The 57,671-nt window shown below is 38.8% G+C and carries 47 protein-coding genes, 5 tRNA genes and 1 pseudogene (1 of these 53 running past the window's edge); 4 read left to right on the top strand and 49 right to left on the bottom strand.

Annotated elements, in window-relative coordinates; all coding sequences use genetic code 11:
- From ACEN82_RS02540 to ACEN82_RS02310, 47 genes and pseudogenes are all read right to left on the bottom strand, one after another.
- Positions 1 to 513 carry the 5' portion of a D-sedoheptulose-7-phosphate isomerase gene (locus ACEN82_RS02540; protein WP_413320226.1) on the bottom strand. Its footprint begins 93 nt before the window's first position, so only the first 513 of its 606 coding nucleotides appear in the window; it begins with the start codon at positions 511 to 513; its stop codon lies beyond the left edge, outside the window.
- A 38-nt stretch (positions 514 to 551) separates the two neighbouring features.
- On the bottom strand, positions 552 to 1,544 hold the full coding sequence (locus ACEN82_RS02535) for a Gfo/Idh/MocA family protein (protein ID WP_413320228.1): 993 nt from the start codon (positions 1,542 to 1,544) through the stop codon (positions 552 to 554).
- An 8-nt stretch (positions 1,545 to 1,552) separates the two neighbouring features.
- Positions 1,553 to 2,470, bottom strand: a complete 918-nt coding sequence (locus tag ACEN82_RS02530; protein ID WP_413320230.1) for a phosphoglycerate dehydrogenase — start codon at positions 2,468 to 2,470, stop codon at positions 1,553 to 1,555.
- A 60-nt stretch (positions 2,471 to 2,530) separates the two neighbouring features.
- Complete coding sequence (locus ACEN82_RS02525; RefSeq protein WP_413320232.1) at positions 2,531 to 3,247, bottom strand: acylneuraminate cytidylyltransferase family protein; 717 nt, start codon at positions 3,245 to 3,247, stop codon at positions 2,531 to 2,533.
- 33 nt (positions 3,248 to 3,280) lie between these two features.
- Positions 3,281 to 4,303, bottom strand: coding sequence for a hypothetical protein (locus ACEN82_RS02520; RefSeq protein WP_413320234.1), 1,023 nt, complete (start codon positions 4,301 to 4,303; stop codon positions 3,281 to 3,283).
- Between the two features lie 5 nt (positions 4,304 to 4,308).
- Entirely contained in the window at positions 4,309 to 5,481 is a 1,173-nt protein-coding gene (locus ACEN82_RS02515; protein ID WP_413320236.1) for an MBOAT family O-acyltransferase, read from the bottom strand.
- A 448-nt stretch (positions 5,482 to 5,929) separates the two neighbouring features.
- Entirely contained in the window at positions 5,930 to 6,805 is an 876-nt protein-coding gene (locus ACEN82_RS02510) for a glycosyltransferase family 2 protein (RefSeq protein WP_413320238.1), read from the bottom strand.
- A 503-nt stretch (positions 6,806 to 7,308) separates the two neighbouring features.
- On the bottom strand, positions 7,309 to 8,469 hold the full coding sequence (locus tag ACEN82_RS02505) for a glycosyltransferase family 4 protein (protein WP_413320240.1): 1,161 nt from the start codon (positions 8,467 to 8,469) through the stop codon (positions 7,309 to 7,311).
- Between the two features lie 33 nt (positions 8,470 to 8,502).
- Complete coding sequence (locus tag ACEN82_RS02500; RefSeq protein WP_413320242.1) at positions 8,503 to 9,579, bottom strand: acyltransferase family protein; 1,077 nt, start codon at positions 9,577 to 9,579, stop codon at positions 8,503 to 8,505.
- Positions 9,580 to 9,606: 27 nt separating this feature from the next.
- Positions 9,607 to 10,884: a protoporphyrinogen/coproporphyrinogen oxidase gene (locus ACEN82_RS02495; protein WP_413320244.1), complete on the bottom strand. Its 1,278-nt coding sequence runs from the start codon at positions 10,882 to 10,884 to the stop codon at positions 9,607 to 9,609.
- A 61-nt stretch (positions 10,885 to 10,945) separates the two neighbouring features.
- The gene (locus tag ACEN82_RS02490; protein WP_413320246.1) at positions 10,946 to 12,223 is read right to left on the bottom strand and encodes a hypothetical protein; all 1,278 of its coding nucleotides are present in this window, start codon (positions 12,221 to 12,223) and stop codon (positions 10,946 to 10,948) included.
- Between the two features lie 36 nt (positions 12,224 to 12,259).
- Positions 12,260 to 13,198, bottom strand: coding sequence for a glycosyltransferase family 2 protein (locus tag ACEN82_RS02485; protein WP_413320248.1), 939 nt, complete (start codon positions 13,196 to 13,198; stop codon positions 12,260 to 12,262).
- Position 13,199: 1 nt separating this feature from the next.
- Positions 13,200 to 14,609, bottom strand: a complete 1,410-nt coding sequence (locus ACEN82_RS02480) for an oligosaccharide flippase family protein (RefSeq protein WP_413320250.1) — start codon at positions 14,607 to 14,609, stop codon at positions 13,200 to 13,202.
- Between the two features lie 64 nt (positions 14,610 to 14,673).
- A complete protein-coding gene (locus ACEN82_RS02475) occupies positions 14,674 to 15,570 on the bottom strand; it encodes an NAD-dependent epimerase/dehydratase family protein (RefSeq protein ID WP_413320252.1) in 897 nt (298 codons plus the stop codon).
- The gene (locus tag ACEN82_RS02470) at positions 15,567 to 16,106 is read right to left on the bottom strand and encodes a dTDP-4-dehydrorhamnose 3,5-epimerase family protein (protein ID WP_413320254.1); all 540 of its coding nucleotides are present in this window, start codon (positions 16,104 to 16,106) and stop codon (positions 15,567 to 15,569) included. The genes ACEN82_RS02475 and ACEN82_RS02470 overlap by 4 nt, the downstream gene beginning before the upstream one ends.
- A 28-nt stretch (positions 16,107 to 16,134) precedes the next feature.
- Entirely contained in the window at positions 16,135 to 17,436 is a 1,302-nt protein-coding gene (gene rfbH, locus ACEN82_RS02465) for a lipopolysaccharide biosynthesis protein RfbH (RefSeq protein ID WP_413320256.1), read from the bottom strand.
- Between the two features lie 28 nt (positions 17,437 to 17,464).
- Entirely contained in the window at positions 17,465 to 18,544 is a 1,080-nt protein-coding gene (rfbG, locus tag ACEN82_RS02460; protein ID WP_413320258.1) for a CDP-glucose 4,6-dehydratase, read from the bottom strand.
- A gap of 1 nt (position 18,545) precedes the next feature.
- On the bottom strand, positions 18,546 to 19,316 hold the full coding sequence (gene rfbF, locus ACEN82_RS02455; RefSeq protein WP_413320260.1) for a glucose-1-phosphate cytidylyltransferase: 771 nt from the start codon (positions 19,314 to 19,316) through the stop codon (positions 18,546 to 18,548).
- A gap of 82 nt (positions 19,317 to 19,398) precedes the next feature.
- Positions 19,399 to 20,439, bottom strand: a complete 1,041-nt coding sequence (locus ACEN82_RS02450) for an FAD-binding oxidoreductase (RefSeq protein WP_413320262.1) — start codon at positions 20,437 to 20,439, stop codon at positions 19,399 to 19,401.
- 42 nt (positions 20,440 to 20,481) lie between these two features.
- Entirely contained in the window at positions 20,482 to 22,869 is a 2,388-nt protein-coding gene (locus ACEN82_RS02445; RefSeq protein ID WP_413320264.1) for a GumC family protein, read from the bottom strand.
- A gap of 7 nt (positions 22,870 to 22,876) precedes the next feature.
- Positions 22,877 to 23,716 (bottom strand): polysaccharide biosynthesis/export family protein, encoded by an 840-nt coding sequence (locus tag ACEN82_RS02440; protein ID WP_413320266.1) that lies wholly within the window; start codon positions 23,714 to 23,716, stop codon positions 22,877 to 22,879.
- Between the two features lie 162 nt (positions 23,717 to 23,878).
- Positions 23,879 to 24,187 (bottom strand): annotated as a pseudogene (locus tag ACEN82_RS02435) (DUF3467 domain-containing protein).
- Between the two features lie 137 nt (positions 24,188 to 24,324).
- Entirely contained in the window at positions 24,325 to 26,379 is a 2,055-nt protein-coding gene (locus ACEN82_RS02430; protein WP_413320268.1) for a right-handed parallel beta-helix repeat-containing protein, read from the bottom strand.
- Between the two features lie 202 nt (positions 26,380 to 26,581).
- Entirely contained in the window at positions 26,582 to 26,893 is a 312-nt protein-coding gene (locus ACEN82_RS02425; protein WP_090528662.1) for a DUF3467 domain-containing protein, read from the bottom strand.
- A 225-nt stretch (positions 26,894 to 27,118) separates the two neighbouring features.
- Positions 27,119 to 31,408, bottom strand: a complete 4,290-nt coding sequence (rpoC, locus tag ACEN82_RS02420; protein WP_090528664.1) for a DNA-directed RNA polymerase subunit beta' — start codon at positions 31,406 to 31,408, stop codon at positions 27,119 to 27,121.
- Between the two features lie 145 nt (positions 31,409 to 31,553).
- On the bottom strand, positions 31,554 to 35,357 hold the full coding sequence (rpoB, locus tag ACEN82_RS02415; protein ID WP_091213563.1) for a DNA-directed RNA polymerase subunit beta: 3,804 nt from the start codon (positions 35,355 to 35,357) through the stop codon (positions 31,554 to 31,556).
- Between the two features lie 193 nt (positions 35,358 to 35,550).
- Complete coding sequence (gene rplL / locus ACEN82_RS02410) at positions 35,551 to 35,934, bottom strand: 50S ribosomal protein L7/L12 (protein WP_022833154.1); 384 nt, start codon at positions 35,932 to 35,934, stop codon at positions 35,551 to 35,553.
- A 64-nt stretch (positions 35,935 to 35,998) separates the two neighbouring features.
- Entirely contained in the window at positions 35,999 to 36,517 is a 519-nt protein-coding gene (gene rplJ, locus ACEN82_RS02405; protein ID WP_090528670.1) for a 50S ribosomal protein L10, read from the bottom strand.
- A 2-nt stretch (positions 36,518 to 36,519) separates the two neighbouring features.
- The gene (gene rplA / locus ACEN82_RS02400; RefSeq protein WP_090528673.1) at positions 36,520 to 37,218 is read right to left on the bottom strand and encodes a 50S ribosomal protein L1; all 699 of its coding nucleotides are present in this window, start codon (positions 37,216 to 37,218) and stop codon (positions 36,520 to 36,522) included.
- 28 nt (positions 37,219 to 37,246) lie between these two features.
- Positions 37,247 to 37,687 carry a 50S ribosomal protein L11 gene (rplK, locus tag ACEN82_RS02395; RefSeq protein ID WP_090528676.1) on the bottom strand — a complete coding sequence of 147 codons (441 nt, stop codon included), beginning with the start codon at positions 37,685 to 37,687 and terminating at the stop codon, positions 37,247 to 37,249.
- A 195-nt stretch (positions 37,688 to 37,882) separates the two neighbouring features.
- Entirely contained in the window at positions 37,883 to 38,425 is a 543-nt protein-coding gene (nusG, locus tag ACEN82_RS02390) for a transcription termination/antitermination protein NusG (protein ID WP_090528679.1), read from the bottom strand.
- A 17-nt stretch (positions 38,426 to 38,442) separates the two neighbouring features.
- The gene (secE, locus tag ACEN82_RS02385) at positions 38,443 to 38,637 is read right to left on the bottom strand and encodes a preprotein translocase subunit SecE (protein WP_090529653.1); all 195 of its coding nucleotides are present in this window, start codon (positions 38,635 to 38,637) and stop codon (positions 38,443 to 38,445) included.
- A gap of 18 nt (positions 38,638 to 38,655) precedes the next feature.
- Positions 38,656 to 38,726, bottom strand: a tRNA-Trp gene (locus ACEN82_RS02380).
- 83 nt (positions 38,727 to 38,809) lie between these two features.
- A complete protein-coding gene (tuf, locus tag ACEN82_RS02375) occupies positions 38,810 to 39,997 on the bottom strand; it encodes an elongation factor Tu (RefSeq protein ID WP_090528682.1) in 1,188 nt (395 codons plus the stop codon).
- Between the two features lie 58 nt (positions 39,998 to 40,055).
- Positions 40,056 to 40,127 (bottom strand) — tRNA-Thr (locus ACEN82_RS02370).
- A 96-nt stretch (positions 40,128 to 40,223) separates the two neighbouring features.
- Positions 40,224 to 40,296, bottom strand: a tRNA-Gly gene (locus ACEN82_RS02365).
- Between the two features lie 146 nt (positions 40,297 to 40,442).
- Positions 40,443 to 40,523, bottom strand: a tRNA-Tyr gene (locus tag ACEN82_RS02360).
- A gap of 65 nt (positions 40,524 to 40,588) precedes the next feature.
- Positions 40,589 to 40,661 (bottom strand) — tRNA-Thr (locus ACEN82_RS02355).
- Positions 40,662 to 40,902: 241 nt separating this feature from the next.
- Positions 40,903 to 41,250: a ribosome hibernation-promoting factor, HPF/YfiA family gene (gene hpf / locus ACEN82_RS02350; protein ID WP_090528685.1), complete on the bottom strand. Its 348-nt coding sequence runs from the start codon at positions 41,248 to 41,250 to the stop codon at positions 40,903 to 40,905.
- Between the two features lie 12 nt (positions 41,251 to 41,262).
- Positions 41,263 to 42,174 carry a tyrosine-type recombinase/integrase gene (locus ACEN82_RS02345; RefSeq protein ID WP_413320274.1) on the bottom strand — a complete coding sequence of 304 codons (912 nt, stop codon included), beginning with the start codon at positions 42,172 to 42,174 and terminating at the stop codon, positions 41,263 to 41,265.
- 91 nt (positions 42,175 to 42,265) lie between these two features.
- Positions 42,266 to 42,457, bottom strand: coding sequence for a 30S ribosomal protein S21 (gene rpsU / locus ACEN82_RS02340; protein ID WP_090528691.1), 192 nt, complete (start codon positions 42,455 to 42,457; stop codon positions 42,266 to 42,268).
- 614 nt (positions 42,458 to 43,071) lie between these two features.
- The gene (locus tag ACEN82_RS02335; RefSeq protein ID WP_413320276.1) at positions 43,072 to 44,559 is read right to left on the bottom strand and encodes a SusD/RagB family nutrient-binding outer membrane lipoprotein; all 1,488 of its coding nucleotides are present in this window, start codon (positions 44,557 to 44,559) and stop codon (positions 43,072 to 43,074) included.
- A gap of 18 nt (positions 44,560 to 44,577) precedes the next feature.
- Complete coding sequence (locus ACEN82_RS02330) at positions 44,578 to 47,766, bottom strand: SusC/RagA family TonB-linked outer membrane protein (RefSeq protein WP_413320278.1); 3,189 nt, start codon at positions 47,764 to 47,766, stop codon at positions 44,578 to 44,580.
- A gap of 583 nt (positions 47,767 to 48,349) precedes the next feature.
- Positions 48,350 to 48,622: a cytochrome b5 domain-containing protein gene (locus ACEN82_RS02325; RefSeq protein WP_413320280.1), complete on the bottom strand. Its 273-nt coding sequence runs from the start codon at positions 48,620 to 48,622 to the stop codon at positions 48,350 to 48,352.
- Positions 48,619 to 49,299 carry a lycopene cyclase domain-containing protein gene (locus ACEN82_RS02320; protein ID WP_413320282.1) on the bottom strand — a complete coding sequence of 227 codons (681 nt, stop codon included), beginning with the start codon at positions 49,297 to 49,299 and terminating at the stop codon, positions 48,619 to 48,621. The genes ACEN82_RS02325 and ACEN82_RS02320 overlap by 4 nt, the downstream gene beginning before the upstream one ends.
- Positions 49,296 to 49,841 carry a hypothetical protein gene (locus ACEN82_RS02315; protein WP_090528709.1) on the bottom strand — a complete coding sequence of 182 codons (546 nt, stop codon included), beginning with the start codon at positions 49,839 to 49,841 and terminating at the stop codon, positions 49,296 to 49,298. Before ACEN82_RS02315 ends, ACEN82_RS02320 begins: the two co-directional genes overlap by 4 nt.
- Positions 49,841 to 50,692: a phytoene/squalene synthase family protein gene (locus ACEN82_RS02310; RefSeq protein WP_413320284.1), complete on the bottom strand. Its 852-nt coding sequence runs from the start codon at positions 50,690 to 50,692 to the stop codon at positions 49,841 to 49,843. Before ACEN82_RS02310 ends, ACEN82_RS02315 begins: the two co-directional genes overlap by 1 nt.
- An 81-nt stretch (positions 50,693 to 50,773) precedes the next feature.
- Between ACEN82_RS02310 and crtID the strand changes: the two genes are divergently transcribed.
- Both crtID and ACEN82_RS02300 read left to right on the top strand, forming a co-directional pair.
- Positions 50,774 to 52,249 carry a bifunctional phytoene desaturase/3,4-desaturase gene (crtID, locus tag ACEN82_RS02305; RefSeq protein ID WP_413320286.1) on the top strand — a complete coding sequence of 492 codons (1,476 nt, stop codon included), beginning with the start codon at positions 50,774 to 50,776 and terminating at the stop codon, positions 52,247 to 52,249.
- Positions 52,250 to 52,342: 93 nt separating this feature from the next.
- A complete protein-coding gene (locus tag ACEN82_RS02300; protein ID WP_274986728.1) occupies positions 52,343 to 52,951 on the top strand; it encodes a helix-turn-helix domain-containing protein in 609 nt (202 codons plus the stop codon).
- 86 nt (positions 52,952 to 53,037) lie between these two features.
- Here ACEN82_RS02300 and ACEN82_RS02295 read toward each other — a convergent pair whose 3' ends face one another.
- Both ACEN82_RS02295 and murB read right to left on the bottom strand, forming a co-directional pair.
- Positions 53,038 to 53,574, bottom strand: a complete 537-nt coding sequence (locus ACEN82_RS02295; RefSeq protein ID WP_090528721.1) for an RNA polymerase sigma factor — start codon at positions 53,572 to 53,574, stop codon at positions 53,038 to 53,040.
- A 263-nt stretch (positions 53,575 to 53,837) separates the two neighbouring features.
- Positions 53,838 to 54,875, bottom strand: a complete 1,038-nt coding sequence (gene murB / locus ACEN82_RS02290; RefSeq protein WP_413320342.1) for a UDP-N-acetylmuramate dehydrogenase — start codon at positions 54,873 to 54,875, stop codon at positions 53,838 to 53,840.
- A 353-nt stretch (positions 54,876 to 55,228) separates the two neighbouring features.
- Here murB and ACEN82_RS02285 point away from each other — a divergent pair, with 353 nt between their 5' ends.
- Positions 55,229 to 55,606: a BlaI/MecI/CopY family transcriptional regulator gene (locus ACEN82_RS02285; protein ID WP_091165901.1), complete on the top strand. Its 378-nt coding sequence runs from the start codon at positions 55,229 to 55,231 to the stop codon at positions 55,604 to 55,606.
- Between the two features lie 5 nt (positions 55,607 to 55,611).
- Positions 55,612 to 57,609, top strand: coding sequence for a M56 family metallopeptidase (locus tag ACEN82_RS02280; protein ID WP_413320289.1), 1,998 nt, complete (start codon positions 55,612 to 55,614; stop codon positions 57,607 to 57,609).
- The last annotated feature ends 62 nt before the right edge of the window (positions 57,610 to 57,671 follow it).

Here is a 57,671-nt window from a genome sequence, read left to right as displayed (position 1 = left end):
GTAATCACCTTTAGGATTTGGCGTATATAGTGGAATAGTTGATATTTCGTTTAATTTTCCACCCAGGAAGCCTACAAATGCAATTGACGTACCACCTAATTCATTAGCATATTCGGCAGCTTTAACTAAATTTGGTGAATTTCCGCTTGCCGATATAGCAATTAAAACGTCGCCTGAAACAAACTGACCACGCATTTGCTCAACAAAAACGTCATCAAAGTTATTATCATTACCTATTGCGGTAATCATAGGTACGTTATCTGTTAAAGCGATAATTTTAGGGCGAAACTTTGAAAAATAACGAACGAAGAACCTAAAGTCGGCCTGCATGTGAGATGCGGTAGCAGCGCTTCCGCCGTTGCCAACAACGTAAATAGTATTTCCGTTTTTAAACGCAGTGATCATAGCGGTAATTACCTGCTCCAGTTTCGCAACTTCAATTTTATTTAAAATATCAGTCAAACGAGTGATATAGTCACCCAGATAGTTTTTAACTTTTTCTTGTCTTTCCATTATAATAGATTTTTATATTTTTTGTTGTAAGTTATTGATTAAAAATCCTTTTGCTCGTACACTTTATCTATAATACGCATAAGCTTATAAGCATCATCTGAATTACCTATGGCAATAGGGGTACCAGTATTAATTGAGTCAAAAAAATGGTCCATTTCGTAACGCCAGCTGTTATTATCCACATATTTGGTCACTATCTCATCTTTCCAAGTTGCCGCAGGAGCTGTAGACCTGTTTTTAGCAATGGAAAGTGTTTCTTCGCCATATGACATTGAGGAGGTTATAAGACCGTTTAATACCATATAGCCTTTTTCAAGAAATATCTCTAACGAAAACAAATGGCGCCATTGCGACATAGTAGAGTGTAACGAAGCCACTTTACCGGTTGCCGATTCTTTAAGGATTACAAAAGCATTATCTTCAACATCCATATGCCAATAGAGGTTTGAAACTTCTGCCTTAACGACATCAAAATCGCCAGACAGGTATAGGAACAGATCAAGCATATGAATACCCTGGTCCATTAAAATACCACCACCCGCTAACTCCTTTTTAGCACGCCATTGGTTAAAATAATCGCTGGTTACACTTTTACCGTAACGGCCACGCAACCATAATACCTTCCCATATTCACCACTGTCGATCAACTTTTTGATATGCATAACGCTATCATGATGGCGGTGATTAAAACCATACATCAATTTTTTGCCGCTGGCTGCCTCAGCCTTTTGAATCTCCAATATATCTGCACCGGTAAAAGCAGGTGGTTTTTCGCAAAAAACGTGTTTGCCGGCATTCAGTGCCCGTATGGTTAAATTTTTATTTAAAAAATTGGGGGTGCAAACTATGATAGCATCTATATCTGCATGATTTATAATTTCTTCATGGCTGATATTGGGGATGCCTTTTATCTCAGTTTCTCCATTGGGCTCAGATACAGCTATTACAACGCCTTTTTTAATTTCATCGATAGCCTGATGCCGGATTTTTCCCATTACACCATAACCTATTATACCAATTTTGTAATTCATAGTATGTATTATTTTAGTGCGTTAATTAAGTTTTTAACAGCGTCGATCTCCATAAGTAATTTCCCCTCCTCGGCATACGAACCAAGGTGAGGGGTAAGCACAACATTATCCAGGTCACATAGCGGCCCGGCGTAGGGCTCTGCCGAAAAAACGTCAATTGCCGCTCCGGTTAATTTATTAGTTGAAAGTGCATTATACAACGCGTCTTCATCAACTATTCCGCCGCGGGATATATTTATCAGGAACCCACCTGTTTTCATCAAATCAATCTGTTTAGTGCCTATTACCACTGACCCGTCTTCGTTGCCAGGAACATGAATGGTAACGATATCGGCTTTGGTCAATAAGGTATTAAAATCTACCAATTCGACGCCGTTATCTGTTGCCCAAGCAGCGTCGGCATATGGATCATAACCAATAACCGGATTACCTATCCCCCTAAACAATTGCGATACCAGTTTACCAATGCGTCCTAAACCTACAACCCCCACAACTTTATTAAGAAATAGATTACCAACCTGCTTTTTCCACACCTTATTTCTTAGATCAGCGTGAGCCTGTGGTATTTTACGCAGTAATGACAGTGTCATAGCCAGCGTTAATTCTGCAACTGCCCTGGTTGGTCCATCGGGGGTATTGGTTACAATAATTCCTTTTTCGGATGCGTATTTTAGATCTACGCTATCCATACCTATACCAACGCGACTAATGCATTTCAAGTTAGGTAATGCATCCATAACCCTTGCTGTGAGTGGTTCTACACCGGCAACTATACCAACACAATCTTTGGCTATCTCAATAACCTCATCTTCTGTCAATTTTCTTCCGTAAGGATTATTAATTACTTCATAACCATTTTGGACAAGCAATTCGACAGGCTCATTTCCAACTTGGCCAAAAGACGAGGGAGATGTTAATATTTTCATAGTATAAATTATCGTTCTTTGTTACAATTGTTATGTTAACAAAATGTATTGAGTTTTAAATTACTTAGTCCAGTATTGAGGTGTTACATTTTGAGTGGACTGATATTTTCTGGCGATTAATAAAGCTTCGGCAAGTCTAAAATCTTTTTCCTCACTTACCTTCACAGCAACCAATGGGTCAAGGGGCCAAAAAAGCCTGTTTACGCCGAAATATCCACTACGATTGTTTTCGTAGAGTTTTTTAAAAACATTTGCATTCCATATAGTAACGGCCCAATTACATATTGTAATTACCCGATTATTCTGTGACGGAGCTAGCGGTCCGTCAACTACAATATTTATTGGTTCATTATCAACAAACGACTGCATTTGTGTTTGTGTACAACCGATAAGTGTGTCTGCATCTGATGCTGAATATGCTTCAAGTGCACCCTGGATATCGACTTCTCTTATAAGAGGACAAACAGGATTAATAAGCACCAGTGTATCTGGATTTTTGGCTTTAATAAAATCATAGGTAAAATCTTCACCTGTTGCATCATCGCCACCTAATAATGCTGGCCTACGATAAACTTTGCAGTTCAAGCTTTCAGCGATTGCCGCAAGTGAATCATCATCAGTGTTAACATAAACTTCATCTAATAGACTACTGTTTAAAGCACTTTCGATACTGTAGACAATCATTGGTTTACCATCCATGTACCTGAGATTTTTTGACTGTACCCTTTTGCTTCCTCCTCTTGCGGGTATATGAGCTATTACTTTTCCTAATTTCATAAAGTGGGATTATAATATTTAGCCTTAATCCGGTTAGTTTTTTGATAGTTTATCAGCCTTTAAATTTATAATCTTCAAGCCGCTGTAATCGTTAATATTAAGAGTTTTATTACGCAAAATCTTGTTAAATAAAATAGTAAACTCGTCACCGCCAGCCCTGTTAACGTGGTCGGCATTTGCGTAAAGTCTTATGTTATTTGCCATTGGTTCATACCTGGAAAAATTGTAGTATGCAGCACCGGTTTCATTGCAGATTTCTTCCATAAAATGTTCTGTCTCTTCGATATCGGCCTGTGGATACAAATTTGTATAATCCTTATAGTATGGAGGGGTAAACAAAATACATTTAATGTTACGAGCCTTTAAAAAAGTGATAATATCCTTCAGGTCGCTAACATATTGCGTTCGGATATTCGGATTATATTCAAGGGCCAGAGTTTTATCCTGGCTGTGGTTATGAGCCTGTACAGGGGCAGATTTTATAATCTTTACCGAATCGAATGGCGCTGCTTTTGTAATTGGATCCTCCTCAAACTCCTTTTTTCCAATCACTATATTTTTAATGGCTCCAAAACCATAATCAGCATGCATAAAAGCAAACATTTTTCCAAACACCATATTATTATAGTCTTTGGGTGAAACCAACTTGTATGACGGGATAGAAGCATATAATGCTTTTCTCGCATCATTCAGGTTGCCATTTGATAACGCCTCATTATCAAAATAAAGCGATGAATATGAAATACAGATCAGTACTTCTTTAAGATTTTTCATTTGCGGTGCAAAATATTCCAGGCTGTATTTTATTGAAGCAATATCTTCACCTCCTAAAGAAAGATTTTGGCCTTTAACATCCCAATGGTCATAATGTAGGGCTACACCATGTGAGCGGCCAAAGGTAAGGGATCTAAGGCTATCTTTCTGCGACATCAAATTCTTTACCCATTCCCGTTCGGTGACTATATCTGGTGCAGGAAAAGTAAAATTCAGAAACTGGCAAATGCCAATTACAATTGCAAAATAGATAATGGCTTTTATTAAAATTTTGTTTTTCATATAGATTAGAACTGAAAATATATGAACTCATTTATCCCCAGTTTACCAAACCATAATACCACGAAGGTTATGGCTATGTAAAAACTCCACCTAACCGGCGTCGAGCTATTGAGTATCACGTTTGATAGGCCTTCTTTACGTAATGAAAAGTTCACCCCTACAAGTAATAAAATAAATACTATAGATAAACACAGGTCATAAAACTTGAGCCCTATTAAACCCTCTGCTCCACCGATAGTAAACAGGGATGCAATATCATGCCCTACATTTTTAAACTCAAATATCTTTTGAAACACAGTGACAGCATCACCTAAATTATTTGCTCTGAAAAAAGTCCATGCTATTACTACTACTACATAAGTAATAAACCATCTTATGATATTTGCCGGAGAAATGCCGCTTGTGATTTGACGGATCCTATCGCCGTAAACAAACCTTTCAATAATTAGCATTAAGCCGTGAATTGCGCCCCAGATCAAAAAAGTGTAATTAGCCCCATGCCACAACCCACTAACCACAAACACCAGCATTGTATTAAATATCCATTTAGATTTTGATACTTTATTGCCCCCAAGAGGTATATAAAGGTAATCTCTAAACCATGTAGATAATGAAATATGCCATCTGCGCCAGAACTCGGTGATTGTTTTGGAAAAATATGGCTGTTTAAAATTCACAATAAGATCAACCCCGAATAGCTTGGATACACCTAAAGCTATATCCGAATAACCTGAAAAATCGCAATAAATCTGATAGGTAAAAAACAATGTTGCAATTATCAATGATACCGTAGTAGCATTCTCAACATGATTATAAACGTGATTCACTGCTATTGCCAATCTATCGGCAATTACCATTTTCTTAAATAAACCCCAAAAAATTAAGATAAACCCTTTTTTAAAGTTGTTGTAATCATAATTTTTAAGATACTGCAATTGCGGCAAGAGATTTTCGGAACGGGCAATAGGGCCGGCCACTAATTGAGGGAAAAAAGACACAAACAATAAAAACCTGGCCAGGTTATGCTCGGGTTTAATACGCCCGTTATATACATCTATTACGTAGCTTATTGAATGGAATGTATAGAAAGATATACCTACCGGTAATAACAAATGCAAAAAATCAAAATGATACGAGCCATGCATTGCAGTAGCGATATCCTCAACTGCTTTAATCACGAAATTAAAATATTTGAAAATAAACAGAATGCCGAAATTTATGGTAAGACTAAGGGCCATAAACAGCTTTCGATATTTTTTATTGGCAGGGTTGTCAATAAGCCTCGCGGTCACAAAACAGGAAGCCGATGTAAAAAATATTAAACCAAGGTACATCCAATCCCAACATGCATAAAAGAAATAACTCGCCGCCAAGAGAAAATATAAACGACCTTTTTGGTTTAGTAACGGGTAAATTATGAGAACTACGAATAAAAAAACAACAAACTCGATAGAATTAAAAAGCATACAATTTATTTTTTTGGAATGCGTTCATATATATTTGTATTTCGCAATCGGGCTGATCTCAGTATATTTTTACTCTCCAAAACAAAGTAAAACCATTATCAAAAACACATTTGCCCATTCAACAATGGGCCAATGCTGCCGTTTAAGGAAGCAAACAAAATTAAAATGGTCTGAACCTTGCTGCGAAGCCTGCAAAATGTATAAACATTCTGCAAGTGAAGAATACCATGTGTTGCACCGGGTTTTTAGCTAAAATTTTTCCATAATAATAACGGTATTTCCAATAGGCCGAGCTCCTGAAATCAAAAAACTTTGGTTTAAAGTCCTTAAATCCATACTTTTCCTTTATATCAACAGCTGCTGTTGTATTGGTATACTCCATTACCAGGGCACGTGATGAAACCAGCAGTTTATAACCTGCATATTTAGCACGCAAGGGTAATTCCGTATCGCCACGGTGTTTAAAGTGTTCAAAATCAAATAAACCTAACTCATGAAATACCTCTATTGGGATATAAATACCGCGGCCTATCAAATCAAATGACTCAATTAACAGAGGCTTGCTAAATGAAGAAAGTTTTCTGTTACGATGATAATATTTTGAATAGGCAAACCATGGATGAGTTGATTTTCCGGCATATGTAATCCGATCTCCGTCAGCAACATCAACAGTCAGGGAGCCTATTAATGCTTTAGGGTTTTCTCCCGCAACAGCCATTAGGTTCTCGATCCAGTTCTCGTTAAATTTAACGTCATCATTTTGCAAAATGATCCCTTTTATGTGCGGATGATTCTTCAAAACATAATCAATACCCAAATTAACAGAACCGGTCCACCACCAACTGCCATCTCCATTAACAGCAATTACTTCCGGAAAATCGTTTTGAAGTATTTCAGCAGTCCCATCCGATGAACCATCGTTAACAACGATTACCAATTCAGGCTGAACTGTTTGTGTCCTTATCATTGACAAGCATTCTACAAGCAATTTTTTCCTATTAAAAGTAGGAACTACAATGGCTACTGGTATTTTCATAAATTAGTGTAAACAAATCAACTTATACCATCTGCAAATTTTAATCTGCCTGGTAGTAATTATATTTTATGCCCCTTTTTGCAATCGGCCTAGCAGATTTCCACCAGGTAAAATACAAAACGAAATTTTCAAGTATATCAAAATGCTATATCTGCTCTATTTAACCGAACCCAATTCGTGATTATTGAAAAGCAGATATGGCGAAAATAAATTTAAAAGAAACCACTTTAAAAAACATACTTATAGATTAACCTATTTTTAAATCTATTTGGAATACGTTCGGCTAAACTCTCGCCCTTCTATTATCATGCCTTTAAAGCAGCACTGGAGCAAAGCTAAAGCGATTCAAAAAAAATTAGCAAAATGTCAATTTTTAAGATGTTTCTAAATTTTCACGGTAAATATAAAAAAAATTACACATTTTGAGTCGTTTTATGAAAAAAATTACAATGCCTTCTAACATTAAAAAAATTTCGATTAACTTTTCGAAAGCCATTTCGGAATTAGATCTCATAAAAATCAAGCGTTTTTAACGCCAATGTTTCCCAGCCTTCAAAATCGGCATTTTCTCCTATCTCATTCCTTAATTTATTAACCATTAGTTTATCATTATTCATAGACAGAATATTTTGGACAAGTTCATCAACATTGACGGGTTTAAATAATAAACCATTTTTGCCATGCTTAATAACGTGGTTTAACCCGGCAATATCGCTTGCTATTATAGGAACATTAAAACAGAAAGCAGTATTTGGAATACCTGACTGTGATGCAGTTTTATAAGGCATAATTATGGCAACAGCATTTTTTATCATGAAAACAATTTCCTGCTCCGTTAAAAACCTGTTAATAAAGGTTACGTTTAATAAGCCGTCTATATTTACTAAACCACTTTTATCCCTACCCGCAATAACAAATTTTATTTTGGCATTTACCGCATTTACCTGCCTTATCGCTTCTGATAATATATCAAGGCCTTTATACTGTTCGATATAGCCATAGTATAAAAAATACCTTTCTGGAAGCTTAAGATCAACCGAATCAGTTGTGATATATCTATACGTCTCAAATAAACCAAAAGGAATAACCGTGGTTAACTCTTTCGCTTTTCGAGGATAGTTCTTAAGAAAAATAGATCTAACATTTTCCGAATGAAAAATCAATTTAATTGAACTATTGCCTAATCTGTTTAAAAAGGTTTTTATAAATAGCGTTTTCAATTTACCGGCGCGTTTAGTGAGCCGCTCTCCGTCTCCTTCATGCAGTGTTTGTATCACCTTTTTAGCCGGAAAAAAGTATTGTATAAAATTAAACCGAAACTCTTCTCCAATAAAATGCAACTTATCAAAATTGTTCTTCCTGAGTTCCTTTATAAATTTCCAGATTACTAACGTCCCTACCTTTTTAGAGTTACCGCACACTATCACTTTTATAGATACACCCGAATTATTAAAATAAGCCTTTACATCTGATGGTAGACATTTCCGAACCTGGTCATCAGTTAATAAACCTGTTTCAGCTAAGTCTTTAAGGTTTAACATTGGCGGCGAAAGCAAACTCTGGTTTAAAAAACAATACAAAGTAATATCGTTATTCAGAGCAAGGTATTTTGCTAATGGAAAGGTACTTTCGAAAAAAGCAGGGGATATAATGGCAATTTTCATAAATTACTTAAAAGCAATATAAGGTAACGACTTTTAACGAGCTTTTTTGGCGCCGGTTAAAAAAATCAAATATCTATCAATGAAATACATAACCGGCAGCGATATTAACAGAACTACGGATGTAACTGAAATAGCCTGCCCTATCGATAAATGTGTCGGTAGTGTCATTTTTAGTACCTTCCACAAAAAAGAGCATATGCTTATCAGCATGTTTTGCACACACATTAATATTAATGTGTTCAGTGAGATAAAAACGATTAACCTCCCTTTAATAAAGCTTAATAAAGAAGATAATGCTATAATCATGAATGTACCTGAAAATCCAGTGATATAAAAAAGGATTATATTTTGTCCCCAAATAGTAGCATTAATATCTGCACGGCCGTTATATTTAACCAGATAAAAAGTAGCTACAGAAAAAACAACAAGCATAATAATGTTTACTGCTTTTTGTTTAATTACTTTAACAATTATGCCGCTCCTTTTTAGTAATACCCCTCCTATAAAAAATGGCAGGGCCAGTATAGCACTGTCGATCGAAAACCAAAGGTCGTATTCGACATATTTGATCCCCATTATGATGCTTACTAATAGCAAAGTGATGCAGATAATATATTCAATTTTGTTTTTAGTGATCTTCGCCAGGTATTGATAAATAAGTTTGATGTTAAATAAAGCTATTAAAAACCATAACGGATCATTTGTGCTGCGCGAAATGGGGGTATCATAACCCACCCCCAGTAATAACCCTAAAAAAGGCTTTACTGCGCCTTCTTGAAGTAACGTACCGGGATATTCGCTACGATGCCTTAAAAACACAACCACAAACCAATACACAAAAGTAATGAGGTAAAAGTAGCAATATGGAACCAACAACCTTTGCGCATCCTTTTTTACGGTTTCTTTAAAAGTGTTATTATTTTTATGCAAATATCCCGAGATAAGGAAGAAAAGAGGCATATGAAAACTGTAAATAAAGGTTGTTATTTTAGTTTCTATTAAAACTAAATGTCCCAATACAACCAACGCGATGCCTATCACTTTTGCATTGTCAATCCAAAACTCTCTAATTTTATTTGTCATTAACGGAATTTGCAACGCTGTTTCCATTACCTGGTGTTTTATAAAAAAATAGCTTTAAATGTTTTTAAAATCGTCGGCAAATTTTTTACCGCTCAATAAACTTTGATCACTCCATAAATATTTCCACTCACCAAAACGACCTATATATCCAACTCCATTATCATCTAAATAATTCTGTACTATTGATAAGTTTGATGTTCTGTTATGATCAAATATTACGTTGGCATGCTTTACCTCCCGGTAATCACTAACCTCCACATCTTCGGCCGAAAACAGTCCCATCTTTTTCCCCTTATTAATTACATGCTCAATTAACGACCCTCCTTTTAGCTTTGCAGGTATTGAATTTGAATAATAGGTTTCAAACTGGAGTGAACTCTTCCCTTCAGGTACATTATCACCTGACTTCAATGAAGGAGAATAGGCACGAGACGGTAATATATCCGAGTCATAGATATAAAACCAGAGGTGTTTAGCTATATGGGGTGTGTTAAATCCCAATGATACCAATTGTCCGGATGTTGTCACCAGTTTATTAGCAGCTTCCCGTACTTTTTTAGGAACGTCCTTTATTATATTAATAAGTTCGGGCAATGGCAAAGATGATACAAGTGTATCGAAATATTCACTTGATCCATTCGCGAATTCTACTCTTTTTGCCCTCATGTCAATCAAGGAAGCCTCTCTTCCACAATTTATGTCCACTTGCTCCGCCATCAACCGCAAAAATGACTTATATCCACCCTTTAAAGGGTATCTCATTTCTGATGCATAATAAAAATTATCGTCCTGCACTTCAAATGCGCCTTTTAACAAGTTATCCAATAGCGGAGTGCTAAAGCGTTTTGCAACCCAATCAACAGTAAGTTCATCTGCTCTTTTGCCCCAATACTTTTCCGTATACACACCTGGAAAATTATCTGTAAAATATGAACCAAATTGAGCCAAGAGCCATTCATAATAGTTACGAGGCTCGGCTATATTAGGCTTGTTTACAAAATCCAATATAATTTTTACCTTTTCATCAGCACTTAACGGGGCCAGATTATTCTGCGCAGGATGTTTTAACCAGGAGCCTTTATAATAATTTGTCGACAATGGAAAATGCCTTTGAAAATCAGCACTTTTGGCAAATAAATCATTTACATATTCATTGGTTGAAAACGACAGATGTACAAAATGGTCAAACGTAAATCCATTTCCTATACTAAAGTTATCACAAAGCCCTCCCCAACGTTCTCTCTTTTCATAGATAGTATTGTTTACACCTTTTAAATTAAGATGATACCCAGCCGAAAGGCCGGCAATTCCGGCTCCTAATATTACAACCATAAACCGTTTACTTCATATTTAATTTAACAAATAATACCATATTTTTTAATAATTAACATCTTCAACTATTTGAGATAGCTTTTAAATCCATTTCCTTAACACGCACAGCTGCTTTTTGATTTTCAGTATATTCAAGATTATAACAATCAATTAAATATAGCGCAATAGCAAAAACAGGAACACTACTGAGGTAAGAAAACCAATCCTGAGCAGCGAAATAGAGCAGAAAAGTTAAAACAAAAAAGTATCGAATATATACTCTCGACTTAGGTAACTTAACTTTAAAAACGGATTTGTAAATTATCTTAAAGACAACAAACACATAAAGTATTCCAAATTTGCTAAATCCGCCAACAATCCCTACATCCTCTCTGAAATAATGTTGTTTCATCCAAAGCGTATATATCTCCTTGCCATAGGGGCTGGATGAATGTTCCCATCCATTTCCGATCACAACGGTTAACCAGTTGGGCCAGAATTCTAATAAATAAAAATGTATCTCAATGAATCTAATATAGCTGTCTCCTGCAGATAAGTCATCACTTGATACGTTAATTAAACCGGTGATATAGTCATATTTAATAATTACGATCAAAACAATAGATATCAATAAGATAAAAATTTTCGATATATTTCGTTTTCCTGCTGAGTTTCGACTATAAAAAATAGTCAAAATTATGGCAAACAATAAAACTCCGAGATATTGCCTTGATCCTGTAAAAAATACCCCTATAATTATTGCAATCAACGCGACCATTTTCATAAACTTAACCCTATCTAACAATTGGGACAAGGTTTCTAATGCTACAAAAAAACCAACAAAAAAACCGGCTATTGATAAACGAATTACACCTCTAGTTTGAGCAAAAAATTCGAGAAACTCGTCTGTATTATCTCTACTTTGATTGAAATAAATAGCCGGATATAAGCGCTGCTGCACGATTACCACAACGCCCCACAAAAAACCAACCTTAAACATTTCGTTTAATATAAGCTTAGGGCTATATTTCTTGATATGAAGATATTTATATAATAGCCAAAAGAATATAGGGCGAGCAACCCATACTGAAATGTAAAAGTTTTGGCCGTGAAAAAGATAAGCAGGAACTGAACTAAACAATACAATCCCTATCAAGTAGTTAACTTCTTTGTCAAAATGCCGTTTTATCAATGAAAAAGAATCTTCCTTTTTTGTTTGCATAATTGTTACAATCATTATAACAATTAACAAAAGCCTACCTGCCTCTGTCACTACATTCGGTATTAAGACAGTGGAAAATACGTCAGTGCTAAATAAAACAGCAAAAAAAACAAAAAGTGATCCTCTTTTTATTGTCATATATTAATGCCGGTGGATATCCGATCCATCGTTGAATCAGGATTTGTAAAATTTATTAAAGAACCCATAAAACAAAGCGGAGTAAGGAATATTATATTCTTTTCTATTACTTAGGTAAAACCTCGTCATATAAAAGGAGCTGCAACCTTTAGACATCAACTTAAATAAATAACTGAATGCCTTGTTTTTAGCTTTATCAATTGCTTTTTTTATCATACCTAAGGGATATATCGAGTTTTCAGTAAATATATCTGACGTGGAAATGTCTGATACCTGTTTGTACAGGAAATTTATGTCATCAAGTCTAAGTCTGAAATTTTGTTTCGAGTTGGAAAAATTATTGGTTACCACCCTATACTCAAGCCCAATATCAGAGATATATCCAATCCCTTTTTCACCTAGTAAATACCAGGTAAGATCATCCATTCCCCATCCCAAAGGAAAAGTTGGGAACCCACCAATAGATTTTAATTTGGCTGTATCGACAACAAAATCTGATAAAAACTGCAGTCTCTTAATCGTAAGCCTGTGATATAGGAAATCAGGAAGTGTCTCGAAATTATTACATAGCGGAGAGTAGTTTGTTACCTCACCTTTTTCGTTTATCAATTTTACCCTGCAATGGTACACATATAACCCAGGCATTGAGTTTATTAATTTATAAAAATTACTAAGGCTATCCGGAGTCAGGTTATCATCATCGCTCAAGATTAAAAAATATTGACCTGCTGACCTTGATAACACTTTATTAAAATTATCATAAATAGGTAACAGCCGATCATTTTCATAATACTTGAACCGGACATCACCCAAATAGTTTTCTATCAATTCAGCTATTTGTATCCTATCCTCGGGTGAAGAAGCATTGTTTTGGATTACTACCTCAAAATCGGAGAACGATTGATTTAAAATACTATCTATAGTATTTTTTAAAAAACCAATTTTAGTTACAGGAAGACCTATGGTAAAAAACATACTAATTAGCTATGGTTTTAAACTTTGACTTGTAAACAACATAAATAATACTTGCAACTAACAGAATTAAAATTATTCTGATCCACAGAAATGTATTAAGAGGAAGAAAAACTGACAAGCTAAAAAGAATAATAGCCCATATAAACTCCCTTATTAAATTCAATTTTATATTTAACGACTTCGTGAAAGTATTGTATAAAAAAGGCAAAAATATCACATAAGCAATAAGGTAAGATATTGACAAGCCCAGTCCTCCATACTTACTACCGATAAACAAAAATGGAGTAGCTATCAAAGAGTTAGCTATCCCCCATTTTGAAAGTAATCTTTGGTTATCTGTTGCGCCCCAAATATTCCCTATATACCAATTTAGAGCAAAAATGAAAAGGAACCATATTTGGTATTGAATTATATTAACTGACGGCAGAAACTTCGCGCCGAACAAAATTAACACCACTTCTTTGCTTACCAAAGTAAAACTAAAACACAAAAAAGAAATGATTATGATAAAAAGAGGAAAAGTCTTTTTCAATTTATCAAGTAATAGTTCCTTATTAGTCACCCAAAGATTACTAAAACTTGGAAATACTGCCGACATGCCAAGGTTGATTACCATCTTTATTGGGTTAATCAGCCTGTTGCTTGTGTTAAAATATCCCAACTCAACTTTAGTAGAATTAATTTGGAGAAAATTATTTGATAAGTAATTAGTAGGTAAAGTAAATATATTATTTAAGTAATAGTGTGAACTATCTTTGATCATGCTCCTGCCAAATTTCAGAAAACCTGAAGCACTACCTTTAAGTATATCTTTTACTAAAAACATCACCGAAAATATCACCATTGTTTTTCCTAACAGGATTAAAGTATAATATTTAATTACATAATTAACAGATATGGCCGACGAGGGAGTTATTATGATAAATACTAGCCAAACAATTGAGAAAAAAACATTAATCGACTCGGCAATGCCCATACGTTGATGGCCTTGCCAGATTGCTTCACAACTGCTCCACAAGTTAAGTACAAATACATTTATAACTAGATACAACAACAGTTCCGGGCTAACAGAATGGGCAAAATGTTCGTAAATGAGCATTAATATAACCGAAAAACCAAGCCCGATAAGCTGTAAAAAAATTGCTGAAAAAAAAACAAGCTTTGATTTCTCTCCGTCCCGAGCAACTGTACGTATTGAAATATTTCTTATACCTAACTCTGCAATAACAGCGTAAAGAGCCGACTGAATAAGAATATATGAAAACACCCCGAATCCGGCAGGTCCTAAAATCCTTGCTATTTTTATACTGGAAAAAACCAATATAAATTGACTTAAAAAATTCCCAATAGTTAGATATGAAAAATTTTTAACAACCTTATTTGAAAGAATTTTCTTTATAAAAGTAGACATATTTACGCCACAATTAATTATAATTTTCTATCCACTTTGATATCAAAATTCAGACTTTTCATTATCACAAATTCTTCGTTCGTAAATAGTCCTCAACTCCTGTTTCTAAAACCACTTTAGCATCCCAATTAAACAGATCCTTTTGCAAAGAAGTGTCGGCAACAGCATACATTACATCGGTTGGGCGATAACTTTTACCACCCCAGTTTATATTGCATGGTGTTCCGCTTTTTTGCGCTATTATTTCTGCGAGTTGCTTAATGGTATGTCCAACCCCTGTACCCACTTTGAAAACACTTTTACCAGGCACGCTCTGATAATTACTAATGAGTTCAAGGTAAAAATCAACTACATCATTGACATGAATAAAATCAAGTACCTGCCCGCCGGGTGACATATTAACCGGCTCAGGGGTTATGATTGATTCATAGATATAGTCAATAATCTTTTTCTGACTGTCATTCCCCCCGTAAATAGTATAAGGGATAACAGTTGCAGCCTTAAAGCCATAAGCCTTTGAGTAATAATCAACAAAATACCTTGATGCGCTTTTGGTTGCGGCATATAGATAAGCCGGATCAATGTTTGCATCTCCCTTAAAATATTCGGCAAAGGTTCCTGTATTGATAAAAAACCTCAGCTTACTTGTTTTTAGGGCATCCATCAACCTCATCATATACAAGAGGTTACTATCCAGCAGTCTTTTCATATCAACATATGAATCAGACGAGGTTAGGTATGATGCAAGGTGGATCGCTATTTCGGGTTTAAACACGTCTAAAGCGTCAGTCAGCGCATCCTGATCATCAGTAACCACATACTTGCTAGTTGTTATGCCAAACAACTTTTCTGATTTATCAGCATCACGGGTAAGCTCCAACACATGATGGCCTGCTTCAATTACCTTGGGCACCAGGTGTTTTCCTAAAAAGCCCGTTGAACCTGTTATTAAAACATTCATGCAAATGGTGATTTGATATCGTTAAATCGATCAAAAGCCATATCCCTTGCAGATACTATAGGCTCCGTTACCGGCCATTCCATTCCAAACGAGTCCCATCTAACTCCGTGGTCGAAGCTATTATTATAAACCGATGTTTGGATGTATGATACGATGGTGTTGTCTTCAAGTGAAAGAAAGCCATGAGCGCATCCTACCGGTATATAAACAAGTTTGGGCTGGCTTGCAGATATTGTGGTGTAAAAATATTGCCCGAATGTTTTTGAATTTATTCTTATATCAAGAACCACATCAACAATGCTTCCGGTATTCACAAATACAAGTTTTGTATGCTCGGCAGGTGGCGACTGGAAATGCATACCACGAATCACATTTTTGTGCGACATCGAAAAATAGCTTTCCTTAAAATCGGTACGGAGATTATTGGCTACAAAAAAATCATCATTAAATATCTTGGTAAACGATCCCCTGGAATCTTCAAGCTTTTTTAAGTGCAATATTTTGAGATCTTCAATAATGGTTTGTTCCAGTTCCATATTTTAAAGTTTACTACGCCAATAACAATTATTGTAAATAAGCCTTAATTACATCGGCCATATAATCATAATGACTTTCATTTAAACCAGGCCAAACGCCAAGCCAAAAAGATTGATTCATAATGATATCTGTATTTTTCAGATCACCTATCTGTCTGCTTTGAACGCCAGTGTAAGCCGGCTGGCGTAATAAGTTACCTGCAAATAAAAGCCTGGTACCTATTTTCTTTTCTTCAAGATGTTTAACCAACATATGACGGTCGGCCGCGTCGCCTTCACGAAGGGTAAGTAAAAAACCAAACCAAGACGGATCGCTGTTTGGCGTTGGCTCCGGCAGGATGAAGATTTCCTCAAACTGCTTCATGCGCTCATACAAAGCTTTATAATTTTCGCGGCGTCTTTTAACAAAATGATCAACTTTTGTTAATTGCGATACGCCAAAGGCCGCTTGCATATCGGTTACTTTTAAATTAAATCCGATATGTGAATAGGTGTATTTATGATCATATCCATATGGTAATGTACCCAGTTGCTGAGCAAAGCGGCAACCACAGGTATCATCTTTGCCAGGCTCGCAGTAGCAATCACGTCCCCAGTCACGGAAACTTTCGGCCAGCTTAGCCAGTTCAGCATTGTTAATCAACACGGCTCCCCCCTCACCCATCGTAATGTGATGCGCTGGGTAAAACGAAAACGTCGAAATATCACCAAAGGTGCCTGTCTTTTTATCTCTATAGGTAGCTCCTAATGAATCACAATCATCTTCAACAACCCATAAATTATATTTTTTTGCAACACGCAAAACTTCATCAAGGTTAAATGGATTACCTAATGAATGAGCAACCATAATTGCCTTTGTTTTTGGCGATACCGCACTTTCAATGTCTTCGGCTTTAATATTATGAGTTGCAATATCAACATCTACAAAAACAGGGATAGCACCAAATTGTACAATAGGATTAACCGTTGTTGGGAAGCCAGCGGCTACAGTAATTACTTCATCGCCAGGCTTTACTGCGCGTTCACCAAGTTTTGGTGAAGTTAAAGCATAAAACGCTACGAGGTTTGCGGATGAACCGGAATTTACAAGCAAAGCTTTGGTTGCACCAAAGTATTTTGCAAACTCGCTTTCAAATTGGTTTGCAAAGCGTCCGGCAGTAAGCCAGCCGTCAAGTGCAGCTTCAACGCCTAAAAGTATGTCATCTTCGTCAAGAACTTTACCTGTTACGGGAATATAATTTTTTCCCGGAACTATGGTCTGGGTTGATTTAGCTTTTGCAATCTGCCTTAAACCGGCTTCAATATCGGGGTTGGTGATGTTTTTAAACATGCTACTTATTAATGGGGACAATGTCAATTTATATACCTGTAAATTCTAATATCTGGTTTTCTGTATATGAAACAATACCTTTGGGATCGTTCAAATATGCTTTATACCAATTAATTGTTTTCTGAATAGCTGTCTCAGCATTAAACCTTGAATTCCATTTCAATTCGGTTGTCGCCTTTGTGATATCAAGTTTTAGCAATCCGGCTTCATGCGGCTGGTTATCGGTGGTCACTACTTCAAACTCCCCGTAACCCCAGGCAGCAATTGATAATTCAACCATTTGCTTAACAGGAAGGGCATCTGTTAATTGAGGCCCGAAATTGTACGCCGTTGAAAATTTTAGAGGATCTGTTACCAAACGGCTTCCTAACAACAAATAGCCAAAAACCGGTTCCATTACATGCTGCCACGGCCTTACAGCATTGGGGTTACGAATAATTACCGTTTCATTTTTTGAAATAGCTCTAACGATGTCGGGGATGAGACGATCTTTTGCCCAATCGCCGCCGCCTATCACATTCCCTGCGCGACCAACCGCAATTGCCTTTTGATGAGTTTCATATTTCGCATGATTAAAAAACGAATTGCGATAAGAATCAATAACCAACTCGGCACATGCCTTACTGGCGCTATAAGGATCATAACCTCCTAAGCGGTCATTTTCGCGATATGGAAAAATCCATTCATTGTTATGATATACTTTATCAGTAGTAATCAACACTATCTGGCATACCCTTTTAACAAACCTCACGGCATCAAGCAAATTGGCGGTTCCTATGGCATTTACCTCAAACGTTTCTGAAGGTATATCATAAGATAACCTTACCAGGGGTTGTGCTGCGAGATGAAATACAAAATCAGGTTGAAAAGACTCAACAGCTTCAATCAATCTATTTCTGTCCCTAAGGTCGGCAATTACAGATTCGCAAATAGCGTCGCCGTTTAAAATGTGGTACAAGTCAAAATCATTTTCAGGAGCAAGAGAATAGCCTTTCACTTCGGCACCGAGCATGGTAAGTATTTTTAAAAGCCATGAGCCTTTAAAACCGGTGTGCCCTGTCAGGAAAACTCTCTTTCCCTGATATATTTTTTTTAATTCGTCAAACATATTACCAAATTTTCCATTTAGCTTTATTATTTATCCAATCCTCTTCCAACTCGTGCTTATCCCGTATAGTATCCATTGGTTTCCAAAAACCTTCGTGTTTAAAAGCAGTCATTTCTCCTTCTTCGGCTATTTTTTCCATCGGCTCCCGCTCCCATATCGAACTATCGCCAGCTATATAATCAAAAACAGATGGTTCACAAACAAAAAAACCTCCATTTATCCAGGCACCGTCGCCTTTAGGTTTCTCCATAAATGAGTGTACACTATCGTCGGGATTTAAATTGATAGCGCCAAATCTACCCGAAGGTTGTACAGATGTAACCGTGCATTTCTTTCCTGTTTTTTTATGATGTTCAACAAGCGCTCGGATATTAACATCGCTAACACCATCGCCATAAGTAAACATAAAAGTTTCGTTACCTATATGAGGGCTTATCCGTTTAATACGACCGCCGGTCATTGATTCATTCCCAGTGTCAACAAGGGTGATCTTCCAAGGCTCGGCCTGAGAATCATGCACTTTTATGGAGTTGTCTGAAAGATCAATTGTAACATCTGATTTGTGCAAAAAGTAGTTTGCGAAATACTCTTTGATTACGTACCCCTTATAGCCTAAGCAAACAACGAAATCATTAAAACCATGAGCTGAATAAATTTTCATAATATGCCATAAAATAGGCATTCCTCCAATTTCGACCATTGGTTTGGGCCTTAGAACGGTTTCTTCCGACAACCTGGTTCCTAAACCTCCTGCTAACAATACTACTTTCATGTGAAGATGGTTTGATGATTAATCTTTATTTAATTATTAACTTATTATTGCGATTAGCTTACCAAGCAGCAGATTCAAATAATTATACCAATACACTTACATCGTTTGTAAGCGGATATGAGCAACATAGCAAATATTCATCCGGTTTAAGCTCATGAGATATTTTTTCTATTCCAATTATCTTTAATTTACCTGTAAGTAACTTCCCCTTACAAACCGAGCAATTACCTGTTTGGCAAGAATATGGCAGTTCAAGTTGGGCATCCAAGCCGGCTTCGAGTATACTTTTACCACTTACTACCTCTACAAATGTTTCCTGGTTGTTGCTGATTATCTTTGCAACTTGCGTCATAATCCCCTCAAAGTCCTTGGGGTTTTTTACTATTTCAAAATCTTCGGAAAAAATACATTCAGCACTAATACTTAAGCCCTTGAGTGCTTCCTTAACAGACTCTTTTAATCCAACAGGGCCGCATATATAATGAATCGTATTAGCATGATCATCAATTTTATTCATAACGGCATGAACTTTTGACTGATCAATACGACCTTGTATTACACTGGGGTTTTCCTCGTCAATTTTCAAACGCGTATGAAAATGCCACACTGAAAATTTTGATTTATATTGATCTTTCAACTTATGTATGAGATCTAAAAATATACAGGATTCAAAATTCTTATTACCATATATCAAACTTACTCGCGGACCATTTGGTAATGATAAAGCATATTTCGCTATTGACATCAGCGGCGTTATGCCGCTTCCTACTCCCCATAACACTATTTGCTTATCGGCCGAAAACTGCAATTCAGTATAGGTAAAGTCGCCCAATGGCTGCATCACTTCGATCAGGTCATCTACCTTTACCTGATCATGTATATGGTTTGAAACAACTCCCCCCATAATACGTTTGATAGTCACTTCAAGATATTGATCAATTCCAGGTGCAGACGAAAATGAATATGGGCGTAAAAATCGTCTACCATTGATCCGGAAAATTAGGGTCAAATATTGTCCGGGCAGATATTTAATTTTTTTCAGCCCAGACTGCTTAAAACACAAGGTGATCGTATCTTCTGTTTCCTGTCTTATTTCTGCAACTCTTAATGTATAAGTAAGCATGGGGCGTTATTTCACTATAAATCTTTAAATGAAGCAGTCAGCTTATTTTTTAAACAGTTTGTTAAACCATGACGAGTTAGCTCTTCCCTCTTCACCATAGCCATAACCATAGCCGTAACCATAGCCGTAACCATAGCCGTAACCATAATATCCGCCTTTTTTGGTTTTTATGTCATTAATAACCAGGTAGGCTCTTCTGAATTTACCCTCGCTTACCAGGTCATTAATTATGTTTAGTTGTGATTTGAACGTATATTCCTGTCTTACCACATATAAACTGGCGTCAACAAAGCGTTCAATAAGTTGCGAATCAGAAACCAAACCAATTGGTGCACTATCAATAACGATATAATCAAACTTGGTTTTAAGATAGGTTATTACTTCTTCCAACTTATCACTCATCAGTATTTCAGATGGATTTGGAGGGATTGGTCCAGACGACATTACAAAACAGTTTTCAGAAAAGAATGTAGGCTTAATTATATCATCAATGCTAATGGTTTCAGATACTGCATAATTTGTAAACCCGAAATCCCTGTCTAAACCAAGATTTTGAGACAAGCGTGGCTTGCGTAAATCCAATTCCAACAAAATAACCTTTTTTCCGCTTAAAGCCAGTACGCTGCCCAAATTGGTACAAATAAAAGATTTACCTTCCCCAGACATGCTTGAAGTAACCATGATAACATTTGACTGACCAACCTTTAATACAAATTGAAGGTTAGTTCGCAATGCCCTAAATTGCTCCGAGATGATAGAACGGGCTTTATCATGAGCTACTAACGATTTTTCATCAGAATTATTACCAATTTCACCCAATACAGGAATCTTGGTATTTGACTCGATATCTTCTTTATTGATAATCCTGATATTTAACGAATCTTTAAGATAAATATATCCCCAGGGTATAAGTACCCCCAATATAAATCCAATAAAATAAATAACAGCTTTATTAGGCTTATATGCTAAATAATCGCTCTTTGCCGGATCAATAATCCTCGCCGTAGACAGTGTGGAAGTTCTGGCTATAGCAGTTTCTTCTCTTTTTTGCAAAAGGTACAGGTATAGCTGTTGCTTTAAATCCTGCTGACGGGCATAGTCAAGATATCCCCTTTGCTGCTTTGGTACATTTTTAACTTTAGAAGTCAGTAATGAGTTTTGCGCTTTTAACTTATCTATAACTACTATAAGTCCCTTTTTATAAGTTTGGAAGCTCTTAACCAATCCGGCTCTTGAAGTTTCAAGCTCGCTATCAATATTTTTAATAACAGGGTTATCTTCCTTGTATGAAAGCATTAAATTATCCCTGCTTATCAGTAGCTGATTATATACTTTAATAGCTTCAGCAAAAATAGGATCATTCACAGAAAGTGTACTTGGAATTATTCTCCGGTTTTGGGGATCAGTAATATACTTTTCCAGGTCATTAACAAGCGTTAGCTGAATTTCTTGTTCGTTTAATTTATTGTAATAACCAGAAACATCCGATACAAGCGCCTTACCTTGCTCATCAACATCTGCCAATTGATTTTCTTGTTTAAACTGCTGAAAATTCAACTCAACCCCTGATAATTCCTTACTAACTACGCCAATCCTGTTATCGATAAAGGTTAAAGTACTATCAGCAATTTCAATTTTATTTTGATGGTTGCCTTGTAAATAAAGGTTCATCAACTTTTGCAAAATTGCTTCACCCTTACGAGGATTGGAATAAGGTATGGTAAGCGCAAGGGTTGTACTTTTTTTATCGGTCAGGTCAACTGTAAAATCCTGACTAATAGCCTGAACCCTGTCATCTATAGAAGTAATGTTTAATTTATATCCTTTAGTTTCTATAGCTTTTCCAGGAACCTTTGAAAACACCAGCGAGAATTGCGGTAAATGAACCATGGTAGCAAACTTAACGGTGGTATCTACGCTCTCTTTCCGGTTAACTAAATGTATTAAATCATTTTTAATTTCAACATCGTAATTCCTGGCCTGTATTGAATCGACGCTTGGAGTAAATTGTACGGTAAATGGTGCCTCGTCATACAATTCTATAGAATTAATTATGCCTTTTCTATAGATTGTCACGTCAAGGTGCAGATCTCTTACAACATCAGCCATTAACGACCTTGATTTTAGTATGTCAATTTCATTATAAGCATTACTTGACAAATCTAAAAGATCTGAAAAATCCATTAGCGAACTACTACTTGATTTCCCTCCGAGCAATCCACCAGATGATCCGTCATCTATCGTTATTTTACTGTTTATTTTATAACCGGGTGTACTATAACGTCCATATGCAAAAGCTATAGCCAAACAAACTGGAACACTTATAACAAATAAATACCAATTAGATATTGTATTTCCGACAAATTTTTTAAAGTTAAAGTCTTCTTCTTTATTAAAAGCTGAATTCAATTCCTGATTTCGAAACTCCATAAAATAATTATTTCCTTGTAAGATAGATTACTAATACAGATAAAAGAGATCCAATGATGGTATAGTTTCGAGCTTGGGCGGCATCCGTGGCAGCTGATTTGGCCACATCCGGTTGGACATAGATCACATCATTCTGTCGCAGATAAAAATATGGAGATGACATAATATCACTCTTCTTTAAATTAACCCTGTAAGGGGTTTTAGTACCGTCCAAATTTTCGCGGATCAACAAAATATTATCTCTTTTACCAAAAATGGTAAGATCGCCAGCCATAGCAATTGCATCCAACAGACTTACTTTCTCATTTGGAAGAATATAAACCCCCGGCTTTAAAACTTCCCCGGTTACACTTATTTTAAAATTAGCATACCTTACAATCACAGTTGGGTTATTGTAATACTTGGAAGCTACATCATGTATAATAGTTTTTAATTCAGAAGTAGTATGCCCTACAACTTGTATCTTTCCTAAAATGGGAATATCAATATTACCCTCCTTATCAACAAGATAACCAGCAATTCCAGATTGCTGACCAGCTCCTGCTGATGCCGCAGTTATTGAAGATAGTGGTTGATTAGGCGTTGTTGAGGACGACGGATTAATATTACCAGTGTTTATAATTTGTGTAGAAAGCGGATCAATGGTTTGAACTACTACAGACAATATGTCATCAACCTGCACTTTAGGTTCTGTATATGCAGCTGCAGGAATAGTTTTGAGCTGACCCGAATCCGGAATATCTTGAAAATACTTTATTTTTTTTTGAGAGGAGCAGGAAAAAATACTGGAAGTACCGAAAAGAATTAGTGAAATGATAAAAAGATTTAATAAGTGTTTTCTTCTCATAGAATTAAGTTTTCATATCTAAAGTAGGTATCTAAGCTGGTGCAATATATATACTTTTTTCAAAATATCAATGATAAATTATCAACTTTCTTAAAAAAATAGTACTGACGTAACTTTTTTTTAACAAGAAGCCGTTTTTAGTATCATTATCAAAATTTAAGCTTAACCAACGGTACCGCCAAAATTTATCGGAAAATCGTATCCGTTTTTACCGTTCTTGATTTTACTGTTAACTGCTTCAAATTTTTCAATATTGTCCTAAATTGCCGAAATCAACCGTTTAGCATGTTCTGGCGTTAAAATAATTCGCGATTTTACTTTGGCTTTAGGAGTACCAGGCATTTACGCGTATAAAATCATTAACAAATTCTGAGTTTGAATGGGTATTATAGCCAAATTTGAATACACTCCGTTGGCAATTTCCTCTGATAACTCGATACTTAATTGGCTTTCAATCTGTTCTTCATTCATATGCTATCTATTTTTTTAAAACTAAAAGCAATTTATCGGGCTCACCTTATTGCTTTATGAAAGGTAGGCTTTTTAAACAGTCAAAATAAAGATTTTGTTTTTAAAAAAATCGATATAGATTTTAAGAAGCAGATAAACTATTTTTTTGAAAGTAGTATAGAGGTAAACGGCTGCAGTGTTATTTTTTTTGAATATATATTCTTTTTAACATCCTGATAAACACCATCCAGTATAATCACTTTGGGTTTATCACTACGGTTACACTCAAAGCGCACAGCCGATGGCATTGATACTTTTTGAAAACTAGAATCATTTTTGCTATCATAATCAGATTTCCAGTTGGACATATCACCTGATGAAGTCAAAGGAACACCAACAAACGAAGATTGTATATTTAATTCTTTTTGCCCCGGTTTGGGCATATATACATTGGAGCGGAACGCCCCAATTTTATTTACTGCTACACTACCCTTATTTGATCTGAAATCAGCTACGTATTTACTCCGGTCGCCTGATACGAATATATTGTTGGACACTTTATTGTTTTTAGCAATCTCATCAGCAAAGTTGAAACTATAAGAAAATAGCAATTGTTCAAAATTATCATAAGCCGTGTTATCTTTAACTGTAATATTATATGCATTATGGATGAAAATACCGGCGCCGTTGTTATGAGCCACTGTATTACCCGATATGATCACATTTTTTGTATTATCATCCATATAAATACCACACGAAGGCCACGGAGCTGAACTGCTGGCAGCGTAGCGTTCCGGTTCAGTACCCGGCCTGGCATTTACTCCATTAAAAACAAGATTACCTATAATTTGCCTTGTCCCGTTAAGCTGAATATTATTGTTTGAATCACCTGTATAAATCCCTCCGCCATCATCTTTTACAAAATTAAAATAGTCTATAACATTATTTTTAACAATTATATCTCCCTGAAATGCGATCGGGTTATAACCTGTGCTATCAATTTCGTTATTTGATACAACATTGCCGGCTCCCTTGATCAGGATGCCAGAATAACTACCGTCGCCACTTTCGCCCATGCCTGGTATCGTTCCGGTATTCTTAATAACATTGTGATTAATGTTAATGCTGTCGCAGTTAAACCGACTAAGTATCGCGTTGTTGTTGGTATTTTTAATAGTTGAACCTGATATAACAAGTCCGTGCGTGTTAACGATTGTAACCGCATTACCGCCTGAATAGTTAATTGAGATATTGGTTAGGCTTACATTATTTGCGCCGTTTACAAATATTGTATTTTTGTTAGATCCGGTGAACGCAATATTATTAACAACGATATTGCTTATCTTTGTTATTGATAACAATGATGCTTTGGTGCTCACTTTGATATCCATATTATTAGGATCATTGTTCCCAAAAAACATCAGCATCTTTTTTGCGGTAGGATCAAAATACCATTCGCCCGCTTTGTCGAGAGTTTTAGCACTGTTTTGAACGAAGAAACCAAATTTATCAACTGCCGGATAATTGGAAGCCGACTTATACGAAATAGAATTACCGCTTTGCGATAAGATAGAGTTACGGTCAATTATCCAGTGGTTTTTACGTATCACAATTTCAGCACCTGTCCAATCCTGTGAACCACTTAAACCATTATCACTTATTGAATTTCCATTATGTGAGTCAATTGTTAAATACCCTCCATTAGGTGCATTCATATTAGGATAACGTCCGATACCTTGTACAACATTATTAAGCACAACCATATTTACACCAGCACTACATGACGGGCATTCACTTGCCCAAACTCCTCCACCCCTTGAACGCCAGGCTTTCAATACTTCAAAACCAGTTACTTCAGGTAACGATCCAATTCCGTAATCAGCAATAATAATTGGTTTAGCTACACTACCATTGCCCATAGGAGTAAGTTGCTCATTCCAACTGCATCCTCTTTTCAAAAGCACCTGATCTCCAGAAATCAACCGCACGGCGTTTATTTTACGTATGCTTCTCCACGCCTGCGTGATTGATGTCCCGTTATTGCTATCATTACCATTTTTTGCATCGATATAATATGTTGTCCCATTACCTTGAAGAGCGTCACTGTTCAAAACAAAGCTCCAACTTAGTAATGACGAAACAAACAATAAACTACCAATAAGAGTTATTTTCCCCTTTATTAATAAAGCATCTAGTTTATGCATGATTTTCATATGGCTATTTGATGATGATGGATCGAGAGAAAGCTATCCAATAAAAATGAATAACGTGTGAAGAAATTTATTTTCCTATAACCGTATACTTATAAATACCGCGCTAAATAACTTTAGAAATTTAATAAACTATTTTCGCCAACACGATTTTATTGTTTTTTAATGAAACTCACAAAATGGCATTTTAATATAATATTATCAATTATGCTTGCCCCATTGTACCGCCAAAATTCATAGGGAAACCTGGATGATCAGGCTGTACTTTGATGCGGCCGTTAATGGCTTCATACTTTTCAATGTTATCTTCCAGGGCCGAAAGAAGGCGTTTGGCATGCTCGGGGGTTAATATGATCCGCGATTTTACCCTGGCTTTGGGTACGCCTGGCATTACCCGGATAAAATCCAATACAAACTCAGAGTTTGAATGAGTAATGATAGCCAGGTTTGAGTAGATACCTTCTGCAATTTCTTCTGAAAGCTCAATGTTGAGCTGATTTTCATTTTGTTCTTCCATGCTACTAAAATAACAAAAAGACGTTCTCCATAAACAGCCTTTTTTTGAGGTGATTATTGAGCCTTGTTTTACTTTCGATAACATGGATCAACCCCATTGTGACCTTGCGCAAGGTCGAACGTAGAACAGAGATGTTTTACCTTTGTTTTAACAATTTTAAAAAAAGTTATAAAAAAAGCCTCCCGGAAACCGGGAGGCTCAATAAAATATTTAAACAATTGAAAATTAAGCTTCCAACTCTTCTGCTTTCGAAGCCATCAGGCGGTCAAATTCTTCCTGTGAGCCTACACGGATATTTTCATACTCGCGTAAACCGGTACCTGAAGGTATTAAGTGACCTACAATAACGTTTTCTTTCAGGCCAAGCATATTATCTTTTTTACCTGCGATAGCTGCTTCGTTCAGTACTTTGGTAGTTTCCTGGAACGACGCTGCCGAGATAAACGACTTGGTACCCAATGATGCCCTGGTGATACCTTGCAGTATCGGACTTGACGTTGCAGGGATTGCGTCACGTACCTCAACCAATTTAAGGTCGCGGCGTTTCAATACCGAGTTTTCATCGCGTAAGCGGCGTAATGAAACTATCTGACCAGCTTTCAATGTAGTTGAATCGCCTGGATCAACAACAACTTTCTTGTCATAAATCTCATCGTTCTCGTTCATAAAATCCCAGCCGTCAACAGCTTCACGTTCTAAGAAACGGGTATCGCCCGCGTCTTCGATCTGAACTTTCTGCATCATCTGGTGAACGATAACCTCAAAGTGCTTATCATTGATCTTCACACCCTGTAAGCGGTAAACTTCCTGGATACCATTAACAAGGTACTCTTGTACTGCGGCAGGGCCTTTGATAGCAAGGATATCTGAAGGTGAAATTGAACCGTCAGACAATGGCATACCGGCTTTAACAAAGTCATTATCCTGTACAAGGATGTGTTTTGAAAGCGGTACAAGGTATTTTTTAACCTGGCCGTCCTTCGACTCGATGGTGATTTCGCGATTACCACGTTTAACACCACCTAAAGTTACCACACCATCAATTTCAGTCACTACAGCAGGGTTTGAAGGGTTACGTGCTTCAAATAACTCGGTTACACGTGGTAAACCACCTGTAATATCTCGCGTTTTACCGGTTGAACGTGGGATTTTAGCAATAACCTGACCAGTTTGTAGCCTATCGCCTTCATCAACAGCGATGTGTGCACCTACCGGAATGTTGTATCCTTTAATGATGTTACCTTTATTATCTGTGATCTGGATAGCAGGGTTTTTTGTTTTATCCCTGGTATCGATGATCACTTTTTCGCGGTGACCGGTTTGTTCGTCACTTTCTTCCCGGAAAGTGATGCCTTCCAATACAGCGTCAAACTGAGCAATACCCGCAAATTCAGAGATAATTACTGCGTTGTACGGATCCCATGAACAGATACGGTCGCCTTTGGTGATCTTGCTGCCATCTTTTACATACAGGTATGAACCGTATGGAATATTATTAGTAACAATTACTTTATTGCTTCCGGCTTCGATAATACGGAACTCGCCCGAACGGCCTAATACCACATCAACAGCGCCGTCTTCGGCAGTTTCATAAGTAACGGTACGTACGTTCTCAAACTCAATGATACCATCAAACTTAGCGTTGATCTGAGATTCAGCAGCGATGTTTGACGCGGTACCACCCACGTGGAATGTACGAAGTGTTAACTGTGTACCCGGCTCACCGATTGACTGTGCAGCAATTACACCAACAGCCTCGCCTTTTTGCACGCGTTTACCGCTTGCAAGGTTACGGCCGTAGCACAATGCACATACACCACGTTTGCTTTCGCAGGTTAATACCGAACGGATCTCGATACCTTCTAACGGAGAATTCTCGATCTTTTTAGCTACCTCTTCGGTAATGTCCTGGCCAGCTACTGCTAACAGTTCGTTAGTGATAGGGTCATGAACATCATGTAAAGTGGTACGACCTAAAATACGATCATATAATGGCTCAACAATGTCCTCGTTATCTTTCAGTGCAGTTGTGTAGATACCTCTTAAAGTACCGCAATCAACCTCACCAACAATCATATCCTGGGCAACGTCATGCAACCTACGTGTTAAGTAACCAGCATCCGCTGTTTTCAACGCCGTATCCGCCAAACCTTTACGGGCACCGTGGGTAGAGATGAAGTACTCCAATACCGACAAACCTTCTTTAAAGTTTGAAAGGATCGGGTTTTCGATGATCTCACCACCTGAACCTGATTTTTGAGGTTTCGCCATCAAACCACGCATACCTGCAAGCTGACGGATCTGCTCTTTAGAACCACGGGCACCTGAGTCAAGCATCATGTAAACAGAGTTGAAGCCCTGGTTATCGTTGCTCAGGATGTCCATCACGTTAGCAGTTAAGCGGTTGTTGATACGTGTCCAGATATCGATGATCTGGTTGTAGCGCTCGTTGTTGGTAATGAAACCCATGTTATAGTTGTTCATCACCTCGTCAACCTGTTTAGAAGCAGTATCAATCAGGGTTACTTTTTCTGCAGGGATATTGATATCCTTCAGGTTAAATGATAAACCACCCTGGAACGCCATTTTAAATCCTAATTCCTTAATATCGTCAAGGAACTGGGCAGCACGCGCCATACCGGTGATTTTTACTACTTCACCAATGATATCACGAAGTGATTTTTTGGTAAGCAGTTCATTGATATAACCTACCTCGGTTGGTACATGCTGGTTAAACAACACACGGCCTACAGTGGTATCAATAATTTTGTTTACGATTTTGCCATCGCGCTCTTTAACTAAAGCTTTAACTTTAATAAACGCATGCAGATCAAGTTTTTTCTCGTTATAAGCGATAATTACTTCTTCTGCAGAGTAAAAAGTTAAACCTTGTCCTTTAACCACACGTGTTTCATCAGTTTTACGGCCTTTGGTTATGTAGTACAAACCAAGCACCATGTCCTGAGATGGTACAGTAATAGGCGTACCATTAGCAGGGTTAAGGATGTTGTGCGAAGCAAGCATCAGGATTTGGGCTTCCAAAATTGCCGCGTTACCAAGTGGTACGTGAACGGCCATCTGGTCACCGTCAAAATCCGCGTTGAATGCTGTACAGGTTAATGGGTGCAATTGGATCGCTTTACCTTCAACCAGTTTTGGCTGGAACGACTGGATACCTAACCTGTGCAGCGTAGGCGCACGGTTTAGTAATACAGGGTGTCCCTTCAATACGTTTTCCAAAATATCCCAAACTAATGGGTCTTTACGGTCAACAATTTTTTTGGCAGATTTTACTGTTTTAACCACACCACGCTCAATCATTTTACGGATGATAAATGGTTTAAACAGCTCGGCAGCCATATCTTTTGGTAAACCGCACTCGTGTAATTTAAGGTTAGGACCTACAACAATTACCGAACGGGCAGAGTAATCCACACGTTTACCTAATAAGTTTTGACGGAAACGGCCTTGCTTACCTTTCAGGATGTCTGAAAGTGATTTTAAAGCACGGTTACCTTCAGTTTTTACCGCGTTAACTTTACGTGAGTTATCGAATAACGAATCCACAGCTTCCTGCAACATACGTTTTTCGTTACGTAAAATCACCTCTGGTGCTTTAATCTCAATCAAACGTTTTAAACGATTGTTACGGATAATAACACGACGGTAAAGGTCGTTCAAATCTGAAGTAGCGAAACGGCCACCTTCCAGTGGTACCAACGGACGCAGCTCAGGCGGGATAACCGGAACAATCTTAACGATCATCCACTCAGGGTTATTCTCGATCCTGGTTTTTGCATCACGGAAAGCTTCAACAACCTGCAAGCGTTTTAATGCTTCGTTTTTACGTTGCTGAGAAGTTTCGTTGGCTGCCTGGTGACGCAGGCTGAATGATAATTCATCAAGGTCAAGGCGTTTTAATAACTCTTCCAAAGCCTCGGCACCCATTTTGGCAACAAATTTCTGAGGATCTTTGTCGTCAAGGTACTGGTTTTCCTTTGGAAGGGTATCCAATACGTCAAGGTATTCTTCTTCAGTAAGGAAATCCATTTTATTGATTCCGTCTGCTTCTTTAATACCCGGTTGGATAACTACGTAACGCTCGTAGTATATAATAAGGTCGAGCCTTTTTGTAGGCAAGCCTAATAAATAACCAATTTTGTTTGGCAATGAGCGGAAGTACCAGATGTGTGCAACAGGCACCACCAGGTTGATGTGGCCCATACGCTCACGACGCACTTTCTTTTCGGTTACTTCAACACCGCAACGGTCGCACACGATACCTTTGTAACGGATACGTTTGTATTTACCGCAATGGCACTCATAATCCTTAACCGGACCAAAAATACGCTCGCAGAACAAACCATCACGCTCAGGTTTGTAAGTACGGTAGTTAATGGTTTCCGGCTTTAAAACTTCACCGCTTGAACGCTCAAGGATAGACTCTGGAGAGGCTAAACTGATGGTAATGGTGGTAAAGTTACTTTTGATTTTATTATCCTTTTTGTAAGACATATCTCTTTTTTTGTAGGTTAAAGGTGAAAGGCGAAGGGCGAAAGGTTTTCCTTTTCTGCCGATTCCTTCTCCTGTTATCTAATGACTTTTAAAGGGTGAAAGGCAAGGGAAATAACCTTTTACCTTTCACCTTTATCCTTTTACCTTATTCTAAGGTGATATCCAAACCTAAGCCGCGTAACTCGTGAACCAATACGTTGAATGATTCAGGAACTGATGGCGTTGGCAGGTTTTCACCTTTAACAATAGCCTCATATGTTTTGGCACGGCCGATAACATCATCCGATTTAACGGTTAATATCTCCTGCAGAATGTTTGATGCACCAAATGCTTCCAGTGCCCAAACCTCCATCTCACCAAAACGCTGACCGCCGAATTGTGCTTTACCACCTAATGGTTGCTGAGTGATCAATGAGTACGGACCGATTGAACGGGCGTGCATCTTATCATCAACCATGTGACCTAATTTCAGCATGTAGATAATACCTACAGTAGTTTGCTGATCAAAACGATCACCTGTTAAACCATTGTATAAATAAGTACGGCCTGATTCAGGTAAGTTGGCTTTCTTAATCCACTCTTCCACTTCTTCGTGGCTTGCACCGTCGAAGATTGGAGTAGCAAATTTAACACCAAGCTCTTTACCGGCCCAGCCTAATACGGTTTCATAGATCTGGCCCAAGTTCATACGTGAAGGTACACCCAGTGGGTTCAACACAATATCAACCGGTGTTCCGTCTTCAAGGAAAGGCATGTCTTCGTCACGTACAATACGTGCAACGATACCTTTGTTACCGTGACGACCCGCCATTTTATCACCTACTTTAAGCTTACGCTTTTTAGCGATATAAACTTTAGCCATTTGCACGATGCCTGATGGAAGCTCATCACCCACACTGATAGCGAATTTATCACGACGGTAAGCACCCAACTCTTCATTGTACTTAATGTTGAAGTTATGAAGAAGGATCTTGATCTGATCGTTTTTATCGTCATCAGTAGTCCATTTAGTTGGGTTAATGTTATCGTAATTAAGCTCAACTAATATTTTTTGAGTGAATTTAACACCTTTAGGAACCTGTAACTCTTTATAAACGTTATAAACACCTTGCGAAGTTTTACCGTTAACAATCTCAAATAACTTGTCGATCAAGGTATTTTTCAGATCTTTTACAGCTTTATCATGCTTGTTATCCAATTTCTCTAACTGTGCTTTTTCTTCAGCTTTTGAAGTCTTTTTAGCGCGAGAGAATAATTTGGTATCGATAACAACGCCGGCAATTGACGGCGGGGTTTTCAATGAAGCATCTTTAACGTCGCCGGCTTTATCACCGAAGATAGCGCGTAACAGTTTTTCTTCCGGTGATGGGTCTGATTCACCTTTAGGGGTGATCTTACCAATCAGGATGTCGCCTTCTTTAACCTCGGCGCCTACACGGATGATACCGTCTTCATCAAGGTCTTTAGTAGCTTCTTCTGATACGTTAGGGATATCTGGTGTTAACTCTTCCTCACCACGTTTAGTATCACGAACTTCAAGCTCGAACTCTTCAACGTGGATTGAAGTAAAGATATCTTGTGAAACAACACGCTCAGAGATTACAATCGCATCCTCAAAGTTATATCCCTGCCAAGGCATGAACGCTACTTTAAGGTTACGGCCCAATGCAAGCTCGCCATTCTGAGTAGCGTAACCTTCGCAAAGTACTTCACCTTTTTCAACCCTCTGGCCTTTTTTAACAATAGGCTTAAGGTTCATGGTGGTGCTTTGGTTGGTTTTCTTAAACTTGGTTAAGCGGTAGCTTTTGCTATCTCCTTCAAACGAGATCAAACGATCAAGTTCGTTACGGTCATATTTAATACGGATTTCGTTAGCATCAACGTACTCAACCACACCATCGCCTTCGGCGTTGATCAAGGTACGGGAGTCTTTTGCAACACGACCTTCCAAACCAGTACCAACAATTGGCGCTTCAGGGCGCAACAATGGTACGGCCTGGCGTTGCATGTTTGAACCCATCAATGCACGGTTGGCATCATCATGCTCTAAGAACGGAATCAGCGAAGCCGCAATTGAAGTAATCTGGTTTGGAGCGATGTCCATCAAATCCAGACGCTCCGGCTCGATAACCGGGAAGTCACCCTCGAAACGTGCTTTTACACGTGGCAATTCAAACTCACCTTTGTCATCATATACCGCGTTTGCCTGGCCAATAGTTTTACCGTCTTCATCTTCAGCAGATAAATAGATAACCGGCTCATCAACCATAACTTTACCTTCAACTACACGTTTGTACGGAGTTTCGATAAAGCCTAAGTTGTTGATCTTGGCGTGTACGCATAGTGATGAAATCAAACCAATGTTCGGGCCTTCGGGAGTTTCGATAGTACACAACCTACCGTAGTGGGTGTAGTGAACGTCACGAACCTCGAAACCTGCACGCTCACGCGACAGACCGCCGGGGCCTAAGGCTGACAGACGACGCTTGTGCGTGATCTCTGCCAGTGGATTGGTTTGGTCCATAAACTGTGATAACTGATTTGTTCCGAAGAACGAGTTGATCACAGATGATAATGTACGTGCATTGATCAGGTCGGTTGGGGTGAACACCTCGTTATCACGAATGTTCATACGCTCACGAATGGTACGGGCCATACGTGCCAAACCTACACCAAACTGAGCATAAAGCTGCTCACCAACGGTACGTACACGACGGTTTGATAAGTGATCGATATCATCCACCTCAGCTTTTGAGTTGATTAATTTGATCAGGTATTTAACAATCGCGATAATATCCTGCTTGGTTAAAACCTTAGTTTCTTCCGAAGTGCTCAATTTTAATTTACGGTTGATGCGGTACCGGCCCACATCACCCAGGTCATATCTTTTATCTGAAAAGAATAAACGATCGATGATACCACGAGCTGTTTCTTCATCAGGTGGTTCAGCGTTACGTAACTGGCGGTAGATATGTTCAACCGCTTCCTTCTCAGAGTTGGAAGTATCTTTCTGTAAGGTATTGTATATAATAGTATAATCACCGCTGGTTGAAGCATCTTCCTTGTTAAGGATGATGGTTTTAACACCAGAGTCGATGATCATATCAATATGGTCGTCTTCCAGTAAGGTTTCACGCTCAAGGATGATCTCATTACGAGGGATAGAAACTACCTCACCGGTATCTTCATCCACAAAGTCTTCGATCCATGTTTTAAGTACCCTTGCAGCAAGCTTACGGCCAATATATTTCTTAAGGCCTGATTTGCTTACTTTAACCTCGTCGGCCAGTTCAAACAGCTCTAATATATCTTTATCAGAGTCATAACCAATGGCACGAAGTAACGTAGTAACCGGGAATTTCTTTTTACGGTCAATGTAAGCATACATTACGTTGTTAACGTCTGTAGCAAACTCAATCCATGAACCTTTGAAAGGAATAACACGGGCCGAGTATAATTTTGTACCGTTGGTGTGGCGGCTCTGACCAAAGAACACACCTGGCGAACGGTGTAACTGTGATACAATTACACGCTCGGCACCATTAATAACAAATGTACCTTTTGGCGTCATGTATGGGATAGTACCCAGGTACACGTCCTGTACAATTGTTTCAAAATCTTCGTGCTCCTCATCATTACATGACAGGCGAAGCTTGGCTTTTAATGGTACGCTGTAAGTTAATCCGCGTTCGATACACTCTTGTATATCATAACGGGGCGGATCAATAAAGTAGTCAAGAAACTCCAGGACAAAGATGTTTCTTGAATCTGAAATAGGAAAGTTTTCGGCAAACACTTTAAACAGCCCTTCTTTATAACGGTTGTCGGAAGTGGTTTCCAATTGAAAAAATTCCTGGAAAGATTGTAACTGAACATCCAGAAAATCAGGGTAATCAAGTACCTTTCTACTGGTTGCAAAGTTTACTCTTTGATTATTATTGTTTGCCAAGGTATTTAAATTTTAGTTATTAATTTTTGTAGATGTGAGACTTGAGACATGAGATCTGAGATATGAAATAGCGATTTGAAAAATCTCAAATCTCATATCTAATATCTCACATCTAATTCAAAACCTTTATAAACAGCAATAGACCCCGACCGTTTATGGTCGGAGTCTTGATGCTATATTTTAGTAGGTTAAATTACTTAACCTCAACTACTGCTCCGGCTTCTTCTAATTGTTTTTTCAAAGATTCAGCTTCTTCTTTAGTTACACCAGTTTTAAGTTCCTTTGGTGCACCGTCAACAAGATCTTTAGCTTCTTTCAAACCAAGGCCAGTTAAGTCTTTTACTAATTTAACAACTGCTAATTTAGCGCCACCAGCTTCTTTCAGGATAACGTCAAATGCAGTTTGCTCAGCAGCAGCTGGAGCAGCATCGCCACCGTCAGCAGCAGGAGCAGCAACTGCTACAGCAGCAGCAGCAGGCTCAATACCATACTCATCTTTTAATATTTGAGCTAATTCGTTTACTTCTTTTACTGTTAAGTTTACCAACTGTTCAGCAAACGCTTTTAAATCCGCCATTTTATTTAAATTTTTACTTTTAATGCTTTTTGTTTGTTATTGTCGAACTTTTGTGAGGCGTTCGTTAACCTCTTTCTTGTAATGTTTTTACAAGGCCTGCAATTGTAGTTCCGCCTGATTGTAGTGCAGAAAGTACGTTTTTGGCAGGTGATTGTAGTAAGCCAACTATCTCGCCGATCAGTTGTTCTTTTGATTTCAGTTTGGTTAAAGTATCTAACTGGTTATCACCGATAAATACCGCCGAATCAATATAAGCTGCTTTTAAAATTGGTTTTTCACCTGTTTTCCTTAATTGTTTGATCAACTTTGCCGGAGCAGTTGCTGACTTTGAGAAAAGGATTGATGATGAACCTTTTAATACATCATATATAGGGCTGAAATCGCCGCCTGCAGCTTCCATAGCTTTTTTGATCAAGCTATTTTTGGTTACTTGCATCGTAATGTCGTTTTCGAAACATTTACGGCGGATGTTGTTGATCTTGGCTACAGTTAAATCAGAGGTATCAGTGATATAAAAATTACCATACTCTTTGATTTGCTCAGTTAGGGCTACAACAAGGTCGTATTTTTCTTCTTTATTCATGATTAGATCCCCGCTACTGATTTAGTTTCAACTGTAATTCCAGGCGACATAGTTGAAGAGATATGAATGCTCTTGAAATATGTTCCTTTTGCTGCAGAAGGTTTTAATTTAGAGATTGTTTGCAATACTTCTAATGCATTCTCATAAATTTTATCTGCAGAGAAAGATGCTTTTCCTATTGAAGTGTGGATGATACCGGTTTTGTCAACCTTGAAATCGATTTTACCACCTTTTACCTCAGTTACAGCTTTACCAACTTCTGGGGTAACTGTACCTGATTTAGGGTTTGGCATAAGGTTACGCGGGCCTAAAATACGACCTAAACGACCTACCTTCGCCATAACACTTGGCATAGTAATGATAATATCAACATCAGTCCATCCGCCTTCAATCTTGGCAATATAATCATCCAAACCTACGTAATCTGCACCTGCATCTTTAGCTTCTTGTTCCTTATCTGGAGTACAAAGCACTAATACACGTACAGTTTTACCGGTTCCATGAGGTAATGTTGCAATACCACGTACCATTTGATTGGCTTTACGCGGGTCAACACCTAAACGAACGTCTATATCAACTGATGAATCAAATTTAGTAAGGGTTAATTCCTTTACCAATGCAGATGCATCCTGTAATGTGTACGATTTGTTTGCCTCAATTTTGGAGAGTGCCACTTTTTGATTTTTTGTTAATCTTGCCACTGTCTTTAAACTGATTTGTATAAATTAATTAATTCCAGGGAGCTGTACCTGATACGGTAATTCCCATGCTGCGGGCAGTACCTGCCACCATTTTCATGGCCGATTCAACTGTGAATGCATTCAAGTCAACCATTTTATCTTTTGCTATAGTCTCAACCTGCTCCCAGTTAACACTGGCAACTTTTTTACGGTTAGGCTCAGCAGAACCACTCTTTAAACCGGTAGCTTCCAATAACTGGATAGCAACGGGAGGGGTTTTGATGATAAATTCGAATGATTTGTCAACATAAACAGTAATCAAAACAGGCAATACTTTTCCAGCTTTGTCCTGGGTGCGTGCATTAAATTGTTTGCAAAACTCCATGATGTTCACACCTTTTGCACCCAATGCAGGGCCAATTGGTGGTGATGGGTTTGCGGCGCCGCCTTTAACTTGCAGCTTAACCATTGCACCGATCTCTTTTGCCATTTTAATTTACTTTAATTATAAACTCAATGTTAGTAAGTGGAAGCTAAGTAACATTTAAGATTTTTAGATTTGAGTATTGAGATGTGAGATATGAGACTCCCAAGCTAAATACCCGCTTCTTTTTTATATTATTAATTATTCAAGATCGATATAAGAAAAGGGAAACTCTCAAATCTCATATCTAACATCCCAAATCTATTCTTTCTCTACCTGCATGTAATTCAATTCAAGCGGCGTACGGCGCCCGAATATCTTTACCATTACTTTCAGTTTCTTTTTCTCTTCGTTAACCTCTTCAATAACGCCGCTGAAACCGTTGAAAGGTCCGTCCATAACTTTAACGGCCTCACCAACATAATAAGGTACATTCATGGTTTCGCCCTGTGTGCTCATCTCGTCAACCTTACCTAAAATCCGGTTAACTTCTGACTGGCGAAGCGGTATAGCGTTTCCGGCTTTATCGCCCAGAAAACCTATAACACTGTTTATATTTTTAATGATGTGTTCAGTTTCGCCATCTAAAACGGCTTCCATAAGCACATAGCCCGGAAAGTAGTTACGCTCTTTCGCGATCTTCTTTCCATCACGCATCTGGTAATACTTCTCGGTAGGTATTAATACCTGTGGTACCAAATGACTAATGCCCAAACGGCTAATTTCGGCATCTATGTATTGTTTAACTTTCTTTTCCTTACCACTAATAGCCCTAACTACATACCATTTCAATTGATCACTCATCTCCGTCTCCCCTGATATTATGTTAGTGATGTGTAAAACAGTTTAAGCAAATAATTAATGATCTGGTCCATACCTAAGATAACCAGCGCAATAATTATAGCGGCAACCAATACCAAAACAGCGCTGCTCTGAAGCTCGCGCCATGTAGGCCAGGTAACCTTTTCGGTTAACTCGATGTATGACTCTTTAATATATTCAGCTACGCCTGCCATTTTTATATTGTGCTTAAGCACGGGAACAAGGATTCGAACCCTGATCAAAGGTTTTGGAGACCTCTATTCTACCGTTGAACTATTCCCGTGTGTTATTTATAATAAGAAAACATAAGTTTGCCGTTAAAGGCTAAACTTATGTTTTCAAATTAACCTTTTTATTGAAATATTATTATTTCAAGATTTCAGTTACCTGACCAGCACCTACGGTACGACCACCTTCACGGATAGCGAAACGTAAGCCTTTTTCCATTGCGATAGCGTTGATCAGTTTTACAGTGATTGTAACGTTATCACCTGGCATAACCATTTCTACACCTGGTTCTAATGAAATCTCACCAGTAACGTCAGTGGTACGGAAATAGAATTGCGGGCGGTATTTGTTGAAGAATGGAGTGTGACGGCCACCTTCTGCTTTTGATAATACGTAAACTTCTGCTTTGAAATCGGTGTGAGGAGTTACTGAACCTGGTTTGCAGATAACCATACCACGACGGATATCAGTTTTCTCAATACCACGTAACAATAAACCTACGTTGTCACCAGCTTCACCACGGTCAAGGATTTTGCGGAACATCTCAACACCAGTTACGGTTGATTTCAAGTTCTCAGCACCCATACCCAGGATATCAACAGGCTCACCAGAGTTGATTACACCACGCTCAATACGACCGGTAGCAACAGTACCACGACCAGTGATTGAGAACACGTCTTCAACAGGCATCAAGAAAGGAAGATCTGTCAAACGTGGAGGGATTGGGATGTAGCTATCTACAGCATCCATCAATTCCATGATTTTACCAACCCAGGTAGGATCGCCGTTAAGGCCACCTAATGCAGAACCCTGGATAACTGGAATATCATCACCTGGGAATTCGTAGAACGATAATAATTCACGAACTTCCATTTCTACTAACTCTAATAATTCCGGATCATCAACCATGTCAACTTTGTTCATGAAAACAACAAGTGCAGGTACACCTACCTGACGAGCTAACAGGATGTGCTCACGAGTTTGTGGCATCGGACCATCAGTTGCAGCAACTACGATGATTGCACCGTCCATTTGCGCAGCACCAGTAACCATGTTTTTCACATAATCCGCGTGACCTGGACAGTCAACGTGTGCATAGTGACGGTTAGCTGTTGAATATTCAACGTGGGCAGTGTTGATGGTAATACCACGTTCTTTTTCTTCAGGAGCCGAGTCAATTGAATCAAATGAACGAGCTTCTGATAAACCTGCATCAGCCAAAACTTTAGTAATAGCTGCGGTAAGGGTTGTTTTACCGTGGTCAACGTGACCGATTGTACCGATGTTTAAGTGCGGCTTACTGCGGTCAAACTTTTCTTTTGCCATGATCTATAAATTATTTTTGTAGGTTAATTTTAACTTTAATGTATGTTTTATAACACCGAGCCAACAACGGGATTTGAACCCGTGACCTCTTCCTTACCAAGGAAGTGCTCTACCACTGAGCTACGTCGGCTTATTTTTTGTTCATTGGTTCACTCGTTTATTAGTTCATTGATCTTTGCAGCTGCCACCAATGAACAAGTGAACTAACCGACTAATGAACCAACCGAGCGGAAGACGAGGTTCGAACTCGCGACCTATAGCTTGGAAGGCTATCGCTCTACCAACTGAGCTACTTCCGCTTATTCAGCTTTCGGTTTGCAGTTTTCAATTAGCAGCTTAACCGCTCAATGACACCCATTCCTCAAACCCTTTTAATCAAGTTAGCAGTTTATAGTTCGGTTAACAAAACTGCTAACTGCGAACTACAAACTGCTTACTTAATAAGTGGGGGGAGAAGGATTCGAACCTTCGTAGCCGAAGCAACGGATTTACAGTCCGTCCCATTTGACCGCTCTGGTATCCCCCCGGTAGTTGTTTCCGGATTTGCGATATCCAAAATTGAAGCTAAATACCTCAATCCGAAAAAAACTGAGCCTCCTATCGGGATCGAACCAATGACCTACTGATTACAAGTCAGTTGCTCTACCAGCTGAGCTAAGGAGGCTTATATTTATTTTGCCTTTACATTATCTAAACGCTGTGTTGCTTTCGATAACGGAGCGCAAAAGTAATAAGCTTTTTGATATTTTAAAGAACTATTTTAACTTTTTTTCGAGGCGTTAAATACCTCCCCGAAAGGGACTGCAAATCTACAAAAAATAACGCCACGTCAAAATTTTTTATCAAAAAAAATCGGCAGGCTAAAAACCTGCCGATTTACGCTTAAAACAAGCCTTTTTATAATATTAAAAACCCTCCTCAACTGCCGTTAAAACAGCTTTTTTTGCTGTAGCATCAGCAAGGGCCTTCTTTTGTTTATGCTTTTCAATTTGCTTCCTCAGGCTTTCAACCGCCAGGTCGGTAGCTTCCTCAAAACTCTTACACTTCTCTTTTGCAAATATTTGATTTCCGGGTAGCAATAATTTGATCTCCGTTATCTTATTACATTCATCTTCCACATTCTCAAGCTTTAAGTAAACTTCACCGCTAATAATATGGTCGTAAAACGTATCAAGCTTATCAGCTTTTTTCTGAATAAAATCTAAAAGTTTCCTGTCTGCGGTGAAATGAATTGACTGCACTGTAATTTTCATGTTTCCTCCTTTTTAAGCCTTTGGATGGGCGAGTTTATAAATAGATTTTAGTCTTTCAACTGAATTGTGCGTGTAAATTTGGGTTGCGCTCAGGTTAGCGTGCCCCAAAAGCTCTTTAATCGAATTTAAATCGGCCCCGTTATTTAGCATAGTGGTTGCAAAGGTGTGCCTGAGCACATGTGGGCTCCGTTTATTTTGGGTTGATATGTTAGACAGGTATTTTTGCACTATTAAATAAATCAATTTCGGATAAGCATCGGCTCCTTTATTTGTAACGATTAATGTGAATGAATTGTTATCAAAATTTTGATTTTTCTTTACCTCCAGATATTCGGGCAGCAGGGCCTTCAGCTCATTATTAATAGGGATAATGCGCTCTTTGTTACGCTTACCCAGTACCTTTACCACTCCCCCCTCAAAGCTAATATCCTGTTGCTTAATACCTAACAGTTCGGCAAGGCGTATGCCGGTGCCAAACAACAGCTCAATAACAAGCTTATCGCGCAAGCCTGGAAAATCATTTGTAAAAATGTCATCACTATCTAACATTTTTGTGAGGCGCGTATCTTCAACCACTACGGGCAACGTTTTAGCAACTTTTTGCGACCGTACCCTTGATACCGGGTTGGTTTCAACAACACCTTCCTGCAATAAAAATTTAAAGTATTTGCGCAATGTGGCCATTTTGCGGTTAACCGAACGGCCGGTAAGTTTTTGATCAATAAGCTCTACCATCCAGTTACGGACGTCATGGTAGCTTACCTGCGATGGATGGGTAATAACCGGCTCGGGCGCGGGATCAGCACCGCCGGGATTGTTTAAAAAGCGCATAAACTGATCCAGATCAGACTGATATGCGGAAACAGTATGCACTGAATACCGCTTCTCATACTTGATGTACTGGATAAAACGCTCTAAAAACATAAAAAACTATTTATACATCCGGGATTATGAATGTACAAATAGTTTTAATATAGTGTCAAGAAATTAATTAATTCTTTTCAACAAAAAAGAATTAAACAGTTTCCTGGTTTAAAGTCTGTTTGTAGATAGCATGTTTAACAACATGACGACGGGTTACAGATTTTTTTTCGAAAGCCTGACGACTGCGTAGTTCTCTTAAAACACCTGTTTTTTCGAATTTCTTTTTGAAGCGTTTCAATGCTTTGTCTAATGATTCGCCGTCTTTTACGTTAATAATGATCATAATTCCTAAAATACCTCCTTTCAAGGGAGGGCAAAGATAACCACAATGTTTTGAATATCAAATAGAGAGCGGGAATTATTTTTTAATTTGAAGATTACACCGATGAAGTATGATTGCACCGATGGTATGATGAATTAAAGTACTATATCTTTTAATATAAAAACTACTTATCTAACTTTCTCAACAAACTTTACACTCACATTCTTTTAATAGGACATTTGTAATAAATATATTGTAATATCAATCTAAAAAGAATGAATTTCAACGACTACTTTTTTCATGACGCAGCAGTTTTAAAGGTTATCGAATATCCAGAAACTCAAACATTCGATTTTCATATTAACTACCCTATAAATGGGAAGAGAATATTTTTGAACCTAAGATTATAAGATTTAACAATGTTACTTTGTACCACCACAATGAGATAAGATTTAATGGTCTTCCCACTATACTTAAAGTTGACATTATAAACGAGCATAAAATAGCGTTGATCACCAATTCAGGTGAAAGAATAATTGAATTTGAAACCTGGGTATTGATATAGATAAATCCTCCATAAACAACAAAGGCCGCCAATGGCAGCCTTTGTTGTTCTCATAATCTATAAGCAATAATTATTGTTTATCCCAATATACCCTTGTATTAAGTGCATCCGGACCTTGACGGGCAATTACAGCATTGTAATTGGTTAGGTTAAGGTCATGCTCGGTTTGAGGGTACTGTTGCCTGCGCGGAATTCTTTGGCCCGGGCTCAGTGACCCCGGAACCGGATCAAGCAATTTGGGTAAACCGGTACGGCGATATTCGGCCCATGATTCCCACCCGTCACCAAGGAAGTTAGCTATCCATTTTTGGGTGAGGATCTGGTCTAAAGCAGTACTGGCATTAAACTTTACCGATGCCTGGCCAAGGTAAGTTGCCACATCAGCTGAACTGACGCCATTTTGTTCTAAAGATGCAGTTACGCCTTTATTATAGAAATCAGCGGCGGCGCCATCGCCACCTGGTATCCAGTTAAGATGGGCGGCTTCGGCCTGCATAAACAGTACCTGGGCGTATGAAGTCCACACAGATGGTGAACTGGCGTCAGACAACGCTGTACCTATTAGGGAAATATTACCCGGAGCATCTCTTGTACCTGCGCTATAATTACCCAAGGCATCGCCATAAGTGCCATAAGGCAATCCAACAATGGTGTTAGATGCAGTTGGAGCAGCATAAACGGCAAGCCGTGGATCATTAAGCCCTTTCAGCGTAGTTACCAGTAATGAGCTAACAGCATAATCATAACGGTTACGGTAATTAGTAAAATATGGATTCTCGTTAGTTTGTGCGCTGCTATATTTATAGGTAGCATTGTCATCATTTGACGTCATCAGGCCACCTGCAACAGCTTTGGCAAACTCTGCCTTCCCTGTAGCGGGGTCAACTTTCGAAAGCCTTAGCGCCATTATAGCATGTAACGAATTGGCCCAGTGTTTCCAGCGGATATTATTACCATTAAATAAAATATCACCTGTTAACGAGTTGGTAGTACCCAGTTGAGCTTGCGCCTCGTCCAGTTCTTTCATTAATGCGGTATATACATCTTTCTGCGCATCAAAAGCCGGCGAAAAGTTGCTTGCTCCACTCAAAGCCTGGGTATAAGGAATATCCCCCCACCTATCGGTCATGGTTAGATAAATAAACGCCGACAAGATCCTTGCAGAAGCTATCTGATCGTTATTGGTTCCAAATTTGGTGGTTGAAGCCAGATTTTTTTTAACCGGATCACTATTGACACTGATTATTGTTTTCAAATCAAGCAACGGGCCCGTGTAATAGGTTTGATAATCATATTGCTTTAAGGCAAACTGCGATTCGTTGGTATAATATGTTTCCGAAATGTATTGCGAATACAGTTCGCCGGCAAACGAGTTAATATTAGTTGTTGCACCGGCACCATTTATGCCGCCTAAAAACTGCAGCGCACTGGTTAACATATAACCTGTTTGTACGTTAGGTGACTGATTAGGGCTAACATTTATATCGCCGCCGGTTTTACATGACGCCGCGATGAGGATAAATGCCCCTGCTATATATTTAATATATGACTTTTTCATAATTTATGAGAGCTTTTTTTAGAACGTTACCTTAAGGTTAAATCCGATATTGCGGGTGTTTGGCAACTGGCCACCTTCGTAAAACGAAGTTTGTAATTGTGATGGATCAACACCTTTTAATTTAGAGTAGATCATCCATGGGTTTTGCGTCGTGATACCAAAATATGCTGTTTGGAACGGCAACCTTCCCAGCATTTTTTTAGGGAAAGAATAGCCTAAGCTAACCTCACGTAGTTTAACATATGATGCATCAAAAGTGTAGTTTTCCCAGATCTGGCTTAAAACAGATTCGTATAACTGTCGGGTATTAACATAAGTAGTATTTGGGCTGCCATCTTCATGAACACCGGCAAACAATGTACCGCCACCTGCTGATACTGCATCACGTTTTGGATTACCTTTAGCATTCAGGCCAACGGTTTGAATACCTAAACCTGATCCGTTAAGGTTTTGCTGGGTAACTGAAACAAATTTACCGCCTTTTTGAAAGTCGAGTGAGAAGGCAAGTACAAGTCCCTTGTAAGTAAACGAGTTGGTAAAACCACCTGTGTAGCTTGGCAACATGCTGCCCAGATTAACAGTATTGTTCACTATAGGATAGCCATTTTCATCAACAACGATATTTCCTTTTGCATCGCGGGTAAAGCCTGAGCCAATGATCTGGCCATATGAACTGCCGACAACACCGTTGATACCAAAGCTTGGTGAACCCACGAAACCGAATCCCCTTGAACCTGCCGCCTGGTTACCGCCAGATAAGCCGTATCCGCCTAAGCCGTCAGGAGATACCTGCAAGCTGTTGATGCCAGGGTATATAGATACAACTTTATTGCGGTTAAATGAAATGTTGAAATCAGCATTCCAGGTAAAATCTTTTGATTTTATCGGCGTACCGCCAAGGCTTACTTCAATACCGTGGTTTTTGATTTCACCGGCGTTAACTACTGCAGTTGAATAGCCCGAAGTGCCATTTACAGGTAAAGGTAGTATTTGGTCTTTAGCATTACGGGTATAGTAGTTAAAGTCAAACTTAACCCTATCTTTAATAAAATGCAATTCAGTACCTATCTCATATGCTGTTGACAGTGTAGGTTTCAACGCCTGGTTTGGCAATGTATTAGGTACTGTTTGTACCGGAAAGCCACCGTAAGGTGTGGTGCTCAGGTTGTAAGTTTGATAAACCTGGTATGGCTGAGTATCTGAGCCTATTTTGGCTGCTGATAACCTTAACTTACCAAAAGTTAACCAATCGTTTTTTGCCAACAGCTCAGTAAATACAAAAGAGCCCGATAAACCACCGTACCAGTATGAGTTGTTATTAACCGGTAGCGTTGATGAAATATCGTTGCGTGCGTTAAAATCAAGATATAAGAAATCTTTATAGCCAAATGAGGTATAACCGTAGTAACTGTTTACGCGTGACAATGCATTGTAACTGAATGATGAAGGAGCATCAATAGAGTTGCTCAGCGTGTACAGATCAGGCACAGCTAAACCACCATTAGTATTCCCGCTGGTGTAACGATACCTGTCTTGTCTTGTTTCGGCATATAAACCCGCTTTTACAGACAAATCCCTGAAGTTATGACTATATGACAAATTTGCCACATAGTTATTTTCCTTGTAGGTGTATTGGCTTTGTGAATATGAGTCAACGTTGATCGTACCTGAACCTACCTGCGCGTTATCATCACGGTTTAAAAGATCTTCCCGTGCAATTAATGACAATGACAGATCTTTGGTAAACTGGTATGATGCAGTGATGTTACCATAAATACGGTTGCTGTTTGACTTTGAAGTATTAACATAAGCCTCGGTATATGGATTGTCCCAATAGTGTGGCGCCAGGTTGTCAGGGCTTATGATATTCCATGAAGTATAAGTACCATCGGCTCTCCGGTAGTTCTTAAGTTTATCGATCTCGATATCCCTGTGAAACCACTGGCTGAATGAACCTGCCGTTTGAGTTCCGTAACCCTCGGCAGGTACATTATTTGAGTTTATTTGCGAAAAGTTAACATTGGCGCTTACTGTAAATTTCTTGGTTAACTTAAGTTCTCCGTTTAAACCAACATTATTACGCTTTTGATCGCTGTTAGGGGTAATACCGGTACGGTCAATGTTCGTGTATGATACCCTGAAGTTGTAATCATCTGCAGCTTTTGAAAATGCCGCATTGGTATTATAGGTAACCCCGGTGCGGTAAAAATCACGTACGTTATTTGGCTGTGCAACAAATGGCTTTAACTTGCCAAAATCGGGGTTTGACGGATCCCAGAAATACCATGGAGCGTACATTGTACCATCCAGCTTAGGTCCCCAACTTTCGTCAACTCCGTAATCGTAAATTTTCACACCATTAAACTTGGCAAATGAGGCGGGTGAGCCATTAGCAGGATCATAAGTATACGTTTTCCATGTTGTACTGGTACCACCGCCATATTCATTTTGATAGTCTGGCAGTTGATAAACCTTTTCAAATGTGGTTGATTGATTAATGGACACACCAATACCTTTGTTTGCACCTTTTTTAAGCGTGATAACAACCGCGCCTTCAGACGCGCGCTGACCATAAAGTGCAGTAGCAGCAGGGCCTTTCAATACCGAAAGAGATTCGATATCATCATTATTTACCGCATTGGGATCAGTAACAACACCATTTACCACATAAATTGGGTTACCACCCGATAACGAGTTGATACCCCGGATACGGATAGTTGATGTACCAAACTTTGCTCCCGAACCACCTAACACCTGTACGCCTGCAATTTTACCTGCAAGGGCGGTGTTAAGATCAGATTGCTTCGTTACGGTAAGATCATCGCCTTTTACCTGCTGAGCAGCGTAGCCCAGTGATTTTTGCTGCCTTGAGATACCTAACGCGGTTACGATTACCTCGTTAAGTCCACGGGCTGATGCTTCTAAAACTACTTTAAGGTTCGCTGATGCACCAACTGGTACGTCCTGTGTAGCATAGCCAATAAAGCTGAATGTTAAAACTGCATTATTTGGAACGCTGAGTGAAAATTTACCGTCGACGGTGGTTTGGGTACCGGTAGTTGTCCCTTTTATCTTCACCGATACACCCGGCAGAGGAAGGCCGTCCTCCCTGGCTGTTACCGTACCGGTAACAGTGTGATTTTGCGCAAAAAGCTGTGTTACAGCAAATACGAAACTGCACAAAATTAGTAGTAGTCGTTTTTTCATAGAAAAAATTTAGCTAATAGTTAAGGAAGCAAACTTAATAGCCAACGACAAAATAAAACAAATAATGAATGTAATATTTCTTTTACATGAATTTTTTTAACTTCAATGAAGGTTTTAGGAAATAATCAACAAGAAATTACCTTTGCTATCGTTAATACCATATGGCCGTTAGATCCGGCCGGTAATAAGTCAGTTAATATTGTTAATTATAAATTAGGAAAATGCGCGAGGCATTTTCCTAATTTGTTTTATAAGCTATTGTAAATCAAAACACAATAAAATTGACTGTCACGAGAGATTCAACAGAAAAACTACAACTTGCCGGTCCTTAAAATCTCTTTTTATAACGATAAATAGTACCATGCGTTGCCTGTTGGAAAAGGTATGGCAGGAAGAAAAACCTTAATTTTTCCATACTTTCAGCGATAAAACAACCACGTAACAATATATTTACATGATTTAATACATAATATTCCCTACCAATCCGGGCTTTAAATGACGCAAGGATGACAGAAAGAAGAGAGGGTGTCACATTTCAGAAAACTATTTCAAAATGGTTTGAACATTTTGTTTAAAAAGCATATCAATCCTTCTCTTCTTCCCCGATGGAGAGGGCGGGGGTGATGAGGCGACCGACCTTTACAAATCTCTCAAAAACGGTTTCGGTATGTGGTGCGTCGGCAAGTTCATCTGTCAAATCCTGTCCGGCCCAGTGCTCATAATGTTTCCCGTTTCGCCACAGTCGGCTTTCAGTTACATCATAAATATCACCTTTATAGGCAACCCAGATCCGGGGCTTATCCTGACCATTGCGTAAGGCCAGTTGTGATTTGGTGTATTCTGGCAACTCACTCATCGGCTTAACTTCTGTTGTTTAAAATATTCAAAGAATCCAATGTTCATGAGCAGTAAAGCCATCAGGTAAAAATGATCCTCAAACGGGATAGTGCCAACCCGCTTTCCGAGGTTTTCGGCATTATTGTACAATACTATTGGGACGGAGGTTAATATGCCGTTTACTATATAAAATGGTAAAAGCGCTACAATATAAGCCAGGTAATAACGATTAACCCAATCGGCCTTAAAAACGTATTGAATCAGCACCACAAGCAATAGTAATAAGCCAAACGTAACTACGGTATAAAGCCGGTCGTGATAAAATATCAGCATCAGGATACTCAGCAATATTACCATACTACTTATAATACCGGTAAGCCTGAAAGGCATCAGCCATTTAACATAGTGATTAAGGCAGGCGTAAATAAATATACAGGCAAACGGTACCGTTAAAAAGAATAGTATTTCCTCTAAAGGCAAACCAAAAAACTTAACGCCTATGATGTATGCCGGATTGAACGACCAAACACCCCTGACGGTAAAAAGCACATCCCAAAACAAAAAAAACAAACCGGTAACGGCCATGCCGGGCCATATAAATTTCCAGGTTTTGTAAAACTGCACCCTTTTATCAAATGAAAGCACAACGGGAAAAAATACCGTTAGCAGGTTGATCAGTAAATAGGTGTATCTCACGTAAGTTCGGTTAAGTGTTTATTGAGTGCCTGGCTTTGGGCAGGAGTACATCTTTTGGAATGAAGGAGGAATTTGATAATCTGGATGGTCAATTCCTTATCAGCCGAGCCATAATTCTTTTTACCCAGTTGAGCTATGATATCGTCAGTATCCGCAGCAAGGTCTTTATTAAAACCTAAAATGGAAGGCACGTTATGTTCTACAGAAAAGCGCATGAACCTGATCTCAATATTATGCGGATCGTCAATTAATGCCTGCTTAAATACCTTTTCCGATCTGTTAAGATATTTCAGTTTCAAATATGGGTTCCAGGCATGCTTGGCTTTTAAGGCAAGCAGGCCGCCTATGAAACCATTCACTATACCACTCTTTTCTTTGATACTATTAAGATTATTATACAATGAATCGGTGGTTTTGCTTTTATCAATAGCAATAAGCATTTGCTTACGCAGTACTTTCAGATTAGGCTCTTCAGCATTAGCGGTTTGCAACTTGAATACAACTGCCAATATACTGGCTACAAAAAAGATCTTCCTTAACATTAAATAACATTTAACTTTTGCTGCAGAACAGCTTTGATGTACAAACTCATTTTACGCGCATCAGAAACCCTGATACGTTTTTGCAGTATTACGTTGGCAGGCGTGTAACTTATTTTTTTAAACAACTGCAGGTAGTAAATATAGGCAATATAAACCCCAAGCCTCGTACCAGCAGGCAGGCATTTTATTCCCTCAAATGCTTCGTCAAAATCGTGTTTAATTTCCGCCTCAATGGCAAGCTTATCATGCTCGGTAAAATTATTGAAATCGATCCCCGGAAAGTATGTGCGCCCGCGTTCTGTATAATCTGCCTTAACATCCCGCAAAAAATTGATCTTTTGGAAAGCAGCCCCCAGGCTTCGGGCCTTGGGTACAAGAGCCTGGTAAAGACTATCATCATTGGTAAAAACACGCAGGCACATCATGCCGATAACTTCTGCCGAACCATAAATATAAGTTTGGTAACTGCCCTTATCATAGGCTTTGTTATCCAGGTCCATTTCCATTGATCTCAGAAAAGCCCTGATCAATTCATGATCGATCTTAAACCGGTTAACTACCTGTTGAAAAGAATGAATTACGGGATTAGTGCTGATCCTTTCTCTGATAGCCTTGAAAGTATCTTCCTCAAACCTGCTGATCAGTTGCTGCTGATTATACCCATGAAAGGTATCTACAATTTCATCGGCGTAACGTACAAAGCCGTAGATAGCATAAATGGGATAACGAAAACTTTTATCGAAAGTTTTAATGCCGAGACTAAAGGATGTGCTATATTTTTTAGTTATCAGTTTACTGCATTCAAAACAAGTTTCATCGTACAGGCTCATCATCGGCACTCGCGTGTTCATTTTTTCAAAAGTACAAATTCAAAGCGGTATTGTTTTTTATAGGCCTAAAACATTTTGCTTATCTTGGGCTTCACATTAAACATGAGCAGCAAGCATATTATTGTTATTGGTTCGGGCTTTGCTGGTTTATCGGCGGCCTGTGTTTTGGCTAAAGAAGGCTATAAAGTTACCATATTGGAAAAAAACGACCAGCCCGGCGGCCGTGCGAGGGTCTGGGAGCAGGATGGTTTCAGGTTTGATATGGGGCCAAGCTGGTACTGGATGCCCGACGTATTTGAAAACTTTTTTGCACTGTTCGGCAAAAAAACTTCCGATTATTACCAGTTAAAAAGATTGGATCCCGGCTACCGTATTTATTACAGCAAAAATGAAATATTTGATGTCCCCGCGGACATGATTGAGCTTGAAGCCCTGTTTGAACAAGCCGAACCTGGCAGTAGTAAAGCATTACAGGATTTCTTAAACCAGGCGGCATATAAATATAAAGTAGGCATGGGTGAGTACGTTTTCCGCCCCTCCTATTCCATCACCGAATTTATCGACTTTAACCTGATCAAAAAAAGCTTCAGCATGCAGCTGCTTACCAGTATGAGCAGCCATGTAAGCAAATATTTTAAAAACCCCAAACTAATTAAATTACTGGAGTTCCCAGTGTTATTTTTAGGAGCCACCCCGCAAAATACCCCGGCCATGTATAGCATGATGAACTATGCCGACCTTGCCCTGGGCACCTGGTATCCCATGGGTGGTATGAACGAAATAGTAAAAGCTATGGTAAGCCTGGCTACCGAACTGGGAGTTGAGATCAGGCTCAATACAGAGGTTACAAAAATCAACATAGAGGGTAAACGGGTTGATAAAATCCAAACCAATAACGGCGTATTCACTGCCGATATGGTAATTGCAGGGGCAGATTATGAATATGTTGACCAGCATTTAATTGAGAAACCCCATCGTAACTATACTGCTAAATATTGGGATAACCGGACGATGTCGCCATCGAGTTTATTGTTCTATATCGGCACCAACAAAAAAGTGCCAGGCATACAGCATCATAATCTATTTTTTGACGAAGATTTTGAATTGCATGCCAAAGAGATCTATGCTGTGCCCCAATGGCCTACCAATCCGCTGTTTTATGTTTGCTGCAGTTCAAAAACGGATAACATGGTTGCCCCAGAAGGCGGCGAGAACCTGTTTTTCCTGATGCCGATAGCGCCGGGCTTAAATGATGACGAAACCATCCGCGAAAAATATTTTAATCTGATGATGGACAGGTTTGCCCATATCACCGGGCACGACATCCGCGACTCAATTGTAGTGAAGCGGAGTTATGCGCTTAATGATTTCAAAGTAGATTATCATTCATTTAAAGGCAATGCTTACGGGTTGGCAAATACACTTGCCCAAACTGCTTTTTTTAAACCCGCCATGCGGGCAAAACATATCAACAACCTGTTGTATACCGGCCAGCTCACTGTACCCGGGCCTGGCGTGCCACCGGCAATTATCTCGGGGCAGGTGGTAGCGAAGGAGGCAATGAAGAAGTTGGCGTAGTAGCAATAACAGCGATGTCGTAAACATGACGTAAACAAGTCGGCAGTTAATATCTTTAGCCTGTTATACTTTTGTTCAGCAAAATATATCAATATGAAAACCTATAACCCCGGAAAAAAGATTAAAGAATTGCGCAACCGTAAAGGATTAAGCCAGGAAGAATTGGCTGAACAAGCCCAACTAAGTTTAAGAACCGTACAACGAATAGAAAACGATGAAACAGATGCAAGGGGCGATACACTTAAAAGACTGGCAACCGCGCTAAATATTACCCCTGAAGATTTAACAGAATTACCTTTCGAGCCGGCAGGAATTTTGAATTATGATAGCAGAAACTTCTTACTACAATTCAATTTATCAGCCCTAAGCTTCATTATATTCCCGATGTTAGGAATAGCATTGCCCCTGGCCTTGTGGTTATCCAACAGAAAAAAAATAAAAGATATAGATAAACCTTGTAAACGGCTTATCAATTTTCAAATATCATGGTGTTTAGCTATCGTTTTAACAGCTATTGTTCTTTTTAACCATGAATTTTTTCATATTCCCTCATCTATATTGAACCTTGGCGCGGGCGAACTTATATTATTGAGTATGCCGTTGTTTTATGCTATAAACTTTATTTATATTGTTTTCAACAGCGTACTGATATATAACACCCGGCAAATATTTTATCAGCCAGCTGTACCTTTTTTAAGATAACACAACCCCATTAATAGCCTGGGCTAAAACAAGAAACCCGCCTCATGGGCGGGTTTCCTATATATATGATGGAGTTTAATTGAACATTAATTCTCTGCGTAAACGGGTTTGGCGATGCCGTTATCATATGCCTTAAGGTTTTTCTTGAGCAGTTTGCGTGCTACGTGTATCCGGGTTTTTACCGTACCGATCGGGATATCCAGGTGATCGGCAATTTCATGGTATTTATGACCTTCAAAGTACATAGTGAAGGGTACATAATAATCTTCGGGCAGCCTGTCTAAAGCTTTTTTAATATCATCCATAACAAATTTGGCTTCGCCCTGGTTTTTGGTTGAACTGAATACCAGGTTTGGTGATGAAATTTCATCACTCTTGGTAACAAAAGTGCTCATTTTAACAAAACGGCGATAGTTGTTGATGAATGTGTTTTTCATGATGGTATATAACCATCCTTTTAAATTGGTGCCTTCCTTAAACTTGTTGTAGTAAGTTATGGCCTTCAACATTGTATCCTGGACAAGGTCGTTAGCATCGTCTGCGTCGTGCGTGAAATGTAAAGCGTATGATCTTAAAGAAGTCGCCTGACGTAGTACAAGGGTGTTAAACTCAATCTTTGTCATTTTGTTAAAGTTTTGTGTTAACAATTAGACAAGCATGATGCCATTAAGCCAAAGTGTGTAGTAAAAAGTCCACATTTAAACATCGGTATTGAAACTCACCCATTGTGTAATATTCACACATTGATAACAAATACCATACTGAAAAACAGGACGTTATGAATTTTAACATTCGAGAATCAAACTTACTCAGGGAACATTTGTAACAGGAATGTTATTTAGAAGAAAATTTATTAAAAATGAAAATTCACTTTAAATAAACTTATTTAACTAATAATATTAACCTCACGTTGTAGTGTAACGCCAAATTTAGTGTACACACTGTCTATGATTTGCGACGAAAAGTTATACACTTCCTGTCCCGTAGCGCCTCCGTGGTTCACTAAAACCAGGGCCTGGTTTTTCCATGTTCCTGTGTGGCCAACGGTTTTTCCTTTCCATCCACATTGTTCAATGAGCCATCCGGCAGCCAGTTTTACGCCGCCATCAGCAGCAGGATAGTTTACCACATCAGGAAATTTAGCTTGCACCACAGCAAATTCTTCGGCACTGATCACCGGGTTTTTAAAGAAGCTGCCCGCGTTTCCTATAGTTGACGGATCGGGTAATTTGGATACCCGGATATGTGCCACCACCTGCGATACATCTTTAATAGTAGGGTTTGAGATACCCCTGTTTTGTAATTCTTGCTCAATAGCCCCGTACCTGGTGTTAATGCTTGCCACCAGCGATAAGCGGAACTTTACAGACACTATAATATACTGTCCCTTCAGCTCGGCTTTAAAAATGCTTTCGCGGTAACCAAATTTACAATCCTCTTTGCTGAAAATTCTGAATGTTCCTGTCGCTATTTCAAAAGCGCGGCAACTGTGAAATACATCTTTAAGCTCAACGCCATAGGCGCCAATATTTTGTATAGGCGATGCCCCTACCGAACCCGGGATCAGGCTCAGATTTTCGACACCAGCATATTCATGCGCAACGCAATAATTAACCAGGTCATTCCATACCTCGCCACCACCCGCTTCTATATAAACATCATCATGACTAATCCGGTGCTCAATACCGCGGATGTTCATGCGCACAACCAGTCCGTCAAAATCATCAACCATAAGCATATTGCTGCCGCCACCGAGTATTAGTCGCTCTGTTTGCTGCCACTGCGGGTCGGCAAACAGCTCGGCAAGCTCATCTTCATGGGCAATTTCCACAAAGTAGCGGGCACGGGTATCAATACCGAAAGTGTTAAAATTTTTGAGGGATACGTTTTCCTGTATTTGCAGCATAGTTCTTTGATTTCGGATCTCGGATGTTCGATTTCGGAGTTTTCAGCGCAAAAATAGTTAAAAGATAGTGATTGTTTGATTTTGTCTGAACCGGGATTTTAGTGTTTTTTTTGGATTAGCCGGCTTTTGTCTAAGCTCGATTTTTTTGAATTAAAAGAATAAACAGAATGCAAAGCAAATTCGATAAATTCTCTTAATTCCTTTAATTCGGGTTCAGACTATCTTCTGTAAATTCTTAAATCCTGAAAATTCTGATTCAGACAACTACTCCCCACCCAACCGTTAAAATTTGTTAAATAATTTCAAAACCATTTGCAAATACGAAACCTATCGTAGATATTTGTACGAAGAAATTCGTAATATAGAAACAGATGGAAATTAAACCAACAGAAAGCGAACTCGAAATTTTACAGGTGATCTGGAAAAAGGGCCAGTGCACCGTACGTGAAGTTCACGAGGAGCTTGCTAAAAACAAGGATGCCGGTTACACCACCACCTTAAAACTCATGCAGATTATGCATGATAAGGGAATGGTTGAGCGCGACACCACTTCAAAAACCCATGTTTACAAGGCTTTATTCACAATGGAGCAGGCCCAAAGCAACGCTCTGGATAAAATCTTGTCTACTGTATTTAAAGGCTCCACTTCCGATTTGGTGATCCAGGCGCTTGGCCAGCACCGCGCATCAAAAGACGAGATTGACGCTATTAAAAATTTTTTGAATCAATTTGATCAGGATAAAAAATAAACGTGATGGAAAATTTATTCTATAATATAAGCCAGGTGTTGGGCGTAACTATTCTGCAATCGTTATGGCAGGGTTTGTTAGTTTGGTTTGCCTTAAGGTTAGTGTTTATTTGCAGGCCGCAGTTATCGGCCATTAAAAAGCACAATTTGGCCATGGGCGCCATCCTTGCCATAAGCGCCTGGTTTATATACACGTTTATCCATCAGTTCAGGCTGCACGAGTGGATCAATTATACATCCGCCAATGCACCATCTTTATTACCACGTTTCTACCTTCCGCTGCATGAAGTAGCATTCAAACCGCAAAGCAATTATTACGAATACGTTATAAAAGGCTATCTGCCTTATATATCAGCCCTTTATTTTGCTGGTTTGGTATTTAACCTGCTTAAAGTAAGCTTAAGCTGGCAAAGGATCAGCCTGATAAAACGTACCATGGTACCCGCCGACAGGCTGCAGGACTTTGCTGATGAGCTTTGCCAAAAGGTGGGCATTACTAAAAATGTGTGGGTAAACTTTAGCCGTATGGTTGATGCCCCTTGTATGATAGGCTTTTTAAGCCCCATTATTTTGTTGCCGATAACCCTTACTACATACTTATCGGCTACCGAGGTTGAAGCCATTTTACTGCACGAGCTATCGCACATTAAACGTAATGATTACCTGCTGAACCTGATGCAGCAATTTATTTCCATACTGTTATTCTTTAATCCCTTTGCCCAATTAATTAATCGAATCATTAACCAGGAGCGCGAAAACAGCTGCGATGACCTTGTTGTGCAAACAACACAGCAACCCTTGATCTATGCACACGCGCTTTTGAAGCTTGAGCAAACCAGGCAGCAGCATTTACAGCTGGCCCTGGCTGCTAATGGCAAAAAATATCATTTATTAAACAGAATTGAACGCATCATGAAAACAAAGAAACCTATAGGCAATATCCGCCACCTGCTTGTGGCCATTGCCATAATGGCTGCCGGCGTTAGCAGCATTGCCTGGCTAAACCCCACCATAAAAGATGGCAAGCTCACAGTTAAAAAAGTTGCTGCGCCTGCCGCCTTACATGCTCTATTTGTGGAAGATACCATACGCAAGGTGGCTCCTAAAACTAAAAAACCTGTAACCTATAAAAAGAAAACCCAGGCCGAAATAGTTAGAGCCAAACAACGCCATGATTCTTTTAACTACGACGGTTTTAACGATGCTGAGCTTGAAAAACTCAGCGCCGAAGTAAACAAACAAGGCGAGCTGATTGGTAAATACTACAACAGCAATGATTTCAAAAAGCAACAGGAAATGCTTGAAGCTAAAAGCAAAGCCCTGCAGGCCTATTATAATACTGAAGGCATGGAAAAAATGAAGCTGGAAATGCAAAAAATGGGCGAAGATTTTCAAAAGGAATATGGCGAAACTTCCGAATCTAAAAAAACCAGCGAACAGATGGGTGAGATAGGCCGCAAGATCGGTGCTTATTACAGCAGTCCTGAGTTTAAAAAAATGAACGAAGAGCTGGAGAAAAAGTATGGCATTCCGCATAACCGCGGCTATAATAGCTATAATGACGACAGAGATCCTAATTACAAAAAGTACCAGGACGAGCTGCAAAGCAAGATCCCGGCTGATGTGAAGGCGCAAACAGAGCAGTTGAAAAACCTGGGCCAAAAAATCCGCAGCCGCTATGACTCGCCGGAATTTATTGCAAAAAGAAACCGTATGCAGGCCATGGGCGATAGCATCAGGATGGCCTACAACAATCCCGACATGAAAAAACTACAGGAGGATATGAGGGACATTGGCCGGCAAATGCGCGGCTTCCAGGATAGCCCTGAAATTAGGGCCGCACAACAACGGCTTAAAGAAGCCAGCAAAAAACTGCGGGACTATATGAAAAGCCCGGCGTTTAAACAAAAAATGAAACTTTACCGCGATAAAATGGATAAAGACTTTGATTATAAGTTTGACAACGACGATAAAGAGGAGATCAAAGCCGATACAGCTGACTAAATAAATTAGCAAAAAGCATTAAAAATATTTTTTAAAGAGCCTTAATTTGTAATTTAGTGTCC

The organism is Mucilaginibacter sp. Mucisp73, from assembly GCF_059491465.1.
The sequence above is the reverse complement of the archived record's forward strand: the minus strand, read 5'-3'. Positions and strand labels throughout refer to the sequence as shown.

Excerpts from the sequence above, each read along its gene's own strand:
- ACEN82_RS02535 (WP_413320228.1), bottom strand. The coding sequence starts at position 1,544 with ATGAATTACAAAATTGGTATAATAGGTTATGGTGTAATGGGAAAAATC.
- ACEN82_RS02530 (WP_413320230.1), bottom strand. The coding sequence starts at position 2,470 with ATGAAAATATTAACATCTCCCTCGTCTTTTGGCCAAGTTGGAAATGAG.
- ACEN82_RS02525 (WP_413320232.1), bottom strand. The coding sequence starts at position 3,247 with ATGAAATTAGGAAAAGTAATAGCTCATATACCCGCAAGAGGAGGAAGC.
- ACEN82_RS02520 (WP_413320234.1), bottom strand. The coding sequence starts at position 4,303 with ATGAAAAACAAAATTTTAATAAAAGCCATTATCTATTTTGCAATTGTA.
- ACEN82_RS02510 (WP_413320238.1), bottom strand. The coding sequence starts at position 6,805 with ATGAAAATACCAGTAGCCATTGTAGTTCCTACTTTTAATAGGAAAAAA.
- ACEN82_RS02505 (WP_413320240.1), bottom strand. The coding sequence starts at position 8,469 with ATGAAAATTGCCATTATATCCCCTGCTTTTTTCGAAAGTACCTTTCCA.
- ACEN82_RS02500 (WP_413320242.1), bottom strand. The coding sequence starts at position 9,579 with ATGGAAACAGCGTTGCAAATTCCGTTAATGACAAATAAAATTAGAGAG.
- ACEN82_RS02495 (WP_413320244.1), bottom strand. The coding sequence starts at position 10,884 with ATGGTTGTAATATTAGGAGCCGGAATTGCCGGCCTTTCGGCTGGGTAT.
- ACEN82_RS02490 (WP_413320246.1), bottom strand. The coding sequence starts at position 12,223 with ATGACAATAAAAAGAGGATCACTTTTTGTTTTTTTTGCTGTTTTATTT.
- ACEN82_RS02485 (WP_413320248.1), bottom strand. The coding sequence starts at position 13,198 with ATGTTTTTTACCATAGGTCTTCCTGTAACTAAAATTGGTTTTTTAAAA.
- ACEN82_RS02480 (WP_413320250.1), bottom strand. The coding sequence starts at position 14,609 with ATGTCTACTTTTATAAAGAAAATTCTTTCAAATAAGGTTGTTAAAAAT.
- ACEN82_RS02475 (WP_413320252.1), bottom strand. The coding sequence starts at position 15,570 with ATGAATGTTTTAATAACAGGTTCAACGGGCTTTTTAGGAAAACACCTG.
- ACEN82_RS02470 (WP_413320254.1), bottom strand. The coding sequence starts at position 16,106 with ATGGAACTGGAACAAACCATTATTGAAGATCTCAAAATATTGCACTTA.
- rfbH (WP_413320256.1), bottom strand. The coding sequence starts at position 17,436 with ATGTTTAAAAACATCACCAACCCCGATATTGAAGCCGGTTTAAGGCAG.
- rfbG (WP_413320258.1), bottom strand. The coding sequence starts at position 18,544 with ATGTTTGACGAATTAAAAAAAATATATCAGGGAAAGAGAGTTTTCCTG.
- rfbF (WP_413320260.1), bottom strand. The coding sequence starts at position 19,316 with ATGAAAGTAGTATTGTTAGCAGGAGGTTTAGGAACCAGGTTGTCGGAA.
- ACEN82_RS02450 (WP_413320262.1), bottom strand. The coding sequence starts at position 20,439 with ATGCTTACTTATACATTAAGAGTTGCAGAAATAAGACAGGAAACAGAA.
- ACEN82_RS02445 (WP_413320264.1), bottom strand. The coding sequence starts at position 22,869 with ATGGAGTTTCGAAATCAGGAATTGAATTCAGCTTTTAATAAAGAAGAA.
- ACEN82_RS02440 (WP_413320266.1), bottom strand. The coding sequence starts at position 23,716 with ATGAGAAGAAAACACTTATTAAATCTTTTTATCATTTCACTAATTCTT.
- ACEN82_RS02430 (WP_413320268.1), bottom strand. The coding sequence starts at position 26,379 with ATGAAAATCATGCATAAACTAGATGCTTTATTAATAAAGGGGAAAATA.
- ACEN82_RS02425 (WP_090528662.1), bottom strand. The coding sequence starts at position 26,893 with ATGGAAGAACAAAATGAAAATCAGCTCAACATTGAGCTTTCAGAAGAA.
- rpoC (WP_090528664.1), bottom strand. The coding sequence starts at position 31,408 with ATGTCTTACAAAAAGGATAATAAAATCAAAAGTAACTTTACCACCATT.
- rplL (WP_022833154.1), bottom strand. The coding sequence starts at position 35,934 with ATGGCGGATTTAAAAGCGTTTGCTGAACAGTTGGTAAACTTAACAGTA.
- rplJ (WP_090528670.1), bottom strand. The coding sequence starts at position 36,517 with ATGAATAAAGAAGAAAAATACGACCTTGTTGTAGCCCTAACTGAGCAA.
- rplK (WP_090528676.1), bottom strand. The coding sequence starts at position 37,687 with ATGGCAAAAGAGATCGGTGCAATGGTTAAGCTGCAAGTTAAAGGCGGC.
- nusG (WP_090528679.1), bottom strand. The coding sequence starts at position 38,425 with ATGAGTGATCAATTGAAATGGTATGTAGTTAGGGCTATTAGTGGTAAG.
- secE (WP_090529653.1), bottom strand. The coding sequence starts at position 38,637 with ATGGCAGGCGTAGCTGAATATATTAAAGAGTCATACATCGAGTTAACC.
- tuf (WP_090528682.1), bottom strand. The coding sequence starts at position 39,997 with ATGGCAAAAGAAAAGTTTGACCGCAGTAAGCCGCACTTAAACATCGGT.
- hpf (WP_090528685.1), bottom strand. The coding sequence starts at position 41,250 with ATGAAAATTACAGTGCAGTCAATTCATTTCACCGCAGACAGGAAACTT.
- ACEN82_RS02345 (WP_413320274.1), bottom strand. The coding sequence starts at position 42,174 with ATGTTTTTAGAGCGTTTTATCCAGTACATCAAGTATGAGAAGCGGTAT.
- rpsU (WP_090528691.1), bottom strand. The coding sequence starts at position 42,457 with ATGATCATTATTAACGTAAAAGACGGCGAATCATTAGACAAAGCATTG.
- ACEN82_RS02335 (WP_413320276.1), bottom strand. The coding sequence starts at position 44,559 with ATGAAAAAGTCATATATTAAATATATAGCAGGGGCATTTATCCTCATC.
- ACEN82_RS02330 (WP_413320278.1), bottom strand. The coding sequence starts at position 47,766 with ATGAAAAAACGACTACTACTAATTTTGTGCAGTTTCGTATTTGCTGTA.
- ACEN82_RS02325 (WP_413320280.1), bottom strand. The coding sequence starts at position 48,622 with ATGAGTGAGTTGCCAGAATACACCAAATCACAACTGGCCTTACGCAAT.
- ACEN82_RS02315 (WP_090528709.1), bottom strand. The coding sequence starts at position 49,841 with ATGTTAAGGAAGATCTTTTTTGTAGCCAGTATATTGGCAGTTGTATTC.
- ACEN82_RS02310 (WP_413320284.1), bottom strand. The coding sequence starts at position 50,692 with ATGAACACGCGAGTGCCGATGATGAGCCTGTACGATGAAACTTGTTTT.
- crtID (WP_413320286.1), top strand. The coding sequence starts at position 50,774 with ATGAGCAGCAAGCATATTATTGTTATTGGTTCGGGCTTTGCTGGTTTA.
- ACEN82_RS02300 (WP_274986728.1), top strand. The coding sequence starts at position 52,343 with ATGAAAACCTATAACCCCGGAAAAAAGATTAAAGAATTGCGCAACCGT.
- ACEN82_RS02295 (WP_090528721.1), bottom strand. The coding sequence starts at position 53,574 with ATGACAAAGATTGAGTTTAACACCCTTGTACTACGTCAGGCGACTTCT.
- ACEN82_RS02285 (WP_091165901.1), top strand. The coding sequence starts at position 55,229 with ATGGAAATTAAACCAACAGAAAGCGAACTCGAAATTTTACAGGTGATC.
- ACEN82_RS02280 (WP_413320289.1), top strand. The coding sequence starts at position 55,612 with ATGGAAAATTTATTCTATAATATAAGCCAGGTGTTGGGCGTAACTATT.